Origin of the sequence: Streptomyces sp. AN091965, from assembly GCF_022698285.1 — a bacterium.
GTDB lineage: Bacteria > Actinomycetota > Actinomycetes > Streptomycetales > Streptomycetaceae > Streptomyces.
In genome coordinates this window covers 2719447-2776899 of record NZ_JALDMY010000001.1, presented here as the reverse complement: position 1 = coordinate 2776899, position 57453 = coordinate 2719447, and the positions used below count along the sequence as shown (strand labels likewise).

Genomic DNA, 57453 nt, shown 5'->3' with positions numbered 1-57453 from the left:
GCGGTCGGGGAAGACCTCCTCGACGTTCGTCGTCCGCTTCAGGTTGTCGTCGTGCACGATGACGAGCACGCCGTCCTTGGTGCGCTGTACGTCGTTCTCGACCCAGCGGAAGCCGAGCTCGTCGGCCTTGTCGATGGCGGCGAGGGTGTTCTCGGGGGCGTAGGCGGAGGCCCCGCGGTGGGCGACGACCAGCGGCTCGTGGTGCGCGGCGGCGGCCTGGACGCGGGTCTCCTGGGCGGGTGTCTCGGCGGCGGCGGTGGAGGGGAGTACCAGGGCGCCCGCCCCCAGGAGGGCGGCGGTCGTGGCGGCGGCTGCGCGTGCGGGCACGGCTTCTCCTCGCGTAGAGCTCGGGGGACCCCGAGAGCGTGACAGTGCACGGCCAACTACGGACAGGTGCAGGATGGCCACAGGCTGAACACCAGCCCCCCATGTGGGGACCCCGCGGGCGGAAGCCGTGTTTCTTTGCCGGAAAATCGTTCGAACGTTCCTGGAAGGGCCCTACCCTCGCCTCAGCCGACGCTCCGTCACCCGGCGGTCGACCGGGGGCGGGCGGGGTGTTCCGGGACATCGGCGTACGACAGGCGGAAGGGCTAGCGCTCATGGAGGGCACGGTCGACGGCTTCAGCTACGGGCTCGTCACACCCGTGGTCGCGTACCTCATGGCCTGTCTCGGCGGGGCGCTCGGCCTGCGCTGCACCACGAGGTCGCTGCTCGTCGCCCACTCCTGGCGGCCGGGCTGGCTCGCCCTCGGCTCCGCCGCGATCGGCTCCGGCATCTGGACCATGCACTTCATCGCCATGATGGGATTCACCGTCAAGGAGACCCCCATCACCTACGACCGGCTGACGACCTTCGCCAGCCTCGCCGTCGCCGTCGTCATGGTCGGCGTAGGGATCTTCATCGTTGGTTACCGGGGCGCCAAGGGGACGGCCCTGTTCACCGGGGGCACCATCACGGGCCTGGGCATCGCCTCGATGCACTACCTGGGAATGGCCGGGATGCGCCTTGGCGGCAGGCTCCAGTACAACACCTTCACCGTCGCCGCCTCCGTGGTGATCGCCGTGGTCGCGGCCATCGCCGCGCTGTGGGCCGCCGGACAGGTCAGGGGCTTCCTGTGGAGCCTCGGCGCCAGCCTGGTCATGGGCCTCGCCGTCAGCGGCATGCACTACACCGGCATGGCCGCCGTCAGCGTTCACCTGCACAGCACCCCGAGCCCGTCGCCCGGGGGCTCGTCGGCCGAGCTGCTCGCGCCCCTCATGATCGGCCCGCTGGCCTTCCTGCTGCTCGCGGGCGTGGTCATGATGGTCGACCCGCTGATGATGCTGGGCAAGGCCGACCTGAAGGCCGCCGCACGGCCGCGCACCCCCTCCTACCCCGTGCCGCGCTCGGGCGACCGCCAGTACGGGCACGTCGGCCGCAGATCACCGGCGCGGCCCGGCCGCAGGAGCCGCCGCAGGCCGGGGGCGCGCGCCCCGCAGAAGTGGTGAGCGCACCGCGGGGAAGCGGCATTGTCAGTGCGGAGTCGTACGGTGGATCCCATGCGGCCCGTATCGAAGATCGAACGCACGGTGGCGCCTTTCGAGGTCGTCAGTCCGTTCCAGCCCAGTGGCGACCAGCCGGCCGCCATCGCCGAGCTGGAGAAGCGCATCCGCGCAGGTGAGAAGGATGTCGTCCTGCTCGGCGCGACCGGCACCGGCAAGTCGGCCACCACCGCGTGGATGATCGAGAAGCTCCAGCGCCCGACGCTCGTCATGGCACCGAACAAAACCCTGGCCGCCCAGCTGGCGAACGAGTTCCGAGAGCTCCTGCCGAACAACGCGGTGGAGTACTTCGTCTCCTACTACGACTACTACCAGCCCGAGGCGTACGTCCCGCAGTCGGACACGTACATCGAGAAGGACTCCTCGATCAACGAGGAGGTGGAGCGCCTGCGCCACTCCGCGACGAACTCGCTGCTCACCCGCCGTGACGTCGTCGTGGTCGCCTCCGTCTCCTGCATCTACGGCCTCGGCACCCCGCAGGAGTACGTGGACCGCATGGTGCCGCTCAAGGTCGGCGAGGAGATCGACCGCGACCAGCTCCTGCGCCGCTTCGTCGACATCCAGTACACGCGCAACGACCTCGCCTTCACGCGGGGCACGTTCCGCGTCCGCGGCGACACCATCGAGATCTTCCCGGTCTACGAGGAACTGGCCGTGCGCATCGAGATGTTCGGCGACGAGATCGAGGCGCTGTCCACGCTCCACCCGCTCACCGGCGAGGTCATCAGCGACGACGACCACCTCTACGTCTTCCCGGCCTCGCACTACGTGGCGGGCCCGGAGCGCATGGCGAAGGCGGTCGACGGCATCGAGAGGGAGCTCGCCGAGCGCCTCGCGGAGCTGGAGAAGCAGGGCAAGATGCTGGAGGCCCAGCGCCTGCGCATGCGCACGACGTACGACCTGGAGATGCTCCGCCAGATCGGCTCCTGCTCCGGCGTCGAGAACTACTCGATGCACTTCGACGGCCGCGACCCCGGCACCCCGCCGCACACCCTGCTCGACTACTTCCCGGACGACTTCCTGCTCGTCCTCGACGAGTCGCACGTCACCGTCCCCCAGATCGGCGCCATGTACGAGGGCGACGCCTCCCGCAAGCGCACCCTCGTCGACCACGGCTTCCGGCTCCCCTCCGCGCTCGACAACCGCCCCCTGAAGTGGGAGGAGTTCCAGGAGCGCATCGGGCAGACCGTCTATCTGTCGGCGACCCCCGGCGCGTACGAGCTGTCCCGCTCGGACGGACACGTGGAGCAGATCATCCGCCCCACCGGACTCGTCGACCCGGAAGTCGTCGTCAAGTCCACCGAGGGGCAGATCGACGACCTGGTGCACGAGATCCGCAAGCGCACCGAGAAGGACGAGCGCGTCCTCGTCACCACCCTCACCAAGAAGATGGCCGAGGACCTCACGGACTACTTCCTCGAACTGGGCATCCAGGTCCGCTATCTGCACAGCGACGTCGACACCCTGCGCCGCGTCGAGCTCCTGCGCGAGCTGCGGGCCGGCGAGTACGACGTCCTGGTCGGCATCAACCTCCTGCGCGAGGGCCTCGACCTGCCCGAGGTCTCCCTGGTGGCGATCCTCGACGCCGACAAGGAGGGCTTCCTGCGCTCCGGCACCTCGCTGATCCAGACCATCGGCCGCGCCGCGCGCAACGTCTCCGGGCAGGTCCACATGTACGCCGACAAGATCACCCCGGCGATGGAGAAGGCCATCGACGAGACCAACCGCCGCCGGGAGAAGCAGATCGCGTACAACAAGGAGCGGGGCATCGACCCGCAGCCCCTCCGCAAGAAGATCAACGACATCGTGTCGTCGATCGCGCGCGAGGAGGTCGACACCGAGCAGCTCCTCGGTACGAACTACCGCAAGGCGAAGGACGGCAAGAGCGCCAAGGCCCCCGTGCCCTCGCTCGGCAAGGCGGCCGCCGGGGCGCCCGCCAAGGCGGGGAAGAAGTCCGCCAAGGACAAGCCGGTGCCCACCGACAAGCCCGCCACCGAGCTGGCCGCGCAGATCGAGGAGATGACCGAGCGGATGCGCGCCGCCGCCGCGGACCTCCAGTTCGAGATCGCCGCGCGGCTGCGCGACGAGGTGTCGGAGATGAAGAAGGAACTGCGGCAGATGAAGGAGGCGGGCCTGGCGTAGCGGAGAACGGTCCGGACGTCGCGGTGTGTTGCAACACCGACACAATGTGCGGACCGAGCTGCGGCGCGCCGGATGCCGCTGCATAGGGTGATGGGGCGGTCGCCGGAAGGCGGCGGCCGCCCTGGGGAGTTCGAGAAGGGGACAGCGCGTGACGGTCAACATGACCAAGGGCCAGGCCATCAGCCTGCAGAAGAACGACGGGGGCGCCCTGACCGCGGTGCGCATGGGCCTCGGTTGGAAGGCGGCGCCGCGGCGCGGCCTGTTCGGCACCCGCACGCGCGAGGTCGACCTGGACGCGTCCGCCGTCCTGTTCGCCGACAAGCAGCCCGTGGACGTTGTGTTCTTCCGCCACCTCGTCAGCGACGACGGCTCCGTGCGGCACACCGGGGACAATCTGGTCGGTGGCGTCGGCCAGGGCGGCGACGACGAGGCCATCCTCGTCGACCTCCAGCGCGTCCCGGTCCACATCGACCAGATCATCTTCACGGTGAACTCCTTCACGGGCCAGACGTTCCAGGAGGTGCAGAACGCCTTCTGCCGCCTGGTCGACGAGACCAACGGCCAGGAGCTCGCCCGCTACACCCTGGACGGCGGCGGCCAGTACACCGCCCAGATCATGGCCAAGGTCCACCGCGCGGGCACCGGCTGGCAGATGACGGCCCTCGGCAGCCCGGCCAACGGCCGCACCTTCCAGGACCTGATGCCGGCGATCCTGCCGCACCTGTAGGGCCCGACCCGGCCGTCCCCGGACGGCGGTCCGTACGTACGAAGGCCCGGTGAGGGGGCCGACAAGGGGGAACGAACGCGATGACGGCCGAGCTGGTCAGGGGGCAGAACCACCCGCTTCCCGGCACCCGCCTAGAGGTCCGGGTGTCGGCCGCCCAGCCGGTCGTCGCCGGCGCCACACTCAGCGACGACCGGCGCAGGGTGCGCGGCACCTCCTGGGTCGCCCACCCCGGAGCGCCCACCCTGCCGGGCCTCGAAGTGTCCCGGCAGGCCGCCGCCGACCACCGCCTCGCTGTCGACCTCGACGCGCTGCCGGACGACGCCCACCAGGTCAACGTCCTGCTGGCGCTGCCCGTCGGCGTCACGGGCCCGGCCAGCTTCGGTGCCGTCGCCGCGCCGTTCGTCGCCGTCACCGGCCTCGACGGCGCCGAGATCGCCAGCTACACCCTCACGGACCTCACCGCCGAATCGGCCGTCGTCGCCCTGGAGCTGTACCGCAGGCAGGGCGCCTGGAAGGTGCGCGCCGTCGGCCAGGGCTACGCGGGCGGCCTCGCCGAGATGCTCACCGACCAGGGCCTGCCCCAGGCCCAGGACCTCGCGGCGACCATCAACGAAGCGGTGGCCCAGGGCCTCGCCCGTTCCGTCGCCGCGCCCCCGCCCCGCCCGGCGGACGAGGCCCGGGTGCGGGCCGCCGCCCAGGGGCACACGGCGCCCGGCGAGGTCTCGCCCGCCCCGCAGGGCGACCCCGCCGTCCCTCACCCCGTCCCGCCGGGCCCGCCCGCGCCGGGCGACGGCGCCCCGGCCCAGCCCGGCGACGGCGGCCCCGTCAACTACACCCACCCCCGCCGCCAGACCAGCGCGCCCCCGCCGCCCCCGCCCGCCGTGCCGACGGCCGCGCCCGGACAGCCCGCACAGCCCGTCGCGGGCGACGCCACCGGCTGGTCCCTGGAGGAGCGCCTGTACAACCAGGTGTGGGGCATGTTCGAGGACCTGGCCCGCACCACGGCGGCCTACCGCAGCGCCGTCGACTTCGCCGACTCGCGCAGGGAGCAGGAGCTCGACAAGGTCCTCTCCGACCCGCGCAGCCGCATCGGCGGCGCGGGCGACGCCGCGCGCGAGACCGCCCGCGCCAAGCACGGCGACCTCGTCGACCAGGCCAGGGCCGCGCTCGACCGCGACCTGGCCCAGCTCGCCGCCGAGGCGGACGTCGTGGAGCCCGCGCTGCCTCCGGCGTTCGCCGACTGGTCGAGCCCCGTCTGGCACGCCTACCGCGCCCCGATGGAGATCCCCATGGCCGTGCGCCTCGGCGGACTCCATCTGCCGGAGCGCCCCGACCTGCGCATCCCCATGCTGGTGCGGCTGCCCCTGGAGCGCGGCCTGTGGATCGACAGCGGCCGCTCGGGCACCGACTCCCTCGCGGACGCCGACACCCTGCGCCGCCTCGCCCTGGACAGCGCCGTCGCGCACGCCGCGCGCCTGCTGGCCGTCTATCCCCCCGGCGAGTTCACCGTGCACGTCATCGACCCGGCGGGCACCGGCGCGAGCGCGCTCGCCCCGCTCGTGACCTCGGGGGTTCTGGACGAGCCGCCCGCCGCCGGCGCCGCGGGCACCGGGGCCGTCCTCACCCGGCTCACCCAGCGGGTGGACCTGCTGCAGATGGCCGTCCGCGGCGGCGTCACCTCGTCGCTGCCGCCGGACCTCGACACCGGCGAGCACCTCCTGGTGGTCAACGACTTCCCGCACGGCTTCGACGACCGCGCCGTGACCCAGCTGCGCTACCTGGCCGACGAGGGCCCGGCCGTCGGCGTCCATCTGATGATGGTCGCCGACCGCGAGGACGCCCGGGAGTACGGCCCGCTGCTCGACCCGCTGTGGCGCGCGCTCCTGCGCCTGACCCCGGTCCCCGACGACCACCTCGCCGACCCCTGGGTGGGCCACGCGTGGACGTACGAGCCGCCGCTGGCGCCCACCGGCAGCGAGGTCCTCCCTCACGTCCTGGCGGGCGTGGGCACGGCCCGGCGCACGGGCAGCCGCTGAGCCCTCCCGTCGCGGCGCGGCGGCCTCCCGCCGTCGCGCCGAGGACCCCCTACGACCCGACCGGTGACGCGCGAGCACGCTCCTGACGAGTGATCCGCATGTCGACTAAGTGACCACAGGCCGCCCTGACCTTGCCATTTGGCGACCGTTTGCCGTGACCTTTACCAAACCTTGGTCTTTCGCGTAGGCTTCTCCGTGCGGAGGGGAGTACTCCATACGCGACGTGCCCGTCAATACGGACCGCCATCGGTCCCGGGGCGTCGGCCCGCCAGGCGCCGTGGGCGCCCGGGTGGAAGAGACCTCCGGCAGCGACGACGCTGATCAGTAGCCGTACGACGCCGGAGGCGCAGTGGACGTTTCAATGACCTTGTGGGTGACGACCGTTCTCGGTCTGTGTGCCCTGATCGCGGTCGACTTCTTCATCGGCCGCAAGCCGCACGATGTGTCGATCAAGGAAGCCGGAATCTGGACGATCGTCTGGATCGTGCTCGCCGCGCTCTTCGGGCTCGGCCTGCTGATCGCGGGCGAGACCCAGGCCTCGGGCGAGTTCTTCGCGGGCTTCATCACCGAGAAGTCGCTGAGCGTCGACAACCTCTTCGTCTTCATCCTGATCATGGCGAAGTTCTCGGTGCCCTCCCACCTCCAGCAGCGCGTGCTGCTGTTCGGCGTGCTGATCGCGCTGGTCCTGCGAGCGATCTTCATCGCCGCCGGCGCCGCGGTCATCGCCAACTTCTCCTGGGTCTTCTACATCTTCGGCGCCTTCCTGATCTACACCGCCTGGAAGCTCATCCAGGAGGCGCGCGCCGACGAGGAGGAAGAGGACTGGGAGGAGAACCGCCTCCTGAAGTCCATCGAGAAGAAGTTCGGCGTCTCGGACCGCTACGAGGGCACGAAGCTGTTCGTCCGGAAGAACGGCAAGCGCATCATGACGCCCCTCATGGTCGTCATGCTCGCCATCGGCACCACCGACGTGCTGTTCGCGATGGACTCCATCCCCGCGATCTTCGGCCTCACCCAGGACCCGTACATCGTCTTCACCGCCAACGCCTTCGCCCTGATGGGTCTGCGTCAGCTGTACTTCCTCATCGGCGGTCTCCTGAGGAAGCTGGTCCACCTCAGCTACGGCCTGTCGGTGATCCTCGGCTTCATCGGCGTGAAGCTCGTCCTGCACGCCCTGCACGAGAACGGGGTGCACGTCCCCGAGATCTCCATCCCGGTCTCGCTCGGCGTCATCTGCGGTGTCCTGGTCATCACGACGATCACCAGCCTCATGGCCTCCAAGAAGCAGCAGGAGCGCGATGCGGCCGCCGCGGAGACCGGCAAGGACGACGCCCAGAAGGACAGCATCGAGGCGTAAGCGCTCTCTCCGTAGAGAGGCAGTACGAAGGCGCCCCTCTCCGTAGGGAGCGGGTACCGCCGAAACGAACCACCGGAAGCGGTGCACAGTCCTCGACTGTGCACCGCTTCCGCATAGAGAGGAACGTATGGAGTCGCGGCCCTCCCGCGCGCGGGGCAGCATCGAAGGCATGATCCCTAGACTCCGGACCATCGCTTCGCGGTGGACGGCAGCAGTGCCCGTTCTCGGAGTCCTCCTGCTCGCCTGCACGTGGGGGCGGGAACTCCCCGGTGGCATCGTCGCCCTGGTGACGGCGGTCCTCGCGGGGGCCGTGCTCGCCGCGGTGCACCACGCCGAGGTCATCGCGCACCGCGTGGGCGAACCGTTCGGCTCCCTGGTCCTCGCCGTCGCCGTGACGATCATCGAGGTGGCCCTGATCGTCACCCTGATGGCCGACGGCGGCGACAAGAGCTCCACCCTGGCCCGCGACACCGTCTTCGCCGCCGTGATGATCACCTGTAACGGCATAGTCGGCCTCTGCCTGCTCACCGCGGCCCTGCGGCACCGCGTCGCCGTCTTCAACCCCGAGGGCACCGGGGCGGCCCTCGCGACGGTCGCCACGCTGGCCACGCTCAGCCTGGTCCTGCCGACGTTCACGACGTCCAAGCCGGGCCCGGAGTTCTCCACCTCACAGCTCACCTTCGCGGCCCTGGCCTCACTCGTCCTGTACGGCCTGTTCGTGGCGACCCAGACCGTGCGCCACCGCGACTACTTCCTGCCGGTCACCAAGGACGGCGACGTCCTCGACACCGACGACCACGCCGAGGGTCCCTCCGCCCGCACCGCCCTGATCAGCCTCGGGCTGCTCGCGCTCGCCCTCGTCGGCGTCGTCGGCCTCGCCAAGGGCGTGTCGCCGACCATCGAGTCGGGCGTGGAGTCCGCGGGCCTGCCGCACGCCGTCGTCGGCGTGATCATCGCCCTGCTCGTGCTGCTCCCGGAGACCATCGCGGCCGTGCGCGCCGCCCGCCGCAACCGCGTGCAGACCAGCCTGAACCTGGCCCTCGGTTCGGCGATGGCCAGCATCGGCCTGACCATCCCGGCCGTCGCCATCGCCTCCGTGTGGCTGACCGGACCCCTCGTGCTCGGGCTCAGCTCGACCCACATGGTGCTGCTCCTGCTCACGGTCGGCGTCAGCACGCTCACCGTCGTGCCGGGCCGGGCCACGCTCCTCCAGGGCGGCGTCCACCTGGTGCTCTTCGCGGCCTATCTGGAACTGGCCATGAACCCGTGAGAGGCGGGGCGGTGCCCGTCACCCGGTGACCGGCACCGCCCGGCCCGCGGGCCGCGTCTCCGGCAGCAGCGCGAAGCAGCCGAGGCTCAGCACCGCCACGGCCGTCAGATACGCCGCCACGCCCCAGGGCGTGCCCGCGCCACGGGCCGCCGCCGTCGCCACGAGCGGCGTCAGGGCCCCGCCGAGTACCCCGGCGAGGTTGTAGCCCACCGCGGCCCCCGTGCAGCGCACACGGGGCTCGTACAGCTCCGGCAGGTAAGCCGCGACCACCCCGAACACGGTCGTGAACGCGATCAGGGCCACCAGGAAGCCGAGGAACATCAGCAGCGGCTCGCCCGTCGCCAGGAGCGCCACCATCGGGAACATCCACAGGGCGATCGCCGCGCACCCGAGCAGACACAGCGGACGGCGCCCGTAGCGGTCGCCCAGGTGCGCCGACACGGGCGTCAGCGCCCCCATGGCGACGACGGCCGCCATCACGCACGCCAGCATCACCGGGCGGCTCACGCCGAGCCGCTCCACTCCGTAGGCCAGCGACCACGTCGTCACGGCGTAGAACACCGCGTACCCGACCGCGAGGGCGCCCGCGGTGAGCAGGACGAGCCGCCAGTGGCCGCGCGCCACCTCGGCGAGCGGCACGCGCGCGGGCTCGCGCACGCCGAGGAAGTCCGGGCTCTCCTCCAGGGACGCGCGCAGCGCGAGCCCGGCCGCCGCGAGCAGCCCCGCCACCCAGAACGGAATCCGCCACCCCCAGGAGGCGAACTGCGCCTCCGTGAGCGTCACCGACAGTCCCAGGGTGATGCCGTTGGCGAACAGGAAGCCGATCGCGGGGCCGATCTGCGGAAAGCTCGCCCACAGCCCGCGCCGCTCGGCGGGCGCGTGCTCGGCCGCCAGGAGCACCGCCCCGCCCCACTCGCCGCCCAGCCCCACCCCTTGCACGAACCGCAGGACGAGCAGCAGCAGGGGAGCGGCGGCGCCGATCGACTCGTACGTCGGTACGCAGCCGACGGCGACGGTGGCGAGGCCCGTCATGAGCAGGGAGGCCACCAGGACGGGCCGTCGGCCGTGCCGGTCGCCGATGTGCCCGAAGACGACGGATCCCAGCGGCCGGGCGACGAAACCGACGCCGAACGTCGCGAACGCGGCGAGCGTGCCCGCCAGGGGCGAGAACGTCGGGAAGAACAGCGGCCCGAGCACGAGCGCCGCCGCGGTGCCGTAGACGAAGAAGTCGTAGAACTCGATGGCGGTCCCCGCGAGCGAGGCGGCGGCGAGCCGCGGCAGCGACGGAGCGGCCCGCACCTGGGTCGTTGACGGAGAGTCACTGGTGTGCACGGTCCGTCAACACCCCGCCGTGTGGGGCGGTTACGGGAAGCGCTTCAGTACGTGACCGTGATGCGCCTCTGCGAGCCGTCCACCCGCACAGCGCCCCCATAAGGGATCACGTACTGGGGGTCCGTGTGCCCCAGGTCCACGTCGAAGACCGCCATGGTGCGCGGGGCGTACGCGTCGAGCGCCCGGAGCACCGCCCCGCGCTGTTCGCGCGCGTAGCGGATCCGCTCCTCCGGAGGGTTGGGCCGGTCGAAGCTCCAGCTCTTCGCGCGGCCCATGAGGAGCGCGCCGAAGCGGGCGAGGAGCCCGCGCTCGCCCAGGGCGCGCAGGACGCGGAACACCGCGTCGGCGGAGGGAAGTTCCTCGGACGTCTCCAGGAAGAGCACATGACCGTCGTACGCGGCCGGGTCGGAGGCGATCTCGCGGTCCGCCATCAGGAGCCAGGACAGGACCTCCAGACTGCCGCCCCAGGTGCGCCCCTCCACGACCCGCTCGGCACCCTCGGGCAGGTGCCAGGTCCAGCCCTCGCCCGGCTCGGTCGTCGGCTCGGCGACGAACGTGTCCGGGTCGTCCCAGGGGACGTCCATGACGCGGAAGCGGTCGGCGGGGACCACTGCGTAGGGACCCGGTACGAAGAGGGCCGCCCGAAGGGAGTCGGCGGTCTGCCGGGCCATGGCCCCCGGGCGCCCCAGCTCGCACATCACGGACGCGCCGTGGAAGCTGACGATGCCTGTCTGCCACAGGAAGGCGTGCAGGACGGTGTTGTCGCTGAACCCGAAGAACGGCTTCGGGTTGGCGCGGATCAACTCGCGGTCCAGGAACGGCAGCACGGTGATCAGGTCGTCGCCCCCGATGCTCGCGATGACGGCCTTCACTGTCGGGTCGGCGAACGCGGCGTGCAGGTCCTCGGCCCGCTCGCGCGGCGAGGAGCCCATCTTGCGCGTCGTCGGGTACTCCACCGGCTCCAGGTGGAACTGCCCTTGAAGGCGCGCGAGTCCCAGGTTGAAGGGCAGCGGGAAGAGTTCCGGCAGCCCGGAGGACGGCGAGACGACCGCCACGCGGTCACCCGGCCGGGGCTTCGGGGGGTAGCGGGGCGGTTCCTGGGACGGCGGCATGCCCGGCAGCGTACGTCGGGCCGCCCGGTACCCGCACCGCGATAACCGGTACCCGCACCGCGATGAAAGGCCCGTGGCGGGCCACGGCGGAACCCGTGCGCAGGGTGACCGAACAGCCCGCGAAGAGCCCTTCGGAAACCCGTGGCGCACCGCGCGGAACGCGGTGGCGCACCATGCCGAACGGCCCGGGACGCGCCGTGATAGACCGTCTGTGAGCAGCAGCCCGACGCACGGAGGACCCTGTGCCCCACACCCTCGCCACCGCCCCGATCATGATCCTGAACGGGCCCAACCTGAACCTCCTGGGCAAGCGGCAGCCGGAGATCTACGGCACCGACACGCTCGCCGACGTCGAGGCCCGGTGTGCCGAGGCGGCCGCGGCGCACGGCGGGACGGTCGACCTCAGGCAGTCCAATCACGAGGGCGAGCTGGTCGACTGGATCCACGAGGCGCGCGAGCACCACGTGGGCATCGTCATCAACCCCGCCGCCTACTCCCACACGTCCGTCGCGATCCTGGACGCGCTCAACACCTGTGACGGCATGCCGGTGGTGGAGGTCCACATCTCCAACATCCACCAGCGGGAGGCCTTCCGGCACCACTCGTACGTCTCACAGCGCGCCGACGGCGTCATCGCGGGCTGCGGGGTGCAGGGATACGTCTTCGGGGTGGAGCGGGTGGCCGCGCTGGTGGCGCGGGGCTGAACGGCGGCGCCGGGGACCGGCGCCGCCCACCGGTTCACCAGCCGCGCTCGCGCCACTCCGGCAGGTGCGGGCGCTCGGCGCCGAGCGTCGTGTCGTCGCCGTGCCCGGGGTAGACCCAGGTCTCGTCCGGAAGCGTGCCGAAGATCTTCGTCTCGACGTCGTCGATGAGGCTCGCGAAGCGCTCCGGGTCCTTCCACGTGTTGCCGACGCCCCCGGGGAAGAGGCAGTCGCCCGTGAAGACGTGCGGATGGCCGTGCGGGTCGTCGTAGACGAGGGCGATCGAGCCCGGCGTGTGGCCCACGAGATGGCGCGCGGTGAGCGAGATCCGGCCGAATTCGATCGTGTCGCCGTCGTCGACGAGGACCCGCGTCGGCACCGGGATGCCCTCGGCGTCCTCGCGGCCCGCGTACGTCCGCGCGCCTGTCGCCCCGACGACCTCCTCCAAGGCCTGCCAGTGGTCGCCGTGCTGGTGGGTGGTGACGACGGCCGCGATGCCGTCGTCGCCGATCAGGGTCAGCAGGGTCCGGGCTTCGTTCGCCGCGTCGATCAGGAGCTGCTCGTCGGTGGCCCGACAGCGCAGCAGATAGGCGTTGTTGTTCATCGGCCCGACCGCGACCTTCGAGATCATCAGGTCCCGCAGTTCGTGCACATCCGCGGGTCCGCCGACCTTCACCGCTCCGCTGTACGTCATGGAAGTCAGCCTAATCCGTCCTAGAGCGGGGGCAGGGAGGGGAGCGGACCGCCTTCGACGGTCAGGGCGGCGGCGAGCTCCGCCGGGTCGCGGCGGCCCGCGAGCCAGCCGAGCAGGGCGGGTGCCGGGCCGCTGACGGTGACCTCGGGCTTGTCCGGGCTCTGGGGGGCGCGGCCCGTGCCCCACGCGCGCGTGCCGTCGGTGACACGGGTCGCGGGGACGTCGGCCTTCCCCAGGAAGCGGGCCGTGAGGAAGTCGATCTCGCGCTCCACGAAGTCGGCCGGCAGGTCCTCCAGCTCGTACCCCACGCCCAGGTCCACGTGGTGCAGCTCCATCTCGATCCACCGCCGGAACGGCACCCGGGACGCGGAGTCCGTGACGCCGTTGCGCAGCTCCACCGTCCGGGACCAGTCCGCGGGCCGGTCGGCCTCGTCCTGGAAGCGGGCCGCGGAGAGCCGCAGGTCCTCGATCTGCTCGGCCAGGGGCCGCGGCGCGCCCCGCTCGATGTCGCCGTCGCGTGCCTCGGCGCTCGTGTACATGGGGCGGCCTGCGAGAACGTTCACCAAAGCGTCGGCGTTCCGTGCGAGGTGGGTGAGGACGTGGCCACGGCTCCAGCCCGGAAGCCGTGACGGCTCGGCGGCCGCGGCGTTGTCCCATGAGGAGACTGCGCTCAGCAGCCTTTCGGTCGCGTCACGTACAGACGCCAGGTCGCGCACATGATCAATCATGGGCCAGACGATAGCCCCGCCACACGTTCGGGTGAAGGCGGTGGACCACCCCCTCAAATCGAATGTCCGTGCTATACGCTCGGCAGAAGCATCGGGCACTCTTGATGGTCCGGGTTTCACCAACCACAGGATCCGGCCCGGCATTGTCAGTGGGTCGCCCTAGTCTGTGAAGGACGGGGGCCCCGCCCCTGTCACTTCTCTCAAGAAAGGTGCGGACCGGCGTGGCCGACCGTCTCATCGTCCGTGGCGCGCGCGAGCACAATCTCAAGAACGTCTCGCTCGACCTCCCGCGTGACTCCCTCATCGTCTTCACCGGTCTGTCCGGGTCCGGCAAGTCCTCGCTCGCGTTCGACACGATCTTCGCCGAGGGCCAGCGCCGGTACGTCGAGTCCCTCTCGTCGTACGCGCGCCAGTTCCTCGGCCAGATGGACAAGCCCGACGTCGACTTCATCGAGGGCCTCTCGCCCGCGGTCTCCATCGACCAGAAGTCGACCTCGCGCAACCCGCGCTCGACGGTCGGCACCATCACCGAGGTGTACGACTATCTGCGCCTGCTGTTCGCGCGCATCGGCAAGCCGCACTGCCCCGAGTGCCGCCGCCCGATCAGCCGCCAGTCGCCGCAGGCCATCGTCGACAAGGTCCTCGAGCTGCCCGAGGGCAGCCGCTTCCAGGTCCTGTCGCCGCTGGTGCGCGAGCGCAAGGGCGAGTTCGTCGACCTCTTCGCCGACCTCCAGACGAAGGGGTACAGCCGCGCCCGGGTCGACGGCGCCACGATCCAGCTCTCCGAGCCCCCCACGCTGAAGAAGCAGGAGAAGCACACCATCGAGGTGGTCGTCGACCGCCTCACGGTCAAGGAGAGCGCCAAGCGCCGCCTGACCGACTCCGTGGAGACCGCGCTCGGCCTCTCCGGAGGCATGGTCGTGCTCGACTTCGTCGACCTCCCCGAGGACGACCCCGAGCGCGAGCGCATGTACTCGGAGCACCTGTACTGCCCGTACGACGACCTGTCCTTCGAGGAGCTGGAGCCCCGCTCCTTCTCCTTCAACTCGCCCTTCGGCGCCTGCCCCGACTGCACCGGCATCGGCACGCGCATGGAGGTCGACCCCGAGCTCCTCGTCCCCGACGAGGAGAAGTCGCTCGACGAGGGTGCCATCCACCCCTGGTCGCACGGCCACACGAAGGACTACTTCGGCCGTCTGGTCGGCGCCCTCGCCGACGCGCTCGGCTTCTCCATGGACATGCCCTGGGCGGGCCTCCCGCAGCGCGCCAAGAAGGCCCTGCTCTACGGCCACAAGACCCAGATCGAAGTCCGCTACCGCAACCGGTACGGCCGCGAGCGGGTGTACACCACCGCCTTCGAAGGCGCCGTCCCCTTCGTCAAGCGGCGCCACTCCGAGGCCGAGAGCGACTCCAGCCGCGAGCGCTTCGAGGGCTATATGCGCGAGGTGCCGTGCCCCACCTGTGAGGGCACGCGCCTGAAGCCGATCGTCCTGGCCGTCACGGTCATGGACAGGTCCATCGCCGAGGTCTCCGCGATGTCCATCAGCGACTGCGCGGACTTCCTCGCCCAGCTGAAGCTGACCGCCCGTGACAAGAAGATCGCCGAGCGCGTCCTCAAGGAGGTCAACGAGCGGCTGCGCTTCCTCGTCGACGTCGGCCTCGACTATCTCTCCCTGAACCGCGCCGCGGGCACCCTCTCCGGAGGCGAGGCCCAGCGCATCCGCCTGGCCACCCAGATCGGCTCCGGCCTGGTCGGCGTGCTCTACGTCCTCGACGAGCCCTCCATCGGCCTGCACCAGCGGGACAACCACCGGCTCATCGAGACCCTGGTCCGGCTGCGCGACATGGGCAACACCCTGATCGTGGTCGAGCACGACGAGGACACCATCAAGGTCGCCGACTGGGTCGTCGACATCGGCCCCGGCGCGGGCGAGCACGGCGGCAAGGTCGTGCACAGCGGCTCCCTGAAGGAACTGCTCGCCAACGACGAGTCCATGACCGGCAAGTACCTGTCGGGCAAGAAGGAGATCCCCGTCCCCGACGTGCGCCGCCCCGCCGACCCGAGCCGTCAGCTCACGGTCCACGGCGCCCGGGAGAACAACCTCCAGGACATCGACGTCTCCTTCCCCCTCGGTGTGCTCACGGCCGTCACGGGCGTCTCCGGCTCCGGCAAGTCGACCCTCGTGAACGACATCCTGTACACCCACCTGGCCCGCGAGCTGAACGGCGCGAGGTCGGTCCCCGGCCGCCACACGCGCGTGGAGGGCGACGACCTCGTCGACAAGGTCGTCCACGTCGACCAGTCGCCCATCGGCCGCACCCCCCGGTCGAACCCGGCGACGTACACCGGCGTCTTCGACCACGTCCGCAAGCTCTTCGCGGAGACCACGGAGGCCAAGGTCCGCGGCTACCTCCCCGGCCGCTTCTCGTTCAACGTGAAGGGCGGTCGCTGCGAGAACTGCTCCGGCGACGGCACCATCAAGATCGAGATGAACTTCCTCCCGGACGTGTACGTCCCGTGCGAGGTCTGCCACGGCGCGCGGTACAACCGCGAGACCCTGGACGTGCACTACAAGGGCAAGTCCATCGCCGAGGTCCTCGACATGCCCATCGAGGAGGCGCTCGACTTCTTCGAGGCGGTCCCCGGCATCGCCCGCCACCTGAAGACCCTCCACGAGGTGGGCCTCGGCTATGTCCGCCTCGGCCAGTCCGCGCCCACGCTCTCCGGAGGCGAGGCGCAGCGCGTCAAGCTGGCGAGCGAGCTGCAGAAGCGCTCCACGGGCCGCACGGTCTACGTCCTGGACGAGCCGACCACCGGTCTGCACTTCGAGGACATCAGCAAGCTCATCAAGGTCCTGTCCGGCCTCGTCGACAAGGGCAACACGGTCATCGTCATCGAGCACAACCTCGACGTGATCAAGACCGCCGACTGGGTCGTCGACATGGGCCCGGAGGGGGGCAGCGGCGGCGGCCTCGTCGTCGCCGAAGGCACCCCCGAGCAGGTCGCCGGAGTGCCCGCGAGCCACACGGGCAAGTTCCTGCGGGACATCGTCGCCGCCGACCGCATCAGTGACGCGAGTCCATCACCGGCGCGGCGTACGAGGAAGAAGGCGGCGGTGGCGGCCACCTCCGCCCCCGTGAAGAAGACGGCGACCGCCAGGACGGCCAAGACCGCCGCCGCGAAGAGGGCGACGGCCTCCACCACCAAGGCCACCACCGAGAAGGCGACCACCGAGAAGCCCACCGCCAAGAAGGCCACCGCCAAGAACACCGTCACCAAGAAGGCGGTCGCGAAGAAGGCACCCGCGAAGAAGGCGACGAGCCGCAAGGCCTGACCGCGCCCGGGACGTGAGCCCGGGGCGCGGCAGCGCAGAGGCGGACCGCAAGGCCTGACCATGCCTGAGCCGTGAGGCCCGGGACGCGGCACCGCCAAGCCGGGCCGCACACCAGGGGCGCGCCCTCCGCAAGGACGGCGCGCCCCTGCCTTGTCGCGCGGTACGCCGCCGTGATCGGCTGAGGCGGCCAGGACCGCGCCAGGTGCTGGGACCCGTACGACCACCAGGGAGACGTACGACATGCCCACACCCGCAGGGCCCGCCGTCCGTGTCGAGCGGAGCGGACCCGTCACCACCGTGGTCCTCTCCCGCCCGGACGTGCGCAATGCCGTCGACAGGCCCACCGCCCGCGCCCTGGCCGACGCCTTCCGTGCCTTCGACGCCGACCCGGAAGCGTCCGTCGCCGTCCTGTGGGGCGAAGGCGGCACCTTCTGCGCGGGCGCCGACCTCAAGGCGATGGGCACCCCGGACGGCAACGACGTCACCGAAGTGGGCGGCACGCACGACGGCCCCATGGGCCCCACCCGGCTCGCACTCACCAAGCCCGTCATCGCCGCGATCTCGGGGTACGCCGTCGCGGGCGGCCTGGAGCTGGCCCTCTGGTGCGATCTGCGGGTCGCCGAGGACGATGCCGTGCTCGGCGTGTTCTGCCGCCGCTGGGGCGTGCCGCTCATCGACGGTGGGACGGTACGCCTGCCCCGGATCATCGGCGAGGGCCGCGCCCTCGACCTGATCCTCACCGGCCGCCCGGTGGACGCCGCCGAGGCCCTCGGTATGGGCCTGGTCAGCCGCGTCGTACCGCAGGGCACCGCCCGTGCCGCAGCCGAGCGGCTGGCCGCCGAGATCGCCGCGTTCCCGCAGACCTGTCTGCGGCACGACCGGCTCTCCGCCCGCGAACAGCACGGCCTGCCCGAACAGCAGGCGCTGGCGGGCGAGGTGCGGCACGGCCTGCACGCGCTCGCGGAAGCAGCCGAAGGCGCCGCCCGTTTCACCGCCGGAGCGGGACGGCACGGCGCCTTCGAAGAGGGCTGACCGAGGGCTCGTACTGCTGGCAGGACGAGCAGCACGAGCAGGGCGAGCAACGAGAGCGCCGCCGGACAGGCGGCCGCTCCGTCTACGCGTCGCCCTTCCCGGGCTCCAGGAACTGCATGTCCAGCTGGATCTTGACGACCTCACCGAGCATCCCGGGAGCGAAGGACAGGCCGTACTCGCTGCGCCGGATCTCGCCCGTCGCCTCGAAACCGGCGTGCCGGACCTCACCGAACTCGCCGAGCCCGCCGAACTCCACGGCGAGCGTCACCGGCCGCGTCACGTCGCCGATGGTCAGCTCGCCCGCCATCGTCCAGTCCTCGCCCGCGCCCTGGAGGCGAGTGGAACGGAAGGTCATGGTGGGGCGGCGCTCCACGTCGAGCAGGTCGGACGCGCGGACGTGCGCGTCACGGTCCGCGTTGCCGGTGTCGATCGAGGCCAGCTGGATCGTGGACGTCACGGAGCTGGTCTCCAGGGTCTCGCCCACGACGAGCTCCGCGTCGAACTCGGCGAAGCGGCCCCGCACCTTGGAGATGCCCAGGTGACGGATCGTGAAGTTCACCGCGGAGTGGAACGGATCGATGGCCCAGCGGCCCGCGGGCAGAGGAAGAGGGGTGGTGGCAACGGCCGCGTCAGTGGTTTCGAAGCTCATGCCGACCACTCTGGGGCGGGCCGCGAGGCGGAGGAAGGCCGGGCCGAGACTGGTAGTGACAGGGCCATGATCCGGGCCCGTGACCCGCGGATCCCCCTGGTACGTTCGCGGAGTGAGCGACAACGAGTTGGGCGCCTTCCTGCGCACGCGCCGTGAAGCCGTCACTCCCACGGAGGTCGGCCTGCCGAGCGGGCCGCGCCGGCGCACCCCCGGACTGCGCCGTTCCGAGGTCGCCACACTCGCGGGCATCAGCGTCGAGTACCTCACCCGTCTCGAACAGGGCCGCGACCGCAACCCGTCCCCGCAGGTGCTCGGCGCGCTCGCGGACACGCTGCGCCTGACCATCGAGGAGCGCATCCACCTGCGCCGCCTGGAGAAGGCCAGCGGCGGCGCCGACCACCCGTGCTGCTCGGCGGCCCCGCCCCCGGCCCGGGAGGTGCGCCCGACCGTGCGGGCCGTCGTCGACCGCCTGGAGCCCACCCCGGCCGTGCTGCTCAACCGGCTCAGCGACATCATCGCGTACACGACGGGCTACGAACGCGTCGCCCGTCCGCTGGGGCTGCTCGACGGCGACCGGCCCAACCTGCTGCGGTTCGTCTTCACCGACGAGCGGGCCCGCACGGCCTTCCCCGAGTGGGAGCGCGTCGCCGACGAGCAGATCGCGCACCTCAGAAGCGAATCGCCGATGATCGACCCCCATGTGCTGCAGCTCGTGGACGAGTTGACGGTCCTCGCCGGAGCGCCGTTCGCCGATCGCGCCCACGCCGTGCCCGATGTGCCGCGCCGCAGCGGCGTGCAGCGCCTCAGCCATCCGCAGGTGGGCACCCTGCGTCTCGCGTACGAGTCGCTCGCCCTGCCCGACGTCGACGGGCAGCGCCTCCTGGTGCACCTCCCGGCCGACGACGCCACGTCGGCCGCGCTCGACCGGCTGAACGGCCGCCAGCCGGGCGGCCTGCGCGCGGTCAGCGGCTGAGACGGCACGCGCAGGCACGCAGGCACGCACGGAGGCAAGAGCAGGCGCCCGCAGGCACACAACGGCCCACGTACGCGGCGCTACGCGTCAGCCGTTTTCGGCGGGCCCTACCCGTCCACCTCCGCCGCGTACGGCGGCTCGGCGCCCGCCCGTGAGCAGGTCACGGCCGCCGCGCGCGCCGCGAAGCCCAGGACGTCCGTCCACGCGTCGGCGTCGAGCCGGGCCACGGCGTCCGCCGACAGCGCGTCCCGGGCGGCCAGGGAGTGCAGCAGCGCCGCGTTGACCGTATCGCCCGCGCCGATGGTGTCCACGACGTCCACGGGGACGCCCGGCACACCGACCTCGCCGCACGCGCGCGTGAGCACCGACAGGCCGTCGCCGCCCCGCGTGACCACGACCGCGGCGGGCCCGGACGCCAGCCACTCCTGGGGCGTGCCGCCCAGCCAGCGCGCGTCCTCCTCCGACAGCTTCAGGAGCGCCACCGACGGCAGCCAGCTCTTGAAGCGGGCGCGGTAGGCGTCCGCGTCGGGGATGAGCCCGGCCCGGATGTTGGGGTCGAGGGCCGTGAACACGCCCTCGGCCGCCGCACGCCGCATCAGGTCCTCGTACGCGCTCGCGCCCGGCTCCAGGGCCATGGAGCAGGTCCCGAACGTCATGGCCCGTACGCCGTCGGGAAGGCGCGCGGGCGCGGCGAAGAGCCGGTCGGCCGTGCCGTCGACGTAGAAGGAGTAGCCCGCCGAACCGTCCGCGGCGATGGAGGTCAGGGCCAGCGTCGTCGGCTCGGCGCCGCGCTGCACCAGCGAGACGTCGACGCCCGCCGTCCGCAGCCGCGCGAGCAGCGCCTCGCCGAACGCGTCGCGCGAGACCCGGGAGCAGAAGCCGGCGGGGGAGCCGAGGCGGCCGAGCGCGACCGCGGTGTTGAAGGGCCCGCCGCCGAGCCGGGGCGCGAGCGGGGCGAGGGCCGCGCCCGCCGACGGACCGGCGTCCTGCGGAACGAGGTCGATGAGGGCTTCACCTGCGGCGACTATCACTGATGGTTCCTTTCCCGCGCTCGGCTTGCGCACAGGCTAGAGCCTGTACGGGCGGCGGGACCGGGGCGGGCGGCACCCGGGCACGGCTGGGACCGACACGGTCACGTTCGTGCCGGGCGCGGTCACGAAGGTCCGTAACGGTAGGGTCTGCCCCGTCGCCAAACCCTCCTGACCTGTGGAGACCTCATGTCCGGCACCCCTCACGCCCGTCGCGCCGTGCTGCGCGCGGCCGCGCTCGTCCCGGTCGCCGGGCTCGGTCTGACGGCCTGCTCGTCCGGCGACGGCAACGGCAGCCGCTCGGCGCCGACCGAGCCGGTGGACCTGGGCGGGGCCGACGAGGTGGCCGTGGGCGGCTCGAAGCTGTACACCGACCACAACGTGGTGGTCAGCAGGATCGCGGACGACGAGTACAAGGCGTTCAGCACGATCTGCACGCACGCGCGGTGCCCCATCCGCAAGCTCCAGGGCAGCAAGCTGACCTGTCAGTGCCACGGCAGCCAGTTCGACGCGCGGAACGGCAAGGTGCTGCACGAGCCCGCGGTGGCTCCCCTGGAGGAGCTGCCCGTGAAGGTGGCGGGCGGCAAGATCGTGGCGGGCCCCGGGGCCTGAGGCGCTTCCGGGACCTCGGCGGGGCGCTCACTCCGCGTCCCCGCCCCGCCCCCGCCCCGCCCTCACTCCCAGTCCCACTCGATCCCGACGATCCCGGCCCGCACCTGCGGCTCCACGAGGTGCACCGACCGGTGGCTGCCGGTCAGCGTGAGCTCCCTGCGGCCCACGCGCGGGGCCGCCGCCGAGTGCTGGGTGAAGCGGTGGCAGCGCACGGGCAGGGCGCCCTTGGCGAAGCGGACCTGGAGGGCGTACTGGCCGCCCGCGAAGCTGAAGCCGCGGAAGTACTCGCCGCTCGGCCCGGCCGTGCCGTCCTCGAAGCCGTAGCGGAACATGTGCGTCTCGCCCGCGCGCAGGCGCACGTCGAAGAGCAGCTCGGCGACCAGGACGCCGGTGTCGTGGTGCCAGCGGACGCGCCCGGTGCGGCAGTTGTCCAGGGCGAGGACCCGGGTGCGTTCGGGCGCGCAGCCCGGGTCGCCGTGGTGGATGGCGACGTAGCGGTCCACGCCGTCCCGGTGCGCGCGCACGATGTGCTCCGAGTCGCGGCCGAGCAGCTCGCGCCCCGCGCCGATGCGGACGCGCTCGTGGTGGCCGACGGTGTGCAGACCGCCGTCGAGCGGGGACTCCAACTCGCCCAGGAGGGCCTGGAGGACGTCGGCGGCCTCCACCAGGGAGCGGTAGGAACGGGCGGGGGGCCGTTCGCCGTCCGGACAGTCGTCGGTACGGGCGAGCAGCCGGATCAGGGACTCCTCGGGGAGGTCGAGTATCTCCTCCAGAGCGCGTACGGCCCGCAGCGACTCGGCGCGCTGCGGGCGGCGCGCGCCCTGCTGCCAGTAGCTGAGGCTGGTCACCCCGACGCTGACGCCGTGGCGCGCGAGGTGGTGGCGCACGCGTTGCAGGGGCAGTCTGCGCGCGGCGATCGCCGCGCGCAGCGCGACGTGGAAGGGGCCGGTGCGCAGGGCGGAGGCGAGCTCCGCGGGGACGGTGTCCGCGAGGGGGGAAGCGGGCAGGCGGGTGGGGGGATGCGTGGGGGAGGGCGCGGGCCGCACCGCGGGTCCTTTCTGTGAACGTTCACACAGGCCGTGGGTGTGTACGCGCTGATCGGAGCGGGCGACCAGGTGAGCGTACGGCCGGTGTTCACAGGGGTGGGCTGTTGTTCACGGTTCCATTAACCCCGCATTGAAGCGTGTTGACCGGAAGTCAACAAGGCTTGATGCTCAATCCAGCGTCCGGACGCGTTCCTCCACCTCAAACCCCCACTGCTCGGGAGGACCGCGATGCACCACAGATCCAGCAACTCCAGTCGGCGGAGACGGCTTTCCGCCCTCGCCGTCGCCGTGACGGCCCTGGCGGCCGTGCCGACGGCCACGGCCGCGGCGGCCCCGCACGACACCGCCGCGCCGCGCTCCGCGGCGTCCTCCGTGTCGTCCCCCGCGGCCGGCGAGCGCGCCGCCGCCCCGTCCGCCCTCGCCGCCAAGCGCCTGAACCTCACCATGCAGGCGCAGCAGAAGACCAACTGGTGCTGGGCGGCGGCGGGCAACACCATCGCCACCTTCATGGGCAAGAACTACTCCCAGAACCAGTTCTGCAACGCGGCCTTCAACCGCAGCCAGAACACCGAGTGCCCCAACAACCAGGCCACCCTCGGCAACGTGCAGACCGCCCTGGGCTGGATGGGCATCAACCGCGGCTCGTACGTCAACGGCTGGCTGCGCTACGACACCGTGCAGGCCGAGATCAACGCCAACCGTCCCGTCGAGACCCGCATCCAGTGGTCCAACGGCGGCGGCCACATGCACACCCTCTACGGCTACGACACCGCCAACAGCTGGGTCTACTGGGGCGACCCGTGGCCGTCGAACGACCGCTACAACTGGGCGTCGCACTCCTGGTACATCAACAACAACACGTTCTCCTGGACCCACTCGCTGTACCGGATAGGGGCGTGAGCGCGATGACCCGTCACCTGCCCCGCGTCTCCGTAGAGAGCCGTTACGCCCGTGGCCGTCTCCTGAAGGCCACCCTCGCCGGTTCCGCCGCCGCGCTGCTGCTCGGGCTCGCGGCGCCGCACGCCACCGCGGACTCGGGACCGGCGGCGCCGCCCGCGCCCGTCGCCCCCTCCGAGGCCACCCGGGGCGCCGCCCACGACGCGGCCGAGGCCCCGAAGACCCTCGACACGCTCTCCCGGTTCTTCGCCCGCGACGGCGCCGTCAGCAAGGCGAAGGCCGCGCCCCGCGTGACAGGGGAGCAGGCCGTACCCGTCTACTACCTGGCGGCCGACTTCGTCGCGGGCAAGAAGGGCGCACCGATCGCCGCCATGGAGTTCCTCGCCAGCGAGGCGGTCTCCTCCGACGGCCAGAAGGCGTCGCTGTGGACCGCCCGGCAGGCGGGCTCCTGGCAGGTGGTGAACATCGCCACCGGGAACGACGAGACGCGCTACGCACGCGTGGGCGCCGACAAGCTCCCCGGAGGCACCGTCTTCATCGAGCCGCAGATCAACGCCTGGTACGTGCAGAAGGGAGAGCGGATCCTGCCGCTCGACCGGGACGCGATCCGTGCCGTCGGCGCGCGCGGCACCACGGTCGCCGCCTACCAGCGCCGGGTGCACAAGGCGTACGGGGACAAGCTGCCGGGGTCCGCGTACGCGAAGTCCGGCAAGGCCGGAGGCTATGACGAGCCCGCGGCCGCGCCCCGGCCCGAGGGCAGGACCGCGTCCGCCGCCGGGTCCGCGGACGGCCCGGTGACCGTGGTCTCCACGGTGGCCGCCGCCGGTGCCGCCGTCGCGCTCGGCCTCTCCGGGGCCGCGCTCGTCCGGCGCCGCTCGCGCCGCCTCGGCTGACACCGCCCGGCTCCGGCCGGAGCCGCCCGCCCGTCCCGTCAGGGGCGGGCGGGTCCGCGTCGCTGTCATACCCCGCCAGTAGGCTGTCCGACATGGCCGACCCATCCAGCTACCGCCCCAAGCCGGGACAGATCCCCGACTCGCCCGGGGTCTACAGGTTCCGTGACGAGCACCGCCGTGTGATCTACGTCGGGAAGGCCAAGAGCCTGCGCCAGCGCCTCGCCAGCTACTTCCAGGACCTGGCGAACCTCCACCCGCGCACGGCCACCATGGTGACGACCGCCGCCTCCGTGGAGTGGACCGTCGTCGCCACGGAGACCGCCGCGCTGCAGCTGGAGTACACCTGGATCAAGGAGTACGACCCGCGTTTCAACGTCAAGTACCGCGACGACAAGAGCTACCCCTACCTCGCGGTGACGATGAACGAGGAGTTCCCGCGCGTGCAGGTGATGCGCGGTCAGAAGAAGAAGGGCGTGCGCTACTTCGGCCCGTACGGCCACGCCTGGGCCATCCGCGACACCGTGGACCTGCTGCTCCGCGTCTTCCCCGTGCGGACGTGCTCGGCGGGCGTCTTCAAGAACGCGGCCCGCACCGGCCGCCCCTGCCTGCTCGGCTACATCGGCAAGTGCTCCGCGCCCTGCGTGGACCGGATCTCCGCCGAGGACCACCGGGAACTGGCCGAGGACTTCTGCGAGTTCATGACCGGCCGCACGGGCACGTACATCCGGCGCCTAGAGCGTCAGATGACGGACGCGGCCGAGGAGATGGAGTACGAGCGGGCGGCCCGCCTCCGCGACGACATAGACGCCCTCAGGAAGGCGATGGAGAAGAGCGCGGTCGTCCTCGCCGACGCCACCGACGCCGACCTGATCGCCGTCGCCGAGGACGAGCTGGAGGCCGCCGTCCAGATCTTCCACGTGCGCGGCGGACGCGTGCGCGGCCAGCGCGGCTGGGTCACCGACAAGGTCGAGGCCGTCACCACCGCCGACCTCGTCGAGCACGCGCTCCAGCAGCTCTACGGCGAGGAGCGCGGCGACTCCGTGCCCAAGGAGGTGCTCGTCCCCGCGCTGCCCGACCCCGTCGGGCCCGTCCAGGAGTGGCTCACCCAGCGCCGCGGGTCGAACGTGTCGCTGCGCATCCCGCAGCGCGGCGACAAGAAGGCCCTCATGGAGACCGTCGCGCGCAACGCCCAGCAGTCGCTCGTCCTGCACAAGACCAAGCGCGCCTCCGACCTCACCACCCGCTCCCGGGCCCTGGAGGAGATCGCTGCGGCCCTGGAGCTCGACAGCGCGCCCCTGCGCATCGAGTGCTACGACATCTCGCACCTCCAGGGCGACGACGTGGTCGCCTCCATGGTCGTCTTCGAGGACGGGCTCGCCCGGAAGAGCGAGTACCGCCGCTTCCAGATCAAGGGCTTCGAGGGACAGGACGATGTCCGGTCCATGCACGAAGTGATCACGCGGCGCTTCCGGCGCTACCTCGTCGAGAAGGAGAAGACGGGGGAGTGGAGCCCGGAGGAGGCCCAGGAGGGCCTCACCGAGGACGACGGGCGCCCCAAGAGGTTCGCGTATCCGCCGCAGCTCGTCGTCGTGGACGGCGGGCAGCCGCAGGTCGCCGCCGCCCAGCGGGCCCTGGACGAGCTGGGCATCGACGACATCGCGGTCTGCGGCCTCGCCAAGCGCCTCGAAGAGGTCTGGGTGCCCGGCGAGGACGACCCCGTGGTCCTGCCGCGCACCAGCGAGGGCCTCTATCTGCTTCAGCGCGTGCGAGACGAGGCGCACCGTTTCGCGATCTCGTATCAGCGGACCAAGCGGTCCAAGCGCTTCAAGGCGAGCCCGCTGGACGACGTGCCCGGCCTCGGCGAGTCCAGGAAGCAGATACTGATCAAGCACTTCGGCTCGCTGAAGCGGCTCAGGTCCGCCACCATCGATCAGATCTGCGAGGTTCCCGGCGTCGGCCGCAAGACGGCGGAGGCCGTCCTCGCGGCCTTCGCCCAGGCGGCCCCGGCACCCCCCGCCGTGAACACCGCCACAGGAGAGATCATGGAGGACGAGGACCCCGTGGGGACGGGAGACTCGGATACAGGCGAGGAGCCCGCCCCGGCGGACGACCCGCTCAACGGCAAGGGGGCCACACCGACCGCGGCCCCGAAGGAAGGCGGGACGCCCACACACGCGGGCGCCCCGGAACGACGACGGGGGATGGAGACATGAGCGAGCACGACGAAGGCGGCACCCAGGTGAGTACGGGCACGACCATCGAGCCGGGCGAGGCCGCCGAAGCGGCCATCCCGGAGCTGGTGATCATCTCCGGCATGTCCGGCGCGGGCCGCAGCACGGCCGCCAAGTGCCTGGAGGACCTCGGCTGGTTCGTCGTGGACAACCTGCCACCCGCACTGATCCCCACCATGGTCGAGCTGGGCGCCCGCTCACAGGGCAACGTCGCCCGCATCGCGGTCGTCGTCGACGTGCGCGGCCGCCGCTTCTTCGACAACCTCCGCGAGTCCCTCGCGGACCTGGAGTCCAAGCACGTCACCCGGCGCATCGTCTTCCTGGAGTCCTCGGACGACGCCCTGGTGCGCCGCTTCGAGTCCGTCCGCCGCCCGCACCCGCTGCAGGGCGACGGCCGCATCGTCGACGGCATCGCCGCCGAGCGCGAGCTCCTGCGCGAGCTGCGCGGCGACGCCGACCTGGTCATCGACACCTCCAGCCTGAACGTGCACGAGCTGCGCGCCAAGATGGACGCCCAGTTCGCGGGCGACGAGGAGCCCGAGCTGCGGGCCACGGTCATGTCCTTCGGCTTCAAGTACGGCCTGCCGGTCGACGCGGACCTCGTGGTCGACATGCGCTTCCTGCCCAACCCGCACTGGGTCCCGGAGCTGCGCCCCTACACCGGTCTCAACGAAGAGGTGTCGGCGTACGTCTTCAACCAGCCGGGCGCCAAGGAGTTCCTCGACCGCTACACCGAACTGCTCCAGCTGATCGCCGCGGGCTACCGCCGCGAGGGCAAGCGGTACGTGACCATCGCCGTGGGCTGTACGGGCGGCAAGCACCGCTCCGTCGCCACCTCCGAGAAGCTCGCCGCGAGCCTGTCCTCCGCCGGCATCGAAACGGTCATCGTCCACCGGGACATGGGGCGCGAATGAAGCCCAACCGCCGGGTGCTCCGTCTGAACCGCATGGGCCGCAAGCGGGGCGCCCAGCCCAAGGTCGTCGCCCTCGGCGGCGGCATGGGCCTGTCCGCCTCGCTCGCCGCCCTGCGCCGCATCACCGGAGACCTCACCGCCGTCGTCACCGTCGCCGACGATGGCGGCTCCAGCGGCCGCCTGCGCCAGGAGCTCGGCGTGCTGCCGCCCGGCGACCTGCGCAAGGCCCTCGCCGCGCTCTGCGGCGACGACGACTGGGGCCAGACCTGGGCCCGCGTCATCCAGCACCGCTTCCAGTCCCGCGGCGACCTGCACGAGCACGCGGTCGGGAACGTACTGATCGTCGCCCTGTGGGAGCAGCTCGGCGACCACGTCCAGGCGCTCGACCTGGTCGGCAAGCTGCTCGGCGCGCAGGGGCGCGTGCTGCCCATGTCCGCGGTGCCCCTGGAGCTGGAGGCCCTGGTCAAGGGCCACGACCCGGAGCGCCCGGACGACGTGGACACCGTGCGCGGCCAGGCCACCGTGGCGCTCACCCCCGGCGAGGTGCAGTCCGTGCACCTGGTCCCGCAGGCCCCGCCCGCCGTCCCGGAGGCGGTCGCCGCCGTCCTGGACGCCGACTGGGTGGTCCTCGGGCCCGGCTCCTGGTTCTCCTCCGTGATCCCGCACCTGCTCGTGCCCGAGCTGCTCGACGCGCTCACGGAGACGAAGGCCCGCCGGGTCCTGTCGCTCAACCTCGCACCGCAGCCCGGAGAAACCGAAGGCTTCTCTCCGCAGCGTCATTTGGAGGTTTTGGCCCGACACGCCCCTAAACTCGCCCTGGACGTGGTGCTGGCCGACGAGGCCGCCGTGCCCGACCGTGGGTCCCTGACCGATGCCGCCAAGCGGTTCGGTGCCACGGTGGAGCTGGCGCCGGTGGCCCGCGAGGACGGCAGCCCCAAGCACGACCCGGAGCTGCTTGCCGCCGCGTACGACCGTATTTTTCGGATGCATGGAAGGATCGGCCCATGGCGATGACGGCAGCGGTGAAGGACGAGATCTCCCGGCTTCCCGTCACCCGGACCTGCTGCAGGAAGGCGGAGGTCTCGGCGATCCTGCGGTTCGCGGGCGGGCTGCACCTGGTCAGCGGCCGCATCGTGATCGAGGCGGAGCTGGACACGGCGATGGCGGCACGCCGGCTCAAGCGGGACATCCTGGAGATCTTCGGGCACGGCTCCGAGCTGATCGTGATGGCCCCCGGCGGCCTGCGCCGCGGCTCGCGCTACGTGGTCCGCGTGGTCGCGGGCGGCGACCAGCTGGCCCGCCAGACCGGCCTGGTGGACGGCCGCGGCCGTCCCATCCGCGGCCTGCCGCCGCAGGTGGTCTCGGGGGCCACCTGCGACGCCGAGGCCGCCTGGCGCGGGGCCTTCCTCGCCCACGGCTCGCTGACCGAGCCCGGCCGCTCGTCCTCCCTGGAGGTGACGTGCCCGGGTCCGGAGGCCGCCCTCGCCCTGGTCGGCGCCGCCCGGCGGCTGCAGATCGCGGCGAAGGCCCGTGAGGTGCGCGGCGTGGACCGCGTGGTCGTCCGTGACGGGGACGCGATCGGCGCCCTGCTGACGCGCCTGGGCGCCCACGAGTCCGTGCTCGCCTGGGAGGAGCGGCGGATGCGGCGCGAGGTGCGCGCCACCGCCAACCGCCTCGCCAACTTCGACGACGCCAATCTGCGCCGCTCGGCCCGCGCCGCCGTCGCCGCGGGCGCCCGGGTGCAGCGCGCCCTGGAGATCCTCGGCGAGGAGGTCCCCGAGCACCTCGCGGCCGCGGGCCGGCTGCGGATGGAGCACAAGCAGGCCTCCCTGGAGGAGCTGGGCGCCCTCGCCGACCCGCCGCTGACCAAGGACGCGGTCGCGGGGCGCATCCGCCGCCTGCTCGCGATGGCCGACAAGCGGGCGCAGGACCTGGGCATCCCCGGCACGGAGTCCAACCTGGCCGAGGACCTCGCCGAGGAGATGGCGGACAACCTCGCGGTCTGACGCGGAGGTCTGACGCAGAGGCCTGACGGAGGGGTCTGACGGAGCGGCCTGACGGAGGGCCGCCGTCAGGCCTCGGAAGGCCCTCCGGCGGCGTCCGAATCGCGGAATTTGCGCTCACCCGTGCAAGAGGTGAAACGGGTGAGCGCCATGGTGAGCGTGGTGCTTCTCACTACCGGACGGTATTGCCTTCGAGGGGGGTTCTCGATGTCACCCGGAGGCCTTCGGAGAGGTAGGGTCGGAGGCGGTCGGGGACATCCCAATACATCTCGCCGGCGTCTCAGACCGGCGTACCAACGAGGAGATCGGTTCGTGACGATCCGCGTAGGCATCAACGGCTTTGGCCGCATCGGTCGTAACTACTTCCGCGCGCTCCTTGAGCAGGGTGCGGACATCGAGATCGTGGCTGTCAACGACCTGGGTGACACCGCGACCACCGCACACCTGCTGAAGTACGACACCATCCTCGGCCGCCTCAAGGCCGAGGTGTCCCACACCGAGGACACCATCACCGTCGACGGCCACACCATCAAGGTGCTGTCCGAGCGCAACCCCGCCGACATCCCGTGGGGCGAGCTGGGCGTCGACATCGTCATCGAGTCGACCGGCATCTTCACCAAGAAGGCCGACGCCGAGAAGCACATCGCCGGTGGCGCGAAGAAGGTCCTCATCTCGGCTCCGGCCAAGGACGAGGACATCACCATCGTGATGGGCGTCAACCAGGACAAGTACGACGCGGCCAACCACCACGTCATCTCCAACGCCTCCTGCACCACCAACTGTGTGGCGCCGATGGCCAAGGTCCTCGACGAGAACTTCGGCATCGTCAAGGGCCTGATGACGACGGTCCACGCGTACACCAACGACCAGCGCATCCTGGACTTCCCGCACTCCGACCTGCGCCGCGCCCGCGCCGCCGCGGAGAACATCATCCCGACCACGACCGGTGCCGCCAAGGCCACCGCCCTGGTCCTCCCGCAGCTCAAGGGCAAGCTGGACGGCATCGCCATGCGCGTCCCGGTCCCGACCGGCTCGGCCACCGACCTGGTCGTGACGCTGCAGCGCGAGGTCACCAAGGACGAGGTCAACGCCGCGTTCAAGAAGGCCGCCGACGACGGCGACCTCAAGGGCATCCTGTTCTACACCGAGGACCCGATCGTGTCCTCGGACATCGTCAGCGACCCGGCCTCCTGCACCTTCGACTCCTCCCTGACCATGGTCCAGGAGGGCAACTCGGTGAAGATCCTCGGCTGGTACGACAACGAGTGGGGCTACTCCAACCGCCTCGTCGACCTCACGGTCTTCGTCGGCGGTCAGCTCTGAGGCGCTCGCGCGCTTAGAGCAGGCACCCAGATGTGAGCAGCAGGGTCCGGACCGTTAACGTCCGGACCCTGCAGCATGTCAAAGCCCTCTCCGCAGCCCCTCTCAAGGAGTCCCCCTCTATGAAGACGATCGATGAACTGCTCGCCGGCGGTGTCGCGGGCAAGCGGGTCTTCGTCCGCGCGGACCTGAACGTGCCCCTCGACGGCACCACGATCACCGACGACGGCCGCATCCGCGCCGTCCTGCCCACCGTCAAGGCGCTCGCCGACGCGGGCGCCCGTGTGGTCGTCGCCTCGCACCTGGGCCGCCCCAAGGGCGCCCCGGACCCCGCCTTCTCGCTCGCCCCGGCCGCCACCCGTCTCGGTGAACTCCTGGGCGCGGACGTCCGGTTCGCCACCGACACGGTCGGCGACTCCGCCAAGGCCGCCGTCGCCGGCCTGGCCGACGGCCAGGTCGCCGTCGTGGAGAACCTGCGCTTCAACGCGGGCGAGACCAGCAAGGACGACGCCGAGCGCGGCGCCTTCGCGGCGCAGCTCGCCGAGCTGGCCGACGTGTACGTGGGCGACGGCTTCGGCGCCGTGCACCGCAAGCACGCCTCGGTCTTCGACCTGCCGGGCAAGCTGCCGCACTACGCGGGCCATCTGATCGCCACCGAGGTCGGCGTCCTGAAGAAGCTCACCGAGGACGTCAAGCGCCCCTACACCGTCATCCTCGGCGGCGCCAAGGTCTCCGACAAGCTCGCCGTCATCGACGAGCTGCTCGGCAAGGCCGACCGCCTCCTGATCGGCGGCGGCATGGCGTACACCTTCCTCAAGGCCCAGGGCCACGAGGTCGGGATCTCCCTCCTGCAGGAGGACCAGATCCCGGTCGTCACCGAGTACATGGAGCGCGCCGAGAAGAACGGCGTCGAGCTGGTGCTCCCCGTGGACGTCCTGGTCTCCACCGACTTCCCCGACCTGAAGACCAAGGCCCCGGCCGACTTCGAGACGGTCGACGCCGACAGCATCCCGGCGACCATGGAGGGCCTGGACATCGGCCCTAAGACCCGCGAGCTGTTCGCCGAGAAGATCGCCGACGCCGAGACGGTCTTCTGGAACGGGCCGGTGGGCGTCGCCGAGCACCCCGACTACGCCGGTGGCACCGCCGCCGTCGCCCGGGCCCTGCTCAACTGCGACGGCTTCACCGTGGTGGGCGGCGGCGACTCCGCCGCGGCCGTCCGTAACCTGGGCTTCGACGAAACCGCATTCGGCCACATTTCGACCGGCGGCGGCGCCTCCCTCGAATACCTCGAGGGCAAGACGCTCCCCGGCCTCGCCGCACTGGAGGACTGACCTTAATGAGCACGCGCACGCCGCTGATGGCGGGCAACTGGAAGATGAACCTCAACCACCTCGAGGCCATCGCGCACGTCCAGAAGCTCGCGTTCGCGCTCGCCGACAAGGACTACGAGACCGTCGAGGTCGCCGTCCTGCCGCCCTTCACCGATCTGCGCTCCGTGCAGACCCTGGTCGACGGCGACAAGCTCAAGATCAAGTACGGCGCCCAGGACATCTCGGCGTACGACTCCGGCGCGTACACCGGTGAGATCTCGGGCCCGATGCTCTCGAAGCTGAAGTGCACGTACGTGGCCGTGGGCCACTCCGAGCGCCGCCAGTACCACAACGAGACCGACGAGATCTGCAACGCCAAGGTGAAGGCGGCCTTCAAGCACGGCATCACGCCGATCCTGTGCGTCGGCGAGGAGCTGGAGGTCCGTGAGGCGGGCAACGCCGTCGCGCACACCCTCACCCAGGTCGAGGGCGGCCTCAAGGACGTCCCGGCCGAGCAGGCCGAGTCGATCGTGATCGCGTACGAGCCCGTCTGGGCCATCGGCACCGGCAAGGTCTGCGGGGCCGACGACGCGCAGGCGGTCTGCGCGGCGATCCGCGGCAAGCTCGCCGAGCTGTACACGCAGGAGCTCGCCGACAAGGTCCGCATCCAGTACGGCGGCTCCGTGAAGTCCGGCAACGTCGCGGAGATCATGGCGAAGCCCGACATCGACGGCGCCCTGGTGGGCGGCGCGAGCCTGGACACGGACGAGTTCGTCAAGATCGTTCGCTTCACCGAGCAGTGAGTATGCGCTAACGCCGTTACGACGTACCCTTGCGGGGGTCGGGGCTTGAAATGTGAGCGGGAAACGCTCGCGGAGTAAGCTTCGGCCCCCGTCGTCGATTCAGATCCGAGGAAGTTGGTCCAGCCGTGGTTATGGGGTTCTCGATCGCCCTGATCGTCTTCAGCGCGCTGCTGATGCTGCTGGTGCTGATGCACAAGGGCAAGGGCGGCGGCCTTTCCGACATGTTCGGTGGCGGAATGCAGTCGTCGGTCGGCGGCTCCTCGGTCGCCGAGCGCAACCTGGACCGCATCACCGTCGTGGTCGGTCTGCTCTGGTTCGCCAGCATTGTCGTCCTTGGCATCCTGATGAAGGTCAACAACTGACAACAGGCACCGGCCGCTTGCCACGCCGAGGCGGCCACGCCCTGAAGTCCCGCTCATAGCCCCATGTTCCGTACGCGCCCGCGCGCGCGGCTTATCATGGGGCTTGCGTGTCGGGGTGGGGTGTAACTCCCAACACTGGACGCGCGTTGGGCCTTACGTAGACTGAGGCGCCCGCAGCGGAGCCGGCAGTCGACCCCGCGGCGCAGCCGCCGTTCGAACAGGCAGCACCATCACGCAGGGAGTTACGACCGTGGCAAGTGGCAACGCGATCCGAGGCAGTCGGGTCGGGGCGGGGCCGATGGGCGAGGCCGAGCGCGGTGAGTCCGCGCCGCGACTGCGCATCTCCTTCTGGTGCTCCAACGGGCACGAGACGCAGCCGAGCTTCGCCAGCGACGCGCAGGTCCCCGACACATGGGACTGCCCCCGCTGCGGCTTTCCGGCAGGTCAGGACCGGGACAACCCCCCGGACCCGCCGCGCACCGAGCCGTACAAGACCCACCTCGCGTATGTGCGCGAGCGGCGCAGCGACGCGGACGGCGAGGCCATCCTCGCCGAGGCGCTGGCCAAACTGCGGGGCGAGATCTAGAAGTTGAGAACCGGCCGGGCACCCTGAGGTGCCCGGCCGGATCCGTTTCGGCGTCGCCTCACCGCACTTCCCCGTCGGACCCGAACACGCAGGTCAGCGCGGTCTCCTCCGGCCGTTGTCAGTGGTGCCCCCTACCGTGGTGGGTGATCGTGAACCACGCGGCGGACGGGGGGAGTTGTGACGGCTGCGGAGACCGCCCGGGCCGGTGTCGACGGCGCGCGGAGCCTCGCCTGGCGCGGGGGATTCGGCAGGCTGTGGAGCGCCGCCGTGCTCTCCAGCTTCGGTGACTCGCTGCGCAAGGCGGCGCTGCCGCTGCTCGCCGCGTCGCTCACCGACGATCCGCTGCTCATAGCCTCCGTGACCGCCTGCGGCTATCTGCCGTGGCTCGCCTTCGGGCTGCTCGGCGGCGCCGTCGCCGACCGGGTGGACCAGCGGCGCGCCATGTGGCGGGTGGACGTGGCACGCGGCGTGCTCGTCGGGGCCTTCGCCCTCGCCGTGGCGCTCGGCCACGCCTCCATCGGCCTGCTGATCGCGCTCGCCCTGGTCCTCACCACGCTCCAGACCCTGTTCGACAACGCGGCCACGGCCCTGCTGCCCGCCCTCGTGGACCGAGCCGCCCTGGGCAGTGCCAACGCTCGGCTGCTGACCGGACAGCAGCTCGCCGGCGGCCTCCTCGCCGCGCCCGCGGTGCCCTTCCTGATCGCCGCGGGCCCGGGCCTTCCGTACGCGGCCGACGCGGTGACCTATCTGGTGGCGGCCGTGCTCGTGGCCTCCCTGCGGGTGCCCGCGCCCGGGCATCCGCCCAGACCCGCCGGTGCCACCCTGCGGTCCGACATCGCGCACGGGCTGCGGGTCCTGGGGCGGGACCGGGTGCTGCGGGGCCTGTGCGCGGCCACCGCGGTGGGCAACGTCGGGATAGGCGCACTCCTCGCCACCCTCGTCGTCCTCGTCACCGACTGGCTGCACGCGGGCAGCGGCGGATACGCGGCGGCCATGACCGCGTACGCGGCCGGGAGCCTGGTGGGCGGGGCGCTCGCCGGGCGCCTCGCGCGGCGGCTCGGGCGGGTGCGCGCCGTGCTCGCCGCAGGGACGGCCCAGATCGCCGCGCTCGTGGTCATGGGCACGGTCCGCGACATCACGGCCCTGACCGCGAGCATGGCCCTGTTCGGCGCCATGGGGATGGTGTGGAACGTGAGTACCCACACCCTGATGCAGGAGCGCGCGCCCGCCGCCGCACTGGGGCGCATCAGCGCGGCGTTCCGGACCCTGGGCGTCGCGGGGGCGCCGCTCGGGGCGATGCTCGGCGGGGCAGCGGCCGCGCTCCGGGGGCCCAACACGCCGATGCTGCTGGCGGCCGTCCTGTTCGCGCTCTCGGCCGTCGTGCTCACCCTCGCGCTCAGGCCGACGGACACCTCGCGCCACACGCTGATCAACTAGGTTGGAAGCGCAGTGGGGCGTACGCACGCACGTTGTACGAGAGAGGGCGGAAGTACAGATGAACGCAGTTGGCCGCACCAGCCTCCACCAGACGGCCGAGTGGACGGCCCTGGTCAAGCACCGGGAGCAGCTGGGGGAGGTGCGGCTGCGGGAGCTGTTCGACGCCGACCCGGCGCGCGGCACCGCGTACACCCTCCAGGTCGGCGATCTGCACATCGACTACTCCAAGCACCTGATCACGGATGAGACCCTCGCGCTCCTGCGGGAGCTTGCCGTGGCGACGGACGTGTTCGGGCTGCGGGATGCCATGTTCCGGGGCGAGAAGATCAATACGACGGAGGGGCGGGCGGTGCTGCACACGGCGTTGCGTGCCCCGGCCGATGCCGTGGTGGAGGTCGATGGTGAGAACGTGGTGCCGGGTGTGCACGCGGTGCTCGACAAGATGGCGGCCTTCGCGCACCAGGTCCGTTCGGGTGAGTGGAAGGGGCACACCGGTAAGCGCATCAAGAACGTGGTGAACGTCGGTATCGGTGGCTCCGATCTCGGTCCGGCGATGGCCTACGAGGCTCTTCGGGCCTGTACCGACCGTGATCTGACGGTCCGCTTCGTGTCGAACGTGGACGGCGCCGACCTGCACGAGGCCGTGCGGGATCTGGACGCGGCGGAGACGCTGTTCGTCATCGCCTCCAAGACGTTCACGACGATCGAGACGATCACCAATGCCACGTCCGCGCGGGAGTGGCTCCTTGCGTCCCTCGGTGACGAGGCGGCCGTGGCCAAGCACTTCGTGGCGTTGTCGACGAATGCCGAGAAGGTGGCGGACTTCGGTATCGACACGGCGAACATGTTCGGGTTCTGGGACTGGGTGGGGGGTCGTTACTCGTTCGACTCGGCCATCGGTCTGTCGTTGATGATCGCGATCGGCTCGGACGCGTTCGGGGAGATGCTCGGCGGGTTCCGGCTGGTGGATGAGCACTTCCGTACGGCTCCGGCGGAGGCGAATGTCCCGTTGCTGCTCGGTCTGCTGGGTGTCTGGTACGGGAACTTCCATGACGCGCAGTCGCATGCGGTGCTGCCGTATTCGCATTACCTGTCGAAGTTCACGGCGTATCTGCAGCAGCTGGACATGGAGTCCAACGGCAAGTCGGTGGACCGGGACGGGAATGCGGTGGAGTGGCAGACCGGCCCGGTGGTGTGGGGCACGCCCGGCACGAACGGTCAGCACGCGTACTACCAGTTGATTCATCAGGGCACCAAGCTCATTCCGGCGGACTTCATCGGTTTCGCGGAGCCGGTCGCCGGTCTGCGGCCGGGTCTGGTTGCCCAGCACGATCTGCTCATGGCCAACTTCTTCGCCCAGACGCAGGCCCTGGCCTTCGGCAAGACGCCGGATGAGGTGCGGGCCGAGGGCGTGCCGGAGGACCTGGTCGCGCACAAGACGTTCCGGGGCAACCATCCGACGACGACGGTCCTGGCGCGGGAGCTCACGCCTTCGGTGCTTGGCCAGCTCATTGCGCTCTATGAGCACAAGGTGTTCGTCCAGGGCGCGATCTGGAACATCGACTCCTTCGACCAGTGGGGCGTGGAGCTGGGCAAGGTCCTGGCCAAGCGCGTCGAGCCCGCCCTGACCGAGGGCGCGGACGTCCCCGGCCTCGACCCGTCCACGACGGCCCTGGTCGCGAAGTACCGGGAGCTGCGCGGGCGTTGAGCCCGGCGACCGGGCCCGGCACCCCCGCCCGCCGGGCCCGGCCCGTCCGCGTTCACCCGCATGGCGGACCCGGCTCCCCCTCCGGACTGCGGGGGCCGGGACCCCGCTGAAGCATGGGGGCATGACGCAACAGCAGGGCTGGTCCGCCCCCGTACCGCCGCCGCAGCGGAAGAAGCGCCGGAAGTGGCCGTGGGTGCTCTTGGGCGTGGTCCTGCTGCTCGCGGGCGGCTGCGCTGCCCTGATCGTCGGGATCGCTCATGAGGTCGGCGAGGAGTCGGGGCGCGAGATCACGGTCACGTACGAGGTGACCGGTGACGCGAAGGACGTCACGATCACGTACGCGACGTACAGCGACGGCGATCTGTCGCAGAACCAGGTGACCGACGTCGACCCGCCTTGGCGCAAGCAACTCAAGACGAAGGGTTTCGTCAAGGGCGGGAGGCTCGTCGTCACCACGGGCGCCTCCGGCGGCACGGTCCACTGCCGGGTCACGGCCGACGGGACCACCCGTACCGCCACCGCCAGCGGGGTGGTCGCCACCGCCGTCTGCGACGGCTTCTGAAGCCGGTACGCCGACGGGCCCCGATCCAGTAAGCGGATCGGGGCCCGTCGGCGTGTGGGTCAGGGCGACGCCGGCGGGTACAGGTCGCGGGGCAGCTGGGAAGCCGCCGCCGCGTCCAGGAGCCACAGGGTGCGGGAGCGGCCGTACGCGCCCGCCGCGGGGGCCTGGACCTCGCCCGCCCCGGACAGGGCGATCGCCGCCGCCTTCGCCTTGTCCTCGCCCGCCGCGAGCAGCCACACCTCGCGCGCGGAGCGGATCGCGGGCAGCGTCAGCGAGACCCGGGTGGGCGGCGGCTTCGGCGCGCCGTGCACACCGACCACCATCCGCTCCGTCTCGCGGACCGCGGGCAGCTCGGGGAAGAGCGACGCCACGTGCGTGTCCGGGCCGACGCCCAGCATGAGGACGTCGAAGGTCGGCACGGGGCCGCCTGCGGCGGCAGCCGCTGATCGATAGTGCTCGGGCCCGGCCGCCGCGGCCAGCTCGGCCGCGTAGGCCTCGGCGGCGGCGTCCGCGCCGCCCACCCCGTACGGGCCGTCCGACGCGGGCATCGGGTGTACCCGCGCCGGGTCGAGCGGAACCGAGTCGAGCAGGGCGGCGCGGGCCTGCGTGTAGTTGCGCTCGGGGTCGCCCTCCGGCAGGAAGCGCTCGTCGCCCCACCACAGGTCGAGCCGGGACCAGTCCACGGCGTCGCGCGCGGGGGCCGAACTCAGCGCCGCGAGCAGGCCGTTGCCGTTGCGGCCGCCGGTGAGGACCACGGAGGCGTAGCCACGGGCCGCCTGCGCGTCGACGATCTTCGTGATCAGGCGCGCCGCGGCGGCCTGAGCCATCAGCTCCTTGTCGCGGTGGACGACGAGCTGCGGTGCGGTGGTCACTTCGCGGCCGCCTTCTTGGCCGGGGCCTTCTTCGCGGAGGCCGTCTTCTTCGACGTACGGCCACGGCCCTCCGGGGCCTGCTCGGCCGGGGCGGAGCCGGAGGCGTCCGGCTCCTGCGGGGCCGTCGCCGCCACGGTCGACCGCGCCGTCTCGTCGAGCCGGTCCACGCCGAACCTCAGCGCCGACGCGTAGGTGTCGTCCGGGTCGAGGCGGCGCAGCTCCTCCGCGATCAGCTCGGAGGTCTCGCGGCGCTTGAGCGCCACCGCGCGGTCCGGCTGGCCCTGGATGGAGAGCGTGGCGAGCGCGCCGTCCGCGCGGTCGAGCACGATCGGGCCGCAGTTGGTCTCCATGCGCACGCCGGTCAGGCCCGGGCCTGTGGACAGGCTGCGCCTGACCGGTACGGAGAGCCGGTCGGCGAGCCACATCGCGAGCAGCTCGACGCTCGGGTTGAACTCCTCGCCCTCCACCTCGGCGGCGGTGACCTTGCAGGTGACCTGGTCCAGGGCGGCCGCGAGCATGGAGCGCCACGGCGTGATCCGGGTCCAGGACAGGTCGGTGTCGCCGGGGTGGTACGCCTCGGCGCGCGCGGTCAGCTCCTGGATGGGCTGCTCGGCGGCGTAGGTGTCGGTGACCCGGCGCTGGGCGAGCGCGCCCAGGGGGTCCTGGGCGGGGTCGATCGGGGCGTTCACCGGCCACCACACGACGGTCGGGGCGTCCGGCAGGAGCAGCGGCAGGACCACCGACTGGGCGTGGTTGATGACATCGCCGTAGAGCCGCAGGACCACCGTTTCGCCGGTGCCCGCGTCGGCACCGACGCGGACCTCGGCGTCCAGGCGCGAGGACGTGCGGTCCCTGGGCGAACGCGAGACGCGCTTGATGACGACGAGCGTGCGCGAGGGGTGCTCGCGCGACGCCTCGCTCGCCGCCTTCAGGGCGTCGTACGCGTTCTCCTCGTCGGTGACGATGACGAGGGTGAGGACCATGCCCACGGCCGGGGTGCCGATCGCCCGGCGCCCCTGTACGAGCGCCTTGTTGATCTTGCTGGCCGTGGTGTCCGTAAGGTCGATCTTCATGGCCGGCGCCAGCTCCGTCCGTCTCGTGCAAGCATCTCGTCCGCCTCGACAGGCCCCCACGTACCGGACGGGTACTGTGCGGGCTTGCCGTGCGTGTCCCAGTACTCCTCGATCGGGTCGAGGATCTTCCAGGACAGCTCGACCTCCTCCGTGCGCGGGAAGAGGTTGGCGTCGCCGAGCAGGACGTCCAGGATCAGCCGTTCGTAGGCCTCCGGGCTGGACTCGGTGAAGGACTCGCCGTACGCGAAGTCCATCGACACGTCCCGGATCTCCATGGAGGTGCCGGGCACCTTGGAGCCGAAGCGGACCGTGATGCCCTCGTCCGGCTGGACGCGGATGACGATGGCGTTCTGGCCGAGCTCCTCCGTCGCCGTGTGGTCGAAGGGGGAGTGCGGGGCGCGCTGGAAGACGACCGCGATCTCGGTGACGCGGCGGCCGAGGCGCTTGCCGGTGCGCAGGTAGAACGGCACGCCCGCCCAGCGGCGGTTGTCCACCGACAGCTTGACGGCGGCGTACGTGTCGGTCTTCGACTTCGCGTCGATGCCGTCTTCCTGGAGGTAGCCGACGGCCTTCTCGCCGCCCTGCCACCCGGCGGAGTACTGCCCGCGCACGGTGTCGCGGCCCAGGTCCTTCGGCAGGCGTACGGCGCCGAGCACCTTGGCCTTCTCGGCGACCAGCGCGTCCGCGTCGAAGGAGGCGGGCTCCTCCATGGCGGTCAGGGCCATGAGCTGGAGCAGGTGGTTCTGGATGACGTCACGGGCGGCGCCGATGCCGTCGTAGTAGCCCGCGCGGCCGCCGATGCCGATGTCCTCGGCCATGGTGATCTGCACGTGGTCGACGTACGACCGGTTCCAGATCGGCTCGAACATCTGGTTGGCGAAGCGGAGCGCCAGGATGTTCTGGACGGTCTCCTTGCCCAGGTAGTGGTCGATCCGGAACACCTGGTCCGGGGCGAACACCTCGTGGACGATCGCGTTCAGCTCCTGGGCCGACTTCAGGTCGTGGCCGAAGGGCTTCTCGATGACGGCGCGCCGCCACGAGCCCTCGGGCGCGTCCGCGAGGCCGTGCTTCTTGAGCTGCTGGACGACCTGGGGGAAGAACTTCGGCGGGACCGACAGGTAGAAGGCGAAGTTGCCGCCCGTGCCCTGCTTCTTGTCCAGGTCCTCGATGGTGGCCTTGAGCTGCTCGAAGGCGTCGTCGTCGTCGAAGTTGCCCTGGACGAAGCGCATGCCCTGGATGAGCTGCTGCCAGACCTCCTCGCGGAAGGGCGTGCGCGCGTGCTCCTTGACCGCGTCGTGCACCTCCTGCGCGAAGTCCTCGTCCTGCCACTCACGACGGGCGAAGCCGATCAGGGAGAAGCCCGGCGGCAGCAGACCGCGGTTGGCCAGGTCGTACACCGCGGGCATCAGCTTTTTCCGGGACAGGTCGCCCGTCACGCCGAAGATGACCAGGCCCGACGGCCCCGCGATGCGCGGGAGCCGTCGGTCCGCGGCGTCACGAAGCGGATTGGCTCCATGAACTGCGGTCAAGGTGTCAGCCCTCCGAGGGGGTGAGGCGCTTCAGCTCGGCCTCGGTCGACTTGAGCAGGTCGTTCCAGGACGCCTCGAACTTGTCGACGCCCTCGTCCTCCAGGAGCCGCACGACCTCGTCGTAGGAGATCCCGAGCTTCTCGACGGCCGCGATGTCGGCGCGGGCCTGCTCGTAGGTCCCGGCGATGGTGTTGCCGGTGATCCGGCCGTGGTCGGCGGTGGCCTCGAGCGTGGCCTCCGGCATGGTGTTCACCGTGCCCGGCGCGACCAGGTCGTCGACGTACAGGGTGTCCTTGTACGCCTTGTCCTTGACGCCCGTCGACGCCCACAGCGGACGCTGCTTGTTGGCGTGCGCCTTGTCGAGCGCGACCCAGCGGTCCGAGGGCTGTGTCGATTTGTCGGCAGAGCCAAACACCGCCTCGTACGCCTCGTACGCGAGCCGGGCGTTGGCGAGGGCGGCCTTGCCGCGCTGGGCCTTGGCCTCGTCGGTGCCGAGGTCGTCGATGCGCTTGTCGATCTCGGTGTCCACGCGGGACACGAAGAAGGACGCCACCGAGTGGATCTTCTCCAGGTCCAGGCCGCGCTCCTTGGCCTTCTCCAGGCCCGCCAGATACGCGTCCATGACCTCGCGGTAGCGCTCGAGCGAGAAGATCAGCGTCACGTTGACGCTGATGCCGAGGCCGATGACCTCGGTGATCGCCGGGAGGCCCGCCTTGGTCGCGGGGATCTTGATCAGCGTGTTCGGCCGGTCCACCAGCCACGCCAGCTGCTTCGCCTCGGCGACCGTCGGCGCCGTGTGGTGGGCGAGCCGCGGGTCGACCTCGATCGACACCCGGCCGTCCTGGCCGCCCGTCGCGTCGAAGACCGGGCGCAGGATGTCGGCGGCGTCACGGACGTCCGCCGTCGTGATCATGCGGATCGCTTCCTCGACGGTCACCTTGCGCGCGGCGAGGTCGGCGAGCTGCTGCTCGTAGCCGTCGCCGGACGAGATGGCCTTCTGGAAGATCGACGGGTTGGTCGTGACGCCCACGACGTGCTGCTGGTCGATCAGTTCGGCGAGGTTGCCGGACGTGATCCGCTTGCGCGACAGGTCGTCCAGCCAGATCGCGACGCCTTCGTCGGAGAGGCGCTTGAGTGCGTCTGTCATGGAATTACATCTCCTACTGGTCGTATGAGGGCATCAGCGCTGGGCTGCCGCGATCCCCGAAGTCGAATCGAGCGCAGCCCGTGCCGCCGCGGCCACCGCGTCGGCCGTGAATCCGAACTCGCGGAAGAGGACCTTTCCGTCCGCCGAAGCACCGAAGTGTTCGAGCGAGACGATGCGGCCCGCGTCACCGACGTACTTGTGCCAGGTGAGACCGATGCCCGCCTCGACGGCCACGCGCGCCTTGACGGACGGCGGCAGCACGCTGTCGCGGTACCCCTGCTCCTGCTCCTCGAACCACTCCACCGACGGCATCGAGACGACCCGCGTGGGTACGCCCGCCGCCTGGAGCTGCTCGCGCGCCTCGACGGCGAGCTGCACCTCGGAGCCGGTGCCGATGAGAACGACCTCGGGGGTGCCGCCCTCGGCCTCGAACAGCACGTAGCCGCCCTTGGCCGCGCCCTCGGTGACCTCGCGGTCGTACGTCGGCACGCCCTGACGGGTCAGCGCGAGGCCGTGCGGGGCGCCCTTGCCGAATTCCTTCGTGTAGCGCTTGAGGATCTCGCGCCACGCGATCGCGGTCTCGTTGGCGTCCGCCGGGCGGACCACGTTCAGGCCCGGGATGGCGCGCAGCGTCGCGAGGTGCTCGACCGGCTGGTGCGTCGGGCCGTCCTCACCGAGGCCGATGGAGTCGTGCGTCCACACGTACGTCACCGGCAGGTGCATCAGGGCCGACAGGCGCACGGCGTTGCGCATGTAGTCGGAGAACACCAGGAAGGTGCCGCCGTAGATGCGGGTGTTGCCGTGCAGCGCGATGCCGTTCATCTCCGCGGCCATGGAGTGCTCGCGGATGCCGTAGTGGATCGTGCGGCCGTACGGGTCCGCCTCGGGCAGCGGGTTGTCCGCGGGCAGGAACGACGACGTCTTGTCGATCGTGGTGTTGTTCGAGCCGGCGAGGTCGGCGGAGCCGCCCCACAGCTCGGGGATCACCGCGCCGAGCGCCTGGAGGACCTTGCCGGACGCGGCGCGCGTCGCGACGCCCTTGCCCGCCTCGAAGACCGGGAGCTTCTCCTCCCAGCCGGTGGGCAGCTCGCCCGCGGCGATCCGGTCGAACTCGGCGGCGCGCTCGGCGTCGGCGCCGCGCCACTCCTGGAACGACTTCTCCCACTCGGCCTTGGCCTGGCGGCCCCGGTCGAGGGCCTCACGGGTGTGGGCCAGGACCTCGTCGGCGACCTCGAAGGTCTGCTCCGGGTCGAAGCCCAGGACGCGCTTGGTGGCCGCGACCTCCTCGTCGCCGAGCGCCGAGCCGTGCGCGGCCTCGGTGTTCTGCGCGTTCGGCGCGGGCCAGGCGATGATCGAGCGCATCGCGATGAACGAGGGCTTGTCCGTGACGGCCTTGGCCCGCTGGATCGCCGCGTACAGCGCCTGCGGGTCGAGGTCGCCGTTCTCCTTCGGCTCCACGCGCTGGACGTGCCAGCCGTAGGCCTCGTAGCGCTTCTCGGTGTCCTCGGAGACCGCGGTCTCCGTGTCGCCCTCGATCGAGATGTGGTTGTCGTCCCACAGCAGGATCAGATTGCCGAGCTTCTGGTGCCCGGCCATCGACGACGCCTCGGCGGAGATGCCCTCCTGGAGGCAGCCGTCACCGGCGATGGCGTAGACGAAGTGGTCGAACGGGGAGGTGCCGGGGGCCGCCTCCGGGTCGAAGAGACCGCGCTCGTAGCGCGCGGCCATCGCCATGCCCACGGCGTTCGCGACACCCTGGCCGAGCGGCCCCGTGGTGGTCTCGACGCCGACCGTGTGGCCGTACTCCGGGTGGCCCGGGGTCTTCGAGCCCCAGGTGCGGAAGGCCTTCAGGTCGTCCAGCTCAAGACCGAAACCGGCCAGGTAGAGCTGGACGTACAAGGTCAGCGAGGAGTGCCCCGCGGAGAGCACGAATCGGTCCCGGCCGGTCCAGTCGGCGTCCGCCGGGTCGTGCCGCATCACCTTCTGGAAAAGGGTGTACGCGGCAGGCGCGAGGCTCATGGCCGTACCCGGATGGCCGTTGCCGACCTTCTGTACGGAGTCCATGGCCAGGACCCGGCCGGTGTCGACGGCCCGCTGGTCCAGATCGGTCCACTCGAGGTCTGTGGTGGTCGGCTTGATGCTCACCCTGGGTCAGGGCTCCTCTCCACAATGTCGAATGCCGGTGGCAGGAACCGCACCGGCCGCTGTCGAGCCTACCCCTGTAAGAACGTGCATTTTTTCGAGTCATTCCAGACTGCCGGGGCCCGCTCCGATCCGCCTCCTGAACGGGCGAAGGCGCTCTCACCATGTGAAGTCGGGACCGCTCATCTGGGTTCCGATTCCGCCCGGGGTGTCCGTTCGCGCGCCCGGCCCCGAAGACCGCTCGTCTGGCCGCTCAACACGAACCCACCCCCGCGAAGGGCCAGGTATGGGCAACGTCTACAGTGGCGTGGTACGCGTGAGCCTTTACCGGATCTTCATGTCTGAAGGTCTGCCGTGGGCTTGCTGGGAGTCTCTGTCAGGGGTGTGCGTGACGGCCGTTGAATCCCGTCCAGTGGGGACGCTCGGGACGAGCCAGAGCCCGAGCCACCGGCCGTTCGGGGCCCGAGTCAAGGCGTTCGTGGCGCTGACGAAGCCACGGATCATCGAGCTGCTGCTGATCACCACCGTTCCGGTGATGTTCCTCGCCGAGCAGGGCGTGCCCGACCTGAAGCTGGTGTTCCTCACCTGCCTCGGCGGCTACCTGTCCGCGGGCGGGGCCAACGCGCTGAACATGTGGTATGACCGCGACATCGACGCCCTCATGGAGCGCACGTCGCAGCGGCCGCTGGTCACCGGCATGGTCAGCCCGCGTGAGTGCCTGGCCTTCGGCATCACGCTGGCGGTCGTCTCCACGCTGCTCTTCGGCCTCACCGTCAACTGGCTGTCCGCCTGGCTGTCCCTCGGCGCGCTGCTCTTCTACGTGGTCGTCTACACGATGATCCTCAAGCGGCGCACCTCCCAGAACATCGTCTGGGGCGGCATCGCGGGCTGTCTGCCGGTGCTCATCGGCTGGTCGTCCGTGACCAACTCGATGTCGTGGGCGCCCGTCATCCTCTTCCTCGTGATGTTCTTCTGGACGCCGCCGCACTACTGGCCGCTGTCCATGCGCGTCAAGGAGGACTACGCGCGCGTGGGCGTGCCGATGCTCCCGGTCATCGCCTCCAACAAGGTGGTCGCCCGGCAGATCGTCCTCTACAGCTGGGTCATGGTCCTGGTCTCGCTGCTGCTCCAGCCGCTGGGCTACACCGGCTGGTTCTACACGGCCGTCGCCCTCGCCACGGGCGGCTGGTGGCTCTGGGAGGCGCACGCGCTCCAGAACCGCGCCAAGGCGGAGGAGACCGGCACCAAGCTCAAGGAGATGCGCCTGTTCCACTGGTCCATCACCTATGTGTCGCTGCTGTTCGTGGCCGTCGCGGTGGACCCCTTCCTGCGCTAGGCCTCGACTCCGCTCGGGCTCCTCGGCCCCGTCGCCCTCCGGGTGGCGGGGCCGCTGCGCGTTCCGGGGCGCGGTGCTCAGCGGTCGGTGAGGTGCAGATGGCCGTCCCCGTCGAGGCGGGCCGCGCGGCCGGTGCGGAACCAGCCGTCCCGCAGCACCGCGTCCGTGGCCTCCTTGTCCCTGAGGTACCCCTCGAAGAGCAGCGGGCCGCGCACCCACAGCTCGCCGCCCGCGACCCGGACCGCCACCCCCGGCGCGGGCACTCCACAGCTGCCGGGCCTGGCCCGTACGTCGGCGTGGTCGAGGGCGGCGACGTCCCCCGCCTCGGGCGTGCTGAGGAAGGCCCGGACCCGGGCCGCGGGCGTCGCGGTGCGGATGGCCTCCAGCAGCCGCGGGGGAGCGGCGCCCGCCGCCGTCTCCGTGTCGGCGCAGCGCAGCGTGGCCAGGTGGTGCGGGGCCGTGTCCAGGACCTGCCACCACACCTCGGGCGGGCACACCAGACGCGTGGCGCGGTGCTCGCGCACGGCCGCGCAGATCGCCCCGGGCCCCGGCGCTTCCGGCAGCACGACGGTGCCCCGGGCCTGCCACTGCCGCAGCACGGCGGTCCACACGCCCCAGTGCCCCGCGGGGAAGCCGCACACCAGGGCGCCCGGCGCCTCGGGCCGGCCGCCGCAGTGCGCGCGCAGGACGCTCGCGCGGTGCGACAGGACGACGCCGTGCGGGCGGCAGGGACCGGCGAAGAGCACCAGGTGCGGGTCCCTCTCCGTAAGTTCTTCGGGCTTCGGGGGCTTCTGGGGCTCGTCGGGTGACGCGGCTCGCGGGGCGGGCGCCCCGCCGTTCTCAAGCGCGGCGTCCGGGAGTGCGGCGTCCGGGAGTGCGGCGCCCGGGGCTGCGGCGTCCGCGAGTACGCCCTCCGCGAGGACGGCGTGTCGCGTCCGCGCGGCCGCCGCGAACCGCGCGCCCTCCGCCGCCCGCCCGGCGTCCGTCAGGACCAGGCGCGGTGCCGCCGCCCGCACGACACGGGCCGACCAGGCGTCCGGGCCGAGCGGCACGAGGACCGCCCCGGCGCGCGCGGCCCCCGCGTACACCTGGAGCGCCTCGACGGGGGCCCCGGCCGACGGCCACACCACGCGGTCGCCGCGGCGCACCCCGCAGGCCGCCAGGTGCCGGGCGGCCCGGTCGGCGGCCGCGTCGAGGGCGGCGAAGGTGAGCACGCGCCCGCCGCACACCACGGCGGGGCGGTGCGGGGCGGCCCCGGCGGCGGACCGGACGACCTCGCCGACCAGCAGACCGGACATGCCCTCGTCCTACCACGGGCCGCCGCAAGGGGGAACGCCCGCGCGCGGGTGCAGCGACCGTGGCCGAGACCACGCCACCCGGGCGTCGCCGAACGATCTACCCGTCGGTAGCATCCTGTGCCATGGCAGACACGGAGCAGGGCACCGCCGGGACGGCGGAGCAGGGCGAGCAGACGGCCGCGGCGGCCCCGGCGGACAAGGAGGCCGCGCGCGCCGACCGCAAGGCCGCCAAGCTGGCCCGGCAGATCACCACGTTCGCGCGGGCCCACGGCGGCGCCGAGGGGCAGATCGCGTACATCGGGCAGCGGGGCTCCCGGATCGTCCTCGTCGGCGCGGACGGCGGCTGGGGCGACCTCGTCGCGCCGACCCACGCGATCGCCCTGAGCGCCGTGGAGAAGGCCGGGATCACCGTCCACGACGACTTCGACGGGGACTTCGCCGCCAAGGTGCGGACCGGTCCGTACGAGTGGACGCGCATGGCGGGCATCCAGATCGGTGGCCCCTCGGGCGGATGAGACGCGCCCGGGGCGGGCACGGAGTGACAAGGCGAGCAACACCTGTCGCCACGGTCACCCGTTAGGACTGTAGGAGTACGGTCCACGCAGGGGAGCCAGGATGATCGAAACGCCGTCCCTGGTGGACCAGCACTGCCACGGCGTCCTGCGCACGGAGCTCGGGCTCGGCACGTTCGAGGCGCACCTCGGCCGCGGCGAGGGCCCGCCCGCCCCGGGCACCACCTTCTTCGACACCCAGACCGGCTTCGCGGTGCGCCGCTGGTGCCCGCCGCTCCTCGGGCTCGAACCGCACTGTCCGCCCGCCCGCTATCTGGCCCGGCGCCGGGAACTGGGCGTCCTGGAGGCCGGGCGGCGCCTGCTGCGCGGCAGCGGCATCACCACGTACCTCGTCGACACCGGCCTGCCCGGGGACCTCACGGGTCCGGGGGAGCTCGCGACCACCGGGGCCGCGGACGCCCACGAGATCGTGCGCCTCGAACTGCTCGCCGAGCAGGTCGCCGACACCTCCGGAACCGTCGACTCCTTCCTCGCCAACCTGGCCGAGTCCGTGCACGGGGCCGCCGCCGGAGCCGTCGCCTTCACCTCGGTCGCGGGGGTGCGCGAGGGCCGGCCGCTGCCGCCCGAGCCGCCGGGCCCCGGCGAGGTGCGCGGCGCGGCGGGCCGCTGGCTCGCCGGGCGCCAAGTGGGCGGGGAGCTCGCCGACCCCGTGCTCCTGCGGCACCTGCTGTGGATCGCCGTGGCCTCCGGCCTGCCGCTGCAGCTGCACACGGGGGCCGCCGACCCGCAGCGGTCCTTCGGCGCGTTCGCCCGCGCCACCGCGGGGCTCGGCACCGACCTGGTGCTGCTGCACGGCTATCCGCACCACCGCGCGGCGGCCCACCTCGCGGGCGTCTTCCCGCACGTGTACGCGGATCTGGGTCCTGCCCTGGTGCGCACCGGAGCCCGTGCGGCGGCCGTGCTCGCCGAGATCCTGGAGCTGGCCCCCTTCGGCAAGCTGCTGTTCTCCAGCGGCGCCCACGGCCTGCCGGAGCTGCACGTGGTGGGGGCGACCCTGTTCCGCGAGGCGCTCAGCCGGGTGCTCGGCACCTGGGTGGCCGACGGCGCGTGGTCGCTCGCGGACGCGCAGCGGGTGGCGGCGATGATCGCGGCGGACAACGCGCGGCGGGTCTACGGCCTCACGGACGAGTGACCTCTGAGTGCGCTGGGCGTTATAGGGGGTGCGTGCCGCCTGCGGGGGTGGTCCTTACTGAACGTATCCGATCGCGCCTTGTGCGAGTCGTTCCCCGCATGAAAGGCGGCACGCAGCTCTGCTCAGGACGAGGCGGACGCGAGCCGGTCGGAAGCCACTGGACCAGGAACCTCCATCGTGGCCTGAGGCCGCTCGCGCAGCGAGAGCAGCACCCGCAGGACCGCGATCCACACCGCGCACGAGCCCAGCATGTGCGCTGCGACCAGGACCTCCGGCAGGTCCGTGAAGTACTGCACATAGCCCACCACACCCTGCGCGAGCAGCACCAGGAACAGGTCGCGGGTGCGGGCCAGCGGCCCCGCCGGGGCGTCGACGGCCTTGAGGACGAACCACAGGGCGAAGGCCAGCGTGACCACGATCCACGCCAGGACGGCGTGCAGCTTGGTGACGGACTCCCAGTCCAGGCCGATCGCGTCCACCTTCATGCGGGGCACGTCGCTGGAGTCGCCCGCGTGCGGGCCCGCGCCCGTCACGACCGTGCCGACCGCGATGAGGAGGACCGTCACCCCGGTCAGGACCCAGACGAGCTGGGCGACGGCCTTGCCGATCAGCGGGCGCGTGGGGGCGTCGCCCTCACGGGTGCGCTGCCAGGTCGCCGTGGCGACCGCGATCAGGGCGGTGGAGAGCAGGAAGTGCGCCGCGACCGTGTACGGGTTGAGGCCGACGAGCACGACGATGCCGCCGAGGACGGCGTTGCCCATGACGATCCAGAACTGCGCCCAGCCGTACCGGGTCAGGCTGCGCCGCCACGGCTTCTGCGAGCGGGCCGCGATGATCGCGAACCCGACGACCGCGCACAGGGCGTACGTCAGCATGCGGTTGCCGAACTCGATGACGCCGTGGAAGCCCATCTCGCTGGTCGCGGTGAGCGAGTCGTCGGTGCACTTGGGCCAGGTCGGGCAGCCGAGGCCCGATCCCGTCAGGCGTACGGCGCCGCCGGTGACCACGATGACGACCGTCATCACGAGGGCGGCGAGGGCCGCGCGCTGGACGGTCCGCCCGGTCGGGGTCCAGCGTTCGGCGATGAAGGCGAGCGGGTTGCGCGCGAACTGGGCGGCTTCGGCTCGGGTCACTTTGGGCACGGCCCCCATCGTAGGGGGCCGCTTGTGCACGGCTTCACGAGGGGGACGTATGCGCTCCAACTGTGATGCCGGTTACGCCCCGGGAGGCTCGTGGGCTACTCCCAGCGGAAGAAGCGGGCCGCCGCACCGAGCCCGAGGACCGCCCACACCGCGAGGATCCCGAGGTCGCCCCAGGGCATCGCGGCGCCGTCCTGGAGCACGTCGCGCAGGCCGTCCGAGAGGGCCGAGATGGGCAGCAGGGCCAGCGCGGACTCGACGGCTCCGGGGAACCGGTCGAGCGGCACGATGACGCCCCCGCCGACGAGGAGCAGCAGGAACACGAGGTTCGCGGCGGCCAGCGTCGCCTCGGCCCTGAGCGTGCCCGCCATCAGCAGGCCGAGCCCGGAGAAGGCCGCCGTACCGAGGACGAGCAGCAGCAGGACGGCCAGCGGGTTGCCGTGCGGCGACCAGCCGAGCGCGAAGGCGATCACGGTGAGGAGCGCGATCTGGAGCACCTCGGTGACCAGGACCGACAGGGTCTTCGCGGTCATCAGGCCCCAGCGCGGCAGCGGCGAGGCGCCGAGCCGCTTGAGCACGCCGTAGCGCCGCTCGAAGCCGGTGGCGATGGCCTGCCCGGTGAACGCCGTGGACAGGACGGCGAGCGCGAGGACGCCCGGGGCGAGGAAGTCCACGGCCTTCCCGTCGCCGGTGTCGACGACGTCGACGGTGCTGAAGAGGACGAGAAGCAGCGTGGGGATGACGATGGTGAGCAGCAGCTGTTCGCCGTTGCGCAGCAGCATCTTCGTCTCCAGGACCGCCTGTGCGCGGATCATCCGGGAGAGGGGGGCCGCGCCCGGCCTCGGGGCGTACGTCCCCGGCGTACCGGTGGTGGCAGTGGTGTCGGGGGTGCTGGTCACGACCGCAGCTCCTTACCCGTGAGCTCCAAGAAGACGTCCTCCAGGGTGTGCCGTTCGACGGAGATCCGGTCCGGCATGACGCCGTGCTGCGCGCACCAGGAGGTGACGGTGGCGAGCAGCTGGGGGTCGACGGTGCCGCTCACGCGGTAGGCGCCGGGGGTGAGCTCGGCGGCGGCGGAGTCGGGCGGCAGGGCCTTGAGGAGCGAGGCGACGTCGAGGCCGGGGCGGCCGGTGAAGCGCAGGGTGTTCTCGGCGCCGCCGCGGCACAGCTCCTCGGGGCTGCCCTGGGCGATGACCCGGCCGGCGTCGATGATGGCGACGTCGTCGGCGAGTTCCTCGGCCTCGTCCATGTAGTGGGTCGTGAGGATCACGGAGACGCCGTCGCGGCGCAGGTCGCGGACGAGGTCCCAGGTGGCGCGGCGGGCCTGCGGGTCGAGTCCGGCGGTGGGCTCGTCGAGGAAGACGAGCTCGGGGCGGCCGACGACGGCGAGGGCGAGGGCGAGCCGCTGCTGCTGGCCGCCGGAGAGGCGGCGGTAGCCGGTGCGGCCGCAGGACTCCAGGCCGAGGCGGGCGATGAGGGCGTCCACGTCGAGCGGGTGGGCGTGCAGCGCGGCGACGTGCCGCAGCATCTCGTCGGCGCGGGCGCCGGAGTAGACGCCGCCGGACTGGAGCATCACGCCGATGCGCGGGCGCAGCCGGTCGGCCTGGGTGACCGGGTCGAGGCCGAGGACGCGGACGGTCCCGGCGTCGGGGGTGCGGTAGCCCTCGCAGGTCTCGATGGTGGTGGTCTTCCCGGCGCCGTTCGGGCCGAGCACGGCGGTCACGGTGCCTGCGCGGACGTCCAGGTCGAGGCCGTCCACCGCGGTCTTCGCCCCGTACCGCTTGACCAGGCCGTGGACCTGGACGACGGACTCATTTCCCATGACGGGAAGTCTAGAGAGGGTCGCGGGGGCCGTGGGCAGGGGGCTGGCCAGGCCCCCCGCACCGGCCGGGTCAGGCGGTGAACGGCCGGTGCTCGGCCAGCCACCCGTGCGCGTAGGCGACCGCGTCGGGCAGCGGGAAGAGGCGGGCCGTGGCGGCGCCGACCAGGCCCCGTGTCACCGGGCGCTCCTTCTCGAAGGCGGCGCCCAGCTCGTCGAAGCGCTCTTCGGAGATGGCGGGCTCGCGCACGGTGAGCCAGCGGCGGCCCTCGTCCGTCATGACCGCGAAGGAGTTCTCGACCTCGGGTGCGGGCAGGCGGTACTCGGCCAGGTGGAAGGCCGTGCAGGCGTCGAAGCCCGCGCCCAGGAGCAGGACGCGCGCGCCCGTCGCCTCCAGGGCGGCCAGGGGGCTGCGCTCGCCGAGGCGGCAGTCGAGGGCGTGCTCGGCCATCAGCTCCTTCGCGCGGGCCCCGACGGCCGCGAAGGAGGTCTGCGGGTGGGCGCTGCGGACGGCGCCGGGCCAGGTGCGCACGGTCTCGGGGACGACGCCGACGCCGCGGACGCGGGCGGTGCGCGGGTCGTACGCGGGCATGGAGTCGCGGATCACGGGCCACCACTCCTCGGGCACGGGAGGGTGCTGCCACTCGGCCGGGTCGGAGTTGTCCGAGGAGTGGGTGGGCACCACCAGGGTGCCCTCGTCGCCGAGGGCGTCGAGGAGGGCGAGGACGACTGTTTCGGCGCCGCCGCAGACCCAGCCGAGGGAGCTGAGAGAGGTGTGCGTGAAGAGCGTGTCGCCGCGTCGCACGCCGAGCGCGCGCAGCTCATCGGCGAGCGTGGCGCGCGTGCACAAAGGGCCGGTCACAGGGGGTGTCGACATGCTCAAGAAGTGTTGTGGAAAGCTTTCGCGAGCGCCACTGATTTGATCGATCGATGATCGTTTCCGCAGGTCAGCTTAGGTGAACCTAAGTGATGCACCGCACCGCTCGGCGATCGGGGCATGGGTTGTCAGGCTCTGAGGAATTACGCAACAATGGCGTTGTGAAAAACGTTGGCGAGGCTCAGGAGACCCCTCCGGGGGCTCCCCAGGAAGAGCTCGCGACCGGTGAGCGGTCCACGCGCAACCGCGTCGCGCGCTCCATCCTGGACCACGGCCCGTCCACCGTGGCCGACCTCGCGGGCCGCCTCGGTCTGACCCAGGCCGCCGTCCGCCGCCACCTCGACGCCCTCGTCCAGGAGAACGTGGTCGAGGGCCGGGAGAAGCGGGTCTACGGCGCGCGCACGCGCGGCCGCCCCGCCAAGGTCTTCGCGCTCACCGACTGCGGCCGGGACGCCTTCGACCAGTCCTACGACAAGCTGGCCGCCGACGCCCTGCGCTGGATCGGGGAGACGCACGGCGAGGCCGCGGTCGTCGCGTTCGCCCGGGCCCGCGTCGCCGAGCAGGCGAAGGCGTACCGGGCGGCGATGGACGCGGCCCCCGCCGCGGACCGCACCCAGGCCCTGGCGAAGGCATTGACCTCGGACGGGTACGCTGCTACGGCGCGTAGCGCACCCCATCCGCACAGCGGCGAGCAGCTCTGCCAGCACCACTGCCCGGTCGCCCACGTCGCCGAGCAGTATCCGCAGCTGTGCGAGGCGGAGACGGAGATCTTCTCCCAGCTGCTCGGGACGCACGTCCAGCGACTCGCCACCATCGCCCACGGTGACGGCGTCTGTACGACGTTCATCCCGCGCGGCGAGGTCCCGCACAGCGCCCCACAGACCACCAACCACGCATCAGCAAGCACGGCCGGGAGGAACCCCGCATGACTCTCCCCACGGAGACTGCCCACCCTGAGCTCGAGGGCCTGGGCAATTACGAGTACGGCTGGGCCGACTCCGACGCGGCCGGTGCCGCCGCCAAGCGCGGTCTGAGCGAGGACGTCGTCCGCGACATCTCGGGCAAGAAGTCCGAGCCCGAGTGGATGACGAAGCTGCGCCTCAAGGGCCTGAAGCTCTTCGAGAAGAAGCCCATGCCGAACTGGGGCTCGGACCTGTCGGGCATCGACTTCGACAACATCAAGTACTTCGTGCGCTCCACGGAGAAGCAGGCGGAGTCCTGGGAGGACCTGCCCGAGGACATCAAGAACACGTACGACAAGCTCGGCATCCCCGAGGCGGAGAAGCAGCGCCTGGTCGCCGGCGTCGCCGCGCAGTACGAGTCCGAGGTCGTCTACCACCAGATCCGCGAGGACCTGGAGGAGCAGGGCGTCATCTTCCTGGACACCGACACGGCGCTCAAGGAGCACCCGGAGCTCTTCAAGGAGTACTTCGGGACCGTCATCCCCGCAGGTGACAACAAGTTCGCCGCGCTGAACACGGCCGTGTGGTCCGGCGGATCGTTCATCTACGTCCCCAAGGGCGTGCACGTCGAGATCCCGCTCCAGGCCTACTTCCGCATCAACACGGAGAACATGGGCCAGTTCGAGCGGACGCTGATCATCGTCGACGAGGACGCCTACGTCCACTACGTCGAGGGCTGTACGGCGCCGATCTACAAGTCGGACTCGCTGCACTCCGCGGTCGTCGAGATCATCGTGAAGAAGGGCGGCCGCTGCCGCTACACGACGATCCAGAACTGGTCGAACAACGTCTACAACCTGGTCACCAAGCGCGCCGTGGCCTACGAGGGCGCGACCATGGAGTGGATCGACGGCAACATCGGCTCCAAGGTCACCATGAAGTACCCGGCCGTCTACCTGATGGGCGAGCACGCCAAGGGCGAGACCCTGTCCATTGCCTTCGCGGGCGAGGGCCAGCACCAGGACGCCGGTTCCAAGATGGTCCACATGGCGCCGAACACGTCCTCCAACATCGTCTCCAAGTCGGTGGCGCGCGGCGGCGGCCGCACGTCGTACCGCGGCCTCGTCGAGATCGGTGAGGGCGCCGCCGGATCGAAGTCGAACGTGCTCTGCGACGCGCTGCTCGTCGACACGATCTCCCGCTCGGACACCTACCCCTACGTGGACGTCCGCGAGGACGACGTGTCCATGGGCCACGAGGCGACCGTCTCCAAGGTCTCCGAGGACCAGCTCTTCTACCTGATGAGCCGCGGCCTCACCGAGTTCGAGGCCATGGCGATGATCGTGCGCGGCTTCGTCGAGCCGATCGCCAAGGAGCTCCCCATGGAGTACGCCCTGGAGCTCAACCGGCTGATCGAGCTGCAGATGGAAGGCTCGGTCGGTTAAGACCGCGGCCCACCAGCAGCGACTGACTTCTTACGCAGAGAGAGAGCACGACGACAGCCATGGCTGAGGCTCAGAACATTCCGGTGGGATCGACCACCGCCGGCACCATCGCGGTGGCCGCCGAGTCCACCGTCGCCACCCGCATGAGCGCGCCCCCGTCCTTCGACGTGGCGGACTTCCCGGTGCCGCACGGCCGCGAGGAGGAGTGGCGGTTCACCCCGCTGGAGCGCCTGCGCGGGCTGCACGACGGCACCGCCGCCGCCACCGGCGAGGGCGTCAAGGTCGAGGTCGAGGCCCCCGAGGGCGTCACCGTGGAGACCGTGGGGCGCGACGACGCCCGGCTGGGCAAGGCCGGCACCCCGGTGGACCGCGTCGCCGCCCAGGCGTACTCGGCCTTCGAGAAGGCCTCGGTCGTGACCGTCCCCAAGGAGACCGTGCTCAGCGAGCCGATCCGCATCGCCGTGCGCGGTGAGGGCGGCACCGCCTTCGGCCACCAGGTCATCGAGCTGGGCGCGTTCGCCGAGGCCGTCGTCGTGATCGACCACTCCGGCGACGCGGTCCTCGCCGCCAACGTGGACTACGTCCTCGGCGACGGCGCGAAGCTCACCGTCGTCTCCGTACAGGACTGGGACGACAAGGCCGTGCACGTCGCGCAGCACAACGCGCTCGTGGGCCGCGACGCCTCCTTCAAGTCCGTGGTCGTCACCTTCGGCGGCGACGTCGTCCGCATCCACCCGCGCGTGGCGTACGCGGGCACGGGCGGCGAGGCCGAGCTGTTCGGCCTGTACTTCACGGACGCGGGCCAGCACCAGGAGCACCGCCTCCTGGTCGACCACAACGTCCCGCACTGCAAGTCCAACGTCGTCTACAAGGGCGCCCTCCAGGGCGAGGCCGCGCACGCCGTGTGGATCGGCGACGTCCTCATCGAGGCCACGGCCGAGGGCACGGACACCTACGAGATGAACCGCAACCTCGTCCTGACGGACGGCGCCCGGGTCGACTCGGTGCCGAACCTGGAGATCGAGACCGGCGAGATCGTCGGCGCGGGCCACGCGTCGGCGACCGGCCGCTTCGACGACGAGCAGCTGTTCTACCTGATGGCCCGCGGCATCCCGCAGCACGAGGCGCGCCGCCTCGTGGTCCGCGGCTTCTTCGCCGAGCTCGTCCAGCAGATCGGTGTCGCCGACATCGAGGAGCGGCTCATCGCGAAGATCGAAGAGGAGCTGGAGGCGTCCGTCGCATGACGTTCGTACGCGCCTGTGGACTGAGCGAGCTGGAGGAGGACACCCCGAAGCGGGTGGAACTCGACGGCACGCCGGTCTCGGTCGTCCACACCGAGGGTGAGGTGTTCGCGATCCACGACATCTGCTCGCACGCGAACGTCTCGCTCTCCGAGGGCGAGGTGGAGGACTGCCAGATCGAGTGCTGGCTGCACGGCTCCGCGTTCGACCTCCGCACCGGCAAGCCGTCCGGCCTTCCCGCGACGCGCCCCGTCCCCGTTTACCCCGTAAAGATCGAAGGGGACGACGTGCTCGTCTCCCTCTCCCAGGAGTCCTGAGGCACCCATGGCAACGCTTGAAATCCGCGACCTGCACGTGACCGTCGAGGTCGAGAACGGCACCAAGGAAATCCTCAAGGGTGTCGACCTGACCGTGAAGCAGGGCGAGACGCACGCCATCATGGGCCCGAACGGCTCCGGCAAGTCGACGCTCGCCTACTCCATCGCGGGCCACCCCAAGTACACGATCACGCAGGGCACCGTCACCCTCGACGGCGAGGACGTCCTGGCGATGGAGGTCGACGAGCGTGCCCGCGCGGGCATGTTCCTCGCCATGCAGTACCCCGTCGAGGTCCCCGGCGTCTCCGTCTCCAACTTCCTGCGCACGTCGGCGACGGCGATCCGCGGCGAGGCCCCCAAGCTGCGCACCTGGGTGAAGGAGGTCAAGGAGTCGATGGCCGGGCTCCAGATGGACCCGTCCTTCGCCGAGCGCAACGTGAACGAGGGCTTCTCCGGCGGTGAGAAGAAGCGCCACGAGATCCTCCAGATGGAGCTCCTCAAGCCGAAGATCGCGATCCTCGACGAGACCGACTCCGGCCTGGACGTCGACGCGCTGCGTGTCGTCTCCGAGGGCGTCAACCGCGTCCGTGACACGGGCGAGGTGGGCACCCTGCTCATCACGCACTACACGCGCATCCTGCGCTACATCAAGCCCGACTACGTCCACGTGTTCGCGAACGGGCGCATCGCCGAGTCCGGCGGCCCCGAGCTCGCCGACAAGCTGGAGGCCGAGGGCTACGAGGCTTACGTGAAGGGAGGCGCGTCCGCGTGACACAGCTGCCGGGTCTCCTCGACGCCGAGGCGCTCCGCAAGGACTTCCCGATCCTGGAGCGCTCGCTCCACGACGGCAAGAAGCTCGTCTATCTGGACAACGCGGCCACGTCCCAGACCCCGCGCCAGGTCATCGACGCAGTCAGCGAGTACTACGAGCGGCACAACGCCAACGTCCACCGCGGCGTGCACGTGCTCGCCGAGGAGGCCACGGCGCTGTACGAAGGCGCCCGTGACAAGGTCGCGGCGTTCATCAACGCGCCGAGCCGCGACGAGGTGATCTTCACCAAGAACGCCTCGGAATCGCTCAACCTCGTGGCCAACATGCTCGGCTGGGCCGACGAGCCCTACCGCGTGGACCACGAGACCGAGATCGTCATCACGGAGATGGAGCACCACTCCAACATCGTGCCGTGGCAGCTGCTCTCGCAGCGCACGGGCGCGAAGCTGAAGTGGTTCGGTCTGACGGACGACGGCCGTCTGGACCTCTCCACCATC

The 57453-nt window shown here is 71.3% G+C and carries 52 protein-coding genes (2 of these 52 cut by a window edge); 34 read left to right on the top strand and 18 right to left on the bottom strand.

Features of this window, described 5'->3' with window-relative positions:
• On the bottom strand, nt 1–327 hold the beginning of the coding sequence (locus MQV74_RS11455) for a glycerophosphodiester phosphodiesterase (protein WP_242716528.1). The gene continues 576 nt to the left of window position 1, outside the view; the window shows 327 of its 903 coding nt (coding positions 1–327); its start codon is at nt 325–327; its stop codon lies off the left edge, out of view.
• A gap of 272 nt (nt 328–599) precedes the next feature.
• On the opposite strand from MQV74_RS11455, the gene MQV74_RS11450 reads away from it, so the two are divergent.
• The 6 genes from MQV74_RS11450 (at nt 600) to MQV74_RS11425 (ending at nt 9073) form a co-directional block, all read left to right on the top strand.
• Nucleotides 600–1487 carry an MHYT domain-containing protein gene (locus MQV74_RS11450; RefSeq protein WP_242716526.1) on the top strand — a complete coding sequence of 296 codons (888 nt, stop codon included), beginning with the start codon at nt 600–602 and terminating at the stop codon, nt 1485–1487.
• A 51-nt stretch (nt 1488–1538) separates the two neighbouring features.
• The gene (uvrB, locus tag MQV74_RS11445; protein WP_242716524.1) at nt 1539–3683 is read left to right on the top strand and encodes an excinuclease ABC subunit UvrB; all 2145 of its coding nucleotides are present in this window, start codon (nt 1539–1541) and stop codon (nt 3681–3683) included.
• Between the two features lie 148 nt (nt 3684–3831).
• A complete protein-coding gene (locus MQV74_RS11440; protein ID WP_242716522.1) occupies nt 3832–4410 on the top strand; it encodes a TerD family protein in 579 nt (192 codons plus the stop codon).
• 80 nt (nt 4411–4490) lie between these two features.
• Complete coding sequence (locus tag MQV74_RS11435; protein ID WP_242716520.1) at nt 4491–6446, top strand: TerD family protein; 1956 nt, start codon at nt 4491–4493, stop codon at nt 6444–6446.
• A gap of 349 nt (nt 6447–6795) precedes the next feature.
• A complete protein-coding gene (locus tag MQV74_RS11430) occupies nt 6796–7803 on the top strand; it encodes a TerC family protein (RefSeq protein ID WP_242716518.1) in 1008 nt (335 codons plus the stop codon).
• Nucleotides 7804–7972: 169 nt separating this feature from the next.
• Entirely contained in the window at nt 7973–9073 is a 1101-nt protein-coding gene (locus MQV74_RS11425) for a calcium:proton antiporter (RefSeq protein WP_242716516.1), read from the top strand.
• 18 nt (nt 9074–9091) lie between these two features.
• Here the strand turns inward: MQV74_RS11425 and MQV74_RS11420 are convergent, their stop codons facing one another.
• Together MQV74_RS11420 and MQV74_RS11415 are read right to left on the bottom strand one after the other, a co-directional pair.
• The gene (locus MQV74_RS11420) at nt 9092–10354 is read right to left on the bottom strand and encodes an MFS transporter (RefSeq protein WP_242728610.1); all 1263 of its coding nucleotides are present in this window, start codon (nt 10352–10354) and stop codon (nt 9092–9094) included.
• 95 nt (nt 10355–10449) lie between these two features.
• Complete coding sequence (locus tag MQV74_RS11415; protein WP_242716514.1) at nt 10450–11517, bottom strand: S66 family peptidase; 1068 nt, start codon at nt 11515–11517, stop codon at nt 10450–10452.
• A 242-nt stretch (nt 11518–11759) separates the two neighbouring features.
• On the opposite strand from MQV74_RS11415, the gene aroQ reads away from it, so the two are divergent.
• A complete protein-coding gene (gene aroQ / locus MQV74_RS11410) occupies nt 11760–12221 on the top strand; it encodes a type II 3-dehydroquinate dehydratase (RefSeq protein WP_242716512.1) in 462 nt (153 codons plus the stop codon).
• A gap of 34 nt (nt 12222–12255) precedes the next feature.
• Here aroQ and MQV74_RS11405 read toward each other — a convergent pair whose 3' ends face one another.
• Together MQV74_RS11405 and MQV74_RS11400 are read right to left on the bottom strand one after the other, a co-directional pair.
• Nucleotides 12256–12912 (bottom strand): MBL fold metallo-hydrolase, encoded by a 657-nt coding sequence (locus MQV74_RS11405; protein ID WP_242716510.1) that lies wholly within the window; start codon nt 12910–12912, stop codon nt 12256–12258.
• A gap of 20 nt (nt 12913–12932) precedes the next feature.
• Nucleotides 12933–13640 carry a maleylpyruvate isomerase family mycothiol-dependent enzyme gene (locus MQV74_RS11400; protein WP_242716508.1) on the bottom strand — a complete coding sequence of 236 codons (708 nt, stop codon included), beginning with the start codon at nt 13638–13640 and terminating at the stop codon, nt 12933–12935.
• Between the two features lie 221 nt (nt 13641–13861).
• Here MQV74_RS11400 and uvrA point away from each other — a divergent pair, with 221 nt between their 5' ends.
• Both uvrA and MQV74_RS11390 read left to right on the top strand, forming a co-directional pair.
• A complete protein-coding gene (uvrA, locus tag MQV74_RS11395; RefSeq protein WP_242716506.1) occupies nt 13862–16975 on the top strand; it encodes an excinuclease ABC subunit UvrA in 3114 nt (1037 codons plus the stop codon).
• Between the two features lie 240 nt (nt 16976–17215).
• A complete protein-coding gene (locus MQV74_RS11390; protein WP_242716504.1) occupies nt 17216–18007 on the top strand; it encodes a crotonase/enoyl-CoA hydratase family protein in 792 nt (263 codons plus the stop codon).
• Nucleotides 18008–18089: 82 nt separating this feature from the next.
• Here MQV74_RS11390 and MQV74_RS11385 read toward each other — a convergent pair whose 3' ends face one another.
• Nucleotides 18090–18656 carry a YceI family protein gene (locus tag MQV74_RS11385; protein ID WP_242716501.1) on the bottom strand — a complete coding sequence of 189 codons (567 nt, stop codon included), beginning with the start codon at nt 18654–18656 and terminating at the stop codon, nt 18090–18092.
• A gap of 112 nt (nt 18657–18768) precedes the next feature.
• On the opposite strand from MQV74_RS11385, the gene MQV74_RS11380 reads away from it, so the two are divergent.
• Complete coding sequence (locus tag MQV74_RS11380; RefSeq protein WP_242716499.1) at nt 18769–19629, top strand: helix-turn-helix domain-containing protein; 861 nt, start codon at nt 18769–18771, stop codon at nt 19627–19629.
• Nucleotides 19630–19736: 107 nt separating this feature from the next.
• Here the strand turns inward: MQV74_RS11380 and MQV74_RS11375 are convergent, their stop codons facing one another.
• Nucleotides 19737–20660 carry a carbohydrate kinase family protein gene (locus MQV74_RS11375; protein ID WP_242716497.1) on the bottom strand — a complete coding sequence of 308 codons (924 nt, stop codon included), beginning with the start codon at nt 20658–20660 and terminating at the stop codon, nt 19737–19739.
• 186 nt (nt 20661–20846) lie between these two features.
• On the opposite strand from MQV74_RS11375, the gene MQV74_RS11370 reads away from it, so the two are divergent.
• Nucleotides 20847–21269 (top strand): Rieske (2Fe-2S) protein, encoded by a 423-nt coding sequence (locus MQV74_RS11370; RefSeq protein WP_242716495.1) that lies wholly within the window; start codon nt 20847–20849, stop codon nt 21267–21269.
• Between the two features lie 62 nt (nt 21270–21331).
• Here the strand turns inward: MQV74_RS11370 and MQV74_RS11365 are convergent, their stop codons facing one another.
• Nucleotides 21332–22276, bottom strand: coding sequence for a hypothetical protein (locus MQV74_RS11365; RefSeq protein WP_242728608.1), 945 nt, complete (start codon nt 22274–22276; stop codon nt 21332–21334).
• Nucleotides 22277–22543: 267 nt separating this feature from the next.
• Between MQV74_RS11365 and MQV74_RS11360 the strand changes: the two genes are divergently transcribed.
• The 14 genes from MQV74_RS11360 to MQV74_RS11295 all read left to right on the top strand — a co-directional run bounded on the left by MQV74_RS11360 (nt 22544) and on the right by MQV74_RS11295 (nt 37343).
• Entirely contained in the window at nt 22544–23215 is a 672-nt protein-coding gene (locus MQV74_RS11360; RefSeq protein WP_242716493.1) for a papain-like cysteine protease family protein, read from the top strand.
• A 5-nt stretch (nt 23216–23220) separates the two neighbouring features.
• Nucleotides 23221–24105: a hypothetical protein gene (locus tag MQV74_RS11355; RefSeq protein WP_242716491.1), complete on the top strand. Its 885-nt coding sequence runs from the start codon at nt 23221–23223 to the stop codon at nt 24103–24105.
• 92 nt (nt 24106–24197) lie between these two features.
• Nucleotides 24198–26318, top strand: a complete 2121-nt coding sequence (uvrC, locus tag MQV74_RS11350; protein ID WP_242716489.1) for an excinuclease ABC subunit UvrC — start codon at nt 24198–24200, stop codon at nt 26316–26318.
• On the top strand, nt 26315–27250 hold the full coding sequence (rapZ, locus tag MQV74_RS11345) for an RNase adapter RapZ (protein ID WP_138959087.1): 936 nt from the start codon (nt 26315–26317) through the stop codon (nt 27248–27250). The genes uvrC and rapZ overlap by 4 nt, the downstream gene beginning before the upstream one ends.
• The gene (locus MQV74_RS11340; protein WP_138959086.1) at nt 27247–28263 is read left to right on the top strand and encodes a gluconeogenesis factor YvcK family protein; all 1017 of its coding nucleotides are present in this window, start codon (nt 27247–27249) and stop codon (nt 28261–28263) included. The genes rapZ and MQV74_RS11340 overlap by 4 nt, the downstream gene beginning before the upstream one ends.
• The gene (whiA, locus tag MQV74_RS11335; RefSeq protein ID WP_242716487.1) at nt 28254–29255 is read left to right on the top strand and encodes a DNA-binding protein WhiA; all 1002 of its coding nucleotides are present in this window, start codon (nt 28254–28256) and stop codon (nt 29253–29255) included. Before MQV74_RS11340 ends, whiA begins: the two co-directional genes overlap by 10 nt.
• 309 nt (nt 29256–29564) lie before the next feature.
• Complete coding sequence (gap, locus tag MQV74_RS11330) at nt 29565–30575, top strand: type I glyceraldehyde-3-phosphate dehydrogenase (RefSeq protein ID WP_172387546.1); 1011 nt, start codon at nt 29565–29567, stop codon at nt 30573–30575.
• A 119-nt stretch (nt 30576–30694) separates the two neighbouring features.
• Nucleotides 30695–31906, top strand: coding sequence for a phosphoglycerate kinase (locus tag MQV74_RS11325; RefSeq protein WP_242716485.1), 1212 nt, complete (start codon nt 30695–30697; stop codon nt 31904–31906).
• Between the two features lie 5 nt (nt 31907–31911).
• Nucleotides 31912–32688: a triose-phosphate isomerase gene (tpiA, locus tag MQV74_RS11320; protein WP_242716483.1), complete on the top strand. Its 777-nt coding sequence runs from the start codon at nt 31912–31914 to the stop codon at nt 32686–32688.
• 131 nt (nt 32689–32819) lie between these two features.
• Nucleotides 32820–33050, top strand: coding sequence for a preprotein translocase subunit SecG (secG, locus tag MQV74_RS11315; RefSeq protein ID WP_030687882.1), 231 nt, complete (start codon nt 32820–32822; stop codon nt 33048–33050).
• 250 nt (nt 33051–33300) lie between these two features.
• Entirely contained in the window at nt 33301–33636 is a 336-nt protein-coding gene (locus tag MQV74_RS11310) for an RNA polymerase-binding protein RbpA (protein WP_003957010.1), read from the top strand.
• 177 nt (nt 33637–33813) lie between these two features.
• Nucleotides 33814–35073, top strand: a complete 1260-nt coding sequence (locus MQV74_RS11305; RefSeq protein WP_242716481.1) for an MFS transporter — start codon at nt 33814–33816, stop codon at nt 35071–35073.
• Nucleotides 35074–35131: 58 nt separating this feature from the next.
• Nucleotides 35132–36781: a glucose-6-phosphate isomerase gene (gene pgi, locus MQV74_RS11300; RefSeq protein ID WP_242716479.1), complete on the top strand. Its 1650-nt coding sequence runs from the start codon at nt 35132–35134 to the stop codon at nt 36779–36781.
• Nucleotides 36782–36902: 121 nt separating this feature from the next.
• Nucleotides 36903–37343 (top strand): MmpS family transport accessory protein, encoded by a 441-nt coding sequence (locus MQV74_RS11295; protein ID WP_242716477.1) that lies wholly within the window; start codon nt 36903–36905, stop codon nt 37341–37343.
• Between the two features lie 59 nt (nt 37344–37402).
• Here the strand turns inward: MQV74_RS11295 and pgl are convergent, their stop codons facing one another.
• Genes pgl through tkt form a run of 5 tightly spaced genes read right to left on the bottom strand, consistent with a single transcriptional unit; the run spans nt 37403 to nt 44109 of the window.
• Nucleotides 37403–38215, bottom strand: coding sequence for a 6-phosphogluconolactonase (gene pgl, locus MQV74_RS11290; protein ID WP_308402259.1), 813 nt, complete (start codon nt 38213–38215; stop codon nt 37403–37405).
• A complete protein-coding gene (gene opcA / locus MQV74_RS11285) occupies nt 38212–39288 on the bottom strand; it encodes a glucose-6-phosphate dehydrogenase assembly protein OpcA (protein WP_242716475.1) in 1077 nt (358 codons plus the stop codon). The genes pgl and opcA overlap by 4 nt, the downstream gene beginning before the upstream one ends.
• Entirely contained in the window at nt 39285–40817 is a 1533-nt protein-coding gene (gene zwf, locus MQV74_RS11280) for a glucose-6-phosphate dehydrogenase (RefSeq protein WP_138959078.1), read from the bottom strand. Before zwf ends, opcA begins: the two co-directional genes overlap by 4 nt.
• A 4-nt stretch (nt 40818–40821) precedes the next feature.
• Nucleotides 40822–41964 carry a transaldolase gene (gene tal, locus MQV74_RS11275; protein WP_242716473.1) on the bottom strand — a complete coding sequence of 381 codons (1143 nt, stop codon included), beginning with the start codon at nt 41962–41964 and terminating at the stop codon, nt 40822–40824.
• A 33-nt stretch (nt 41965–41997) separates the two neighbouring features.
• Nucleotides 41998–44109 carry a transketolase gene (gene tkt / locus MQV74_RS11270; RefSeq protein WP_242716471.1) on the bottom strand — a complete coding sequence of 704 codons (2112 nt, stop codon included), beginning with the start codon at nt 44107–44109 and terminating at the stop codon, nt 41998–42000.
• Between the two features lie 379 nt (nt 44110–44488).
• Here tkt and MQV74_RS11265 point away from each other — a divergent pair, with 379 nt between their 5' ends.
• The gene (locus MQV74_RS11265; RefSeq protein WP_242728604.1) at nt 44489–45442 is read left to right on the top strand and encodes a heme o synthase; all 954 of its coding nucleotides are present in this window, start codon (nt 44489–44491) and stop codon (nt 45440–45442) included.
• 77 nt (nt 45443–45519) lie between these two features.
• On the opposite strand, the gene MQV74_RS11260 is transcribed toward MQV74_RS11265, so the two are convergent.
• Nucleotides 45520–46740, bottom strand: a complete 1221-nt coding sequence (locus tag MQV74_RS11260; RefSeq protein WP_242716469.1) for an AMP-binding protein — start codon at nt 46738–46740, stop codon at nt 45520–45522.
• A gap of 122 nt (nt 46741–46862) precedes the next feature.
• Between MQV74_RS11260 and MQV74_RS11255 the strand changes: the two genes are divergently transcribed.
• Both MQV74_RS11255 and MQV74_RS11250 read left to right on the top strand, forming a co-directional pair.
• Nucleotides 46863–47255, top strand: coding sequence for a hypothetical protein (locus tag MQV74_RS11255; protein ID WP_242716467.1), 393 nt, complete (start codon nt 46863–46865; stop codon nt 47253–47255).
• A gap of 100 nt (nt 47256–47355) precedes the next feature.
• Complete coding sequence (locus MQV74_RS11250) at nt 47356–48444, top strand: amidohydrolase family protein (protein WP_242716465.1); 1089 nt, start codon at nt 47356–47358, stop codon at nt 48442–48444.
• A 122-nt stretch (nt 48445–48566) separates the two neighbouring features.
• Here MQV74_RS11250 and MQV74_RS11245 read toward each other — a convergent pair whose 3' ends face one another.
• The 4 genes from MQV74_RS11245 to MQV74_RS11230 all read right to left on the bottom strand — a co-directional run bounded on the left by MQV74_RS11245 (nt 48567) and on the right by MQV74_RS11230 (nt 52279).
• Complete coding sequence (locus tag MQV74_RS11245) at nt 48567–49595, bottom strand: COX15/CtaA family protein (RefSeq protein WP_242728602.1); 1029 nt, start codon at nt 49593–49595, stop codon at nt 48567–48569.
• Between the two features lie 86 nt (nt 49596–49681).
• Nucleotides 49682–50398 carry an ABC transporter permease gene (locus MQV74_RS11240; protein WP_242728595.1) on the bottom strand — a complete coding sequence of 239 codons (717 nt, stop codon included), beginning with the start codon at nt 50396–50398 and terminating at the stop codon, nt 49682–49684.
• 80 nt (nt 50399–50478) lie between these two features.
• Nucleotides 50479–51405 carry an ABC transporter ATP-binding protein gene (locus MQV74_RS11235; protein WP_242716463.1) on the bottom strand — a complete coding sequence of 309 codons (927 nt, stop codon included), beginning with the start codon at nt 51403–51405 and terminating at the stop codon, nt 50479–50481.
• A 70-nt stretch (nt 51406–51475) separates the two neighbouring features.
• Nucleotides 51476–52279 carry an aminoglycoside N(3)-acetyltransferase gene (locus MQV74_RS11230; RefSeq protein WP_242716461.1) on the bottom strand — a complete coding sequence of 268 codons (804 nt, stop codon included), beginning with the start codon at nt 52277–52279 and terminating at the stop codon, nt 51476–51478.
• Nucleotides 52280–52440: 161 nt separating this feature from the next.
• Between MQV74_RS11230 and MQV74_RS11225 the strand changes: the two genes are divergently transcribed.
• The 6 genes in view from MQV74_RS11225 to MQV74_RS11200 are tightly spaced (at most 59 nt apart) and all read left to right on the top strand, a layout consistent with a single transcriptional unit that may run on beyond the window.
• Complete coding sequence (locus MQV74_RS11225; RefSeq protein ID WP_242716459.1) at nt 52441–53208, top strand: helix-turn-helix transcriptional regulator; 768 nt, start codon at nt 52441–52443, stop codon at nt 53206–53208.
• A complete protein-coding gene (gene sufB, locus MQV74_RS11220; protein WP_138959068.1) occupies nt 53205–54626 on the top strand; it encodes a Fe-S cluster assembly protein SufB in 1422 nt (473 codons plus the stop codon). The genes MQV74_RS11225 and sufB overlap by 4 nt, the downstream gene beginning before the upstream one ends.
• Nucleotides 54627–54685: 59 nt before the next feature.
• Nucleotides 54686–55870 (top strand): Fe-S cluster assembly protein SufD, encoded by a 1185-nt coding sequence (gene sufD, locus MQV74_RS11215; RefSeq protein ID WP_242716457.1) that lies wholly within the window; start codon nt 54686–54688, stop codon nt 55868–55870.
• Nucleotides 55867–56184, top strand: a complete 318-nt coding sequence (locus tag MQV74_RS11210; RefSeq protein ID WP_030687200.1) for a bifunctional 3-phenylpropionate/cinnamic acid dioxygenase ferredoxin subunit — start codon at nt 55867–55869, stop codon at nt 56182–56184. Before sufD ends, MQV74_RS11210 begins: the two co-directional genes overlap by 4 nt.
• Nucleotides 56185–56191: 7 nt before the next feature.
• Nucleotides 56192–56956, top strand: a complete 765-nt coding sequence (sufC, locus tag MQV74_RS11205) for a Fe-S cluster assembly ATPase SufC (protein WP_242716455.1) — start codon at nt 56192–56194, stop codon at nt 56954–56956.
• Nucleotides 56953–57453 carry the 5' end (the start) of a cysteine desulfurase gene (locus tag MQV74_RS11200; RefSeq protein WP_242716453.1) on the top strand. It continues 756 nt past the right edge of the window, so the window shows 501 of its 1257 coding nt (coding positions 1–501); its start codon is at nt 56953–56955; its stop codon lies off the right edge, out of view. The genes sufC and MQV74_RS11200 overlap by 4 nt, the downstream gene beginning before the upstream one ends.

Coding starts and splice junctions, on each gene's coding strand:
- MQV74_RS11450 (WP_242716526.1), top strand. CDS start 600: ATGGAGGGCACGGTCGACGGCTTCAGCTACGGGCTCGTCACACCCGTG.
- uvrB (WP_242716524.1), top strand. CDS start 1,539: ATGCGGCCCGTATCGAAGATCGAACGCACGGTGGCGCCTTTCGAGGTC.
- MQV74_RS11435 (WP_242716520.1), top strand. CDS start 4,491: ATGACGGCCGAGCTGGTCAGGGGGCAGAACCACCCGCTTCCCGGCACC.
- MQV74_RS11425 (WP_242716516.1), top strand. CDS start 7,973: ATGATCCCTAGACTCCGGACCATCGCTTCGCGGTGGACGGCAGCAGTG.
- MQV74_RS11415 (WP_242716514.1), bottom strand. CDS start 11,517: ATGCCGCCGTCCCAGGAACCGCCCCGCTACCCCCCGAAGCCCCGGCCG.
- MQV74_RS11405 (WP_242716510.1), bottom strand. CDS start 12,912: ATGACGTACAGCGGAGCGGTGAAGGTCGGCGGACCCGCGGATGTGCAC.
- MQV74_RS11400 (WP_242716508.1), bottom strand. CDS start 13,640: ATGATTGATCATGTGCGCGACCTGGCGTCTGTACGTGACGCGACCGAA.
- MQV74_RS11390 (WP_242716504.1), top strand. CDS start 17,216: ATGCCCACACCCGCAGGGCCCGCCGTCCGTGTCGAGCGGAGCGGACCC.
- MQV74_RS11385 (WP_242716501.1), bottom strand. CDS start 18,656: ATGAGCTTCGAAACCACTGACGCGGCCGTTGCCACCACCCCTCTTCCT.
- MQV74_RS11370 (WP_242716495.1), top strand. CDS start 20,847: ATGTCCGGCACCCCTCACGCCCGTCGCGCCGTGCTGCGCGCGGCCGCG.
- MQV74_RS11360 (WP_242716493.1), top strand. CDS start 22,544: ATGCACCACAGATCCAGCAACTCCAGTCGGCGGAGACGGCTTTCCGCC.
- MQV74_RS11355 (WP_242716491.1), top strand. CDS start 23,221: ATGACCCGTCACCTGCCCCGCGTCTCCGTAGAGAGCCGTTACGCCCGT.
- uvrC (WP_242716489.1), top strand. CDS start 24,198: ATGGCCGACCCATCCAGCTACCGCCCCAAGCCGGGACAGATCCCCGAC.
- rapZ (WP_138959087.1), top strand. CDS start 26,315: ATGAGCGAGCACGACGAAGGCGGCACCCAGGTGAGTACGGGCACGACC.
- MQV74_RS11340 (WP_138959086.1), top strand. CDS start 27,247: ATGAAGCCCAACCGCCGGGTGCTCCGTCTGAACCGCATGGGCCGCAAG.
- whiA (WP_242716487.1), top strand. CDS start 28,254: ATGGCGATGACGGCAGCGGTGAAGGACGAGATCTCCCGGCTTCCCGTC.
- MQV74_RS11325 (WP_242716485.1), top strand. CDS start 30,695: ATGAAGACGATCGATGAACTGCTCGCCGGCGGTGTCGCGGGCAAGCGG.
- tpiA (WP_242716483.1), top strand. CDS start 31,912: ATGAGCACGCGCACGCCGCTGATGGCGGGCAACTGGAAGATGAACCTC.
- secG (WP_030687882.1), top strand. CDS start 32,820: ATGGGGTTCTCGATCGCCCTGATCGTCTTCAGCGCGCTGCTGATGCTG.
- pgi (WP_242716479.1), top strand. CDS start 35,132: ATGAACGCAGTTGGCCGCACCAGCCTCCACCAGACGGCCGAGTGGACG.
- MQV74_RS11295 (WP_242716477.1), top strand. CDS start 36,903: ATGACGCAACAGCAGGGCTGGTCCGCCCCCGTACCGCCGCCGCAGCGG.
- opcA (WP_242716475.1), bottom strand. CDS start 39,288: ATGAAGATCGACCTTACGGACACCACGGCCAGCAAGATCAACAAGGCG.
- tal (WP_242716473.1), bottom strand. CDS start 41,964: ATGACAGACGCACTCAAGCGCCTCTCCGACGAAGGCGTCGCGATCTGG.
- MQV74_RS11260 (WP_242716469.1), bottom strand. CDS start 46,740: ATGTCCGGTCTGCTGGTCGGCGAGGTCGTCCGGTCCGCCGCCGGGGCC.
- MQV74_RS11255 (WP_242716467.1), top strand. CDS start 46,863: ATGGCAGACACGGAGCAGGGCACCGCCGGGACGGCGGAGCAGGGCGAG.
- MQV74_RS11250 (WP_242716465.1), top strand. CDS start 47,356: ATGATCGAAACGCCGTCCCTGGTGGACCAGCACTGCCACGGCGTCCTG.
- MQV74_RS11245 (WP_242728602.1), bottom strand. CDS start 49,595: ATGGGGGCCGTGCCCAAAGTGACCCGAGCCGAAGCCGCCCAGTTCGCG.
- MQV74_RS11240 (WP_242728595.1), bottom strand. CDS start 50,398: ATGATCCGCGCACAGGCGGTCCTGGAGACGAAGATGCTGCTGCGCAAC.
- MQV74_RS11235 (WP_242716463.1), bottom strand. CDS start 51,405: ATGGGAAATGAGTCCGTCGTCCAGGTCCACGGCCTGGTCAAGCGGTAC.
- MQV74_RS11230 (WP_242716461.1), bottom strand. CDS start 52,279: ATGTCGACACCCCCTGTGACCGGCCCTTTGTGCACGCGCGCCACGCTC.
- sufB (WP_138959068.1), top strand. CDS start 53,205: ATGACTCTCCCCACGGAGACTGCCCACCCTGAGCTCGAGGGCCTGGGC.
- sufD (WP_242716457.1), top strand. CDS start 54,686: ATGGCTGAGGCTCAGAACATTCCGGTGGGATCGACCACCGCCGGCACC.
- MQV74_RS11210 (WP_030687200.1), top strand. CDS start 55,867: ATGACGTTCGTACGCGCCTGTGGACTGAGCGAGCTGGAGGAGGACACC.
- sufC (WP_242716455.1), top strand. CDS start 56,192: ATGGCAACGCTTGAAATCCGCGACCTGCACGTGACCGTCGAGGTCGAG.